Origin of the sequence: Reichenbachiella sp. (assembly GCF_965233835.1) — a bacterium.
Lineage (GTDB): Bacteria > Bacteroidota > Bacteroidia > Cytophagales > Cyclobacteriaceae > Reichenbachiella.
The window spans coordinates 3,211,442-3,269,112 of the sequence record NZ_OZ247585.1; the positions used below are offsets into that span (position 1 = coordinate 3,211,442).

The following is a 57,671-nucleotide window of genomic DNA, read 5'->3' on the forward strand; positions in this document are numbered from 1 at the left end:
ACGAGTAAACGCTGCTGGTGAAGGCTCAGCGGAAGAAGTACAACAAAATGCTATTGAAGGCCTGAGAAGCTTGTCCACATTCGCTAAAGACCTTGACATCAATGTAATAGTGGAAAATCACGGTGGATATTCTTCGAATGGACAGTGGCTGAACAAGGTGATTTCCTCGGTAGACATGAACAACTGCGGCACCCTACCCGACTTCGGCAACTTCTGTATCACGAGAGACGAGAATTGGAATTGCCTTGAAGACTACGATCGTTATCAAGGCATGAAGGACATCATGCCATTTGCCAAGGGTGTTAGTGCCAAGTCTCATGACTTCGATGAGAATGGTAATGAAATTCATTCTGACTTTGCCAAAATGCTGAAAATTGTGAAAAGTGCAGGATTTAAAGGATACATCGGGGTGGAATATGAAGGAGAAAAGTTAAGTGAATACGAAGGTATCAAAGCCACTAAAGCACTATTAGAAAAAACCATCGCTTCCTTGTAAGTCCATTAACCCAATAGAAAATGAGCAAGATCCAACAAGACAGCAGTGCTTTCAACATCAATTCAAACAAAGCCAATCACTTTGATGCGATCGTGGTAGGTTCGGGCATGAGTGGTGGCTGGGCTGCTAAAGAATTTACCGAAAAGGGATTTAATACATTGGTATTGGAACGAGGTCGCAACATCGAACATGGCGACTACCCTACGGCAACCATGGAACCCTGGACGGATCCACACGGCATGGCCATGGATCCTCAGGTGATTGCAGACAACCCGGTAGTCGGCAAGTGTTATGCCTTTACCAAAGAACACGAGCATCACTTCGTGAAAGACAACGAGCACCCTTACATTCAGATCAAACCCTTTGATTGGATCAGAGGCTATCAGGTGGGTGGCAAATCGCTGATGTGGGCCAGACAAGTACAACGCTGGAGTGACCTTGATTTTGAGGCTAATGCGAAAGACGGACACGGGATCGACTGGCCCATTCGCTATGCAGATTTAGCCCCTTGGTACAGCTATGTGGAGAAGTTTATTGGCATCAGTGGTAATAGAGATGGCCTGAATCAAATTCCCGATGGCGAGTTCCTTCCTCCTTTCGAGATGAATTGTGTAGAAAAGGATATTAAAAAAACGATCGAAGGAGTTTACCCAAGTAGAAACGTGGTTATTGGGCGATCTGCCAATATTACCCAAAGGCACAACGAAAGAGGCCCTTGCATGTCTCGAAACCGCTGTGCCAGAGGCTGTCCTTTTGGCGGGTATTACAGTGCCAATAGCTCTACGCTTCCCGCTGCGAAGAAAACAGGCTATATGACGTTGCGTCCACACTCGGTGGTTCATTCTATCATCTATGACGATGACAAAGGAAAGGCTATCGGCGTACGCGTAATAGATGCCAACACCAAAGAGGCGATAGAATACTTCAGTCGTGTCATCTTCTTAAATGCGGGTACGGTCAATACTACAGCCATTATGCTCAATTCGAAGTCTAATACCTACCAGGAAGGATTGGGTAATGAAAATGATGTATTGGGTCGCTATCTGATGGATCACGATTTCAGAGGGTATGCTCGCGGCAGAATAGAAGGCTATGAAGGCAGCTACTTTAATGGTCACCGACCTACGGGTTTGTACATGCCAAGATTTAGAAATTATAAAAACGACAGACAAGAGGATTTCTTGAGAGGTTATGCCTATCAGCTCAGAGCTGGAAGAGGCGCTGGTAACCTTAAAGCAGAAGACCCAAAATTTGGTGTAGCATTCAAGGACAAACTCACAGAATTTGGTTCTTGGGGTATGAGCATGGGGCCTATGGGCGAACAACTACCCTATGCAGAAAATAGAATCACACTAAACGGTAACCAAACAGACGACTGGGGTGTGCCTTTGGTTGAAGTTGATGCAGAGTTCAAACAAAATGAAGATGCTATGCTTGAAGATTCGCTCAATAATGCAGCCGAAATGATGAAAGCCTTTGGCTGCAAAGACATCAGCACGGGCATAGATCCCGAATGGAATGTAGGCTTAGGTATTCACGAGATGGGTACTGCCCGAATGGGACATAGTCCAAAAGATTCGATTCTCAACAAATACAATCAAGTCCATAATGCTAAAAATGTATTCGTGTCGGATGGTGCCTGCATGACTTCCTCAGCTTGCCAAAACCCCTCGTTGACCTACATGGCCATTACGGCCAGGGCTGCCAACTATGCTATCGATGAACTAAAAAAAGGAAACCTATGAACAGACGAGAGATACTAAAATCAGTAGGCCTGATTGTAGGTGGTACCGTGATTGGCGCGGATGCTTTTCTATTGAATGGATGCACTTTTTCAGAAGATCAACTAGGGCTATTAACTAACGATCAGATAAAATTGTTAGAAGAAATTGCAGAGGTGATTTTACCACATACCGATAAATCTCCTGGCGCAAAGGATGCCCAAGTGGGACCATTTATCGACAGAATTGTGACCGACTTCTATAACAACCAGGAACAGCAGGTTTTCCTTGAAGCGCTCGATAAATACAATGAAGTAGACTTTGCATCTATGAAACCGAATGAAAGGGAATCATACCTATTGAATGAAGAACAAAACATTGAAGAAAAGCCTATCTACACCTTCACCAACAAAGAAACCAATGAATCATTCGAAACCCGACCAGCGTATGTTATGATCAAGCAACTTTCTGTTTGGGCCTATTTATCTTCGGAAATCGTGGCAAAAAACAACTTCAATTATTTACCTATTCCTGGAAGATACACAGGTTGTGTAGAGGTGATTGAGGATACTAAACCTATGTATTGGAGACAATACCCTGGCGCAGCACTTAGAAAGGTTTAAAGAAAATACGGATTAGTGAAGCGAGGTAGATTAGACTTGTAGTTTAGTCTACCTTTTGTACGCTTTTAAAAATTTTCGCATCCGCATAGAATGTTCCAAAAGGAACCAAAGAAGCTATCAAGGCTATAGCCGAGGTTCTCATTCCCCATTTGTGGATATAAATGTTCTGAAGACAGAATATTCCATAAAGAATGAATAGCCAACCATGCGCCATACCCACATAAAAGTTAGGCTCGCGAATATCCAGCATATACTTGAGCGGCATGGTAACAGCAAAAAGCAAGTAGCTGATTCCTTCCAGTACTGCCAACAATCTCAATCTCCCTATAGGTGTATTTACTTCCATTATTCTACTTGTCCTTTTTTTCCTTCAAACCTAACCACATCCCCTACTTTCATCTTCTTTCTACGACGAGTTTCCACTTCTCCGTTTACGGTGACTTCACCGTTATCGATTCGAATCTTCGCTTCACCACCTGTAGCTACCCATCCGAAAGTTTTGAGTAGGTTGTTCAGCTCAATGTAATCTTCGTCTGGTCTTAGTTTGAATTTTTCCATGATATGCTCTTGAGCTGCAAAAATATGACAACCAAATCAAGTAAAACTACCCTGAAGCTAATATTCATACTTTGTGATCAGATATTTTCTTATCTTAGAAAAACGCTGAAAATTCAATAAATCTCAAAAACACGAATTGCCAAACACTCACCAAAAAGAACTCCTTCAGAAATACACCATTCTCAATTTGGGTATCGGTATTTCGGTTCCACTGGCCATCATTTTTATTAGTCAGATTTATCCGGAATTCTTCTACATCCATCTAGTTATTTGGATTTCATTTGTACTGGCCGTTTTCGTCATCATTTGGATGTTGCTCAACATGGCGAAGGCTTCTAGCAGTAAGTACATCAGACTACCCGGTTTGGTGCTATGGGGTGTGGCTAGTCCGGTGACCAGTATATTTTTATTTGGCGTCGTCTACTTTGGCACCATCAATCAGGTTACTGAACTATCTTTCACCAAGGCATTAGAATTTAGTTTCTCCGCTTTCATCCGAAAAACCAGTCCAATATCATCCATCTGCGACTGTCAGTTTTTCGAGATTTCACAGAACTACCTGGGCTATCTTTTATTTGCCTATGCTATAGCGGTAATCATTCAAGGGATTAATTTTCGAAGAAGCAGTGATTGATTTAATCTAAGCTTACCGTTTTAGTGGATAAAGCAAAATTTACCAGTTCTCCTATTGTATGGAGGTTCAATTTTTCTTTGATGTTTTGCTTATGTTTTTCAACGGTAGACGTTGCTATATGTAGCATGTCACCAGCCTCTTTGCTTGGTTTACCTGAAGCCAACACGAACAATATCTCTTGTTCTCTTTTGGTCAAGGATTTCAAAAGATCAACATTTTTCTTATTGAACTGCACAGCTGCATGCTCTTTACTTGAATTGAGAATGGCCAGATTGATAGTTAGCTTCAATTGATTTGTATTGAACGGCTTCAATAAATAAGCGTAGGGTGACGAAGTTTCGGCTTTTTTAATCGTGTTTTCATCCGCATAAGCCGACAAATAAACTACCGGAATCTTTCTAATCTCGCAAAGCTCTTTCACCAATTCAACCCCATCTATACTTGCATTAAGATTAATATCAGAGATGATCAAATCATAGTTGTTGACACTGAACCTTTCCCTAGCTGTTTCAACATTTAAAGCGATATCAACATCCGCGTACTCCTTAGCTTCCAGAGTAACCTTGATATCCTTCGCTATAATCGCTTCATCCTCTATCAGTAATATTTTTAGTTCACTCATTTTCAACTGGTATTCTAATTGTGTTTCGTATTCCTTCCTTATTCTCTATGTTTATAATCCCATTCAATTGACTGACCATATCTTTGACCAAGTCTAATCCTAGAGAAGTGTCCTTTACATTCGTAAGATCATATCCTACTCCATTGTCAGCAATTACCAATTCAAGCCAGTCTCCTTTCACTTCACAGCGTATACTTAAGATGTTATTCTCGTGCCATTCGTCAAATGCATACTTACTTGTGTTGGTCAGCAACTCATTGATAATCAACCCATAAATAGTGATATTGAAATTAGCAACCTTGGCGGGCTTCAAATCATAGTCTACTCTAAAAGTTTGAGTTTCATCTGCGGATATCAAACGAATTACATTTTCACATATCCCTTTGGTAAAGACATCCACCTGTATATGCTCTTTTTCGGAATCCATCATATTCTCCAAATAAGAGATATTTGAGATTCTATTTTTCGCAGCATTGAGGCTTTCTACAGCTTGATCATCTCTCATCTGTACAGCCTGAAGACTCAATAAACTTGAAATAATCTGCAAGTTGTTTTTAACTCTATGCTTCAATTCCCTCATCAAAAACTTAATACTATCTTTTTGTGAGTTTGAGGTTGCCAGTGCATCACTCAATTCATTGGTTCTTTCCCTCACCAACTTCTCAAGCATGGCCTTATTCTTTTTCAAGCTGTAGTACTTATACAGCACAAAAAGCGTAATTAACAGTCCTAGGAACAACACAGCAGTAATTCTAAACCACCAAGTGGCATACCATGGTGGAACGATCACTATTTCAACAACACGTTCGTTGTTCCCCCAGGTGCCGTTATCATTAGTCGCCTTTATTCTAAATTTGTATTCCCCAGGTGGTAAGTTGGTATATGTAATACTTTGGCTCTTAGTGGCTGGCCGCCAATCCTTATCAAAGCCTTCCATATAGAAACTATAATTCACCTTTTTTGGATTCAAAAAATTAGTAGCCGCGTACTGAAAGGTAAGCACCTTCTCCTCACTCTTAAAAACATAATTGTCTGCATAAAGGCCATTAACATCAACAGGTTGATTAAAAACCTCTACAGCCTCCAAATGCACTTTTGGTTGATACGGGTTCGCATTTATACGACTGGGGTTAAAAATATTGACACCGCCTACTCCTCCAAAATAGAAGTTTCCATAAGTATCTTGATTGGCCGCTTTACCATTGAATTCATCATTCTGGAGACCATCTTTTTTAGAGTATGATAGAAAAACCTCTGAATCAGGATTCAATTTTGAAATCCCCTGGTTGGTACTCAACCAGATATGGTCCATTTCATCAATTAGCACACCATAGACAAAATCATTAGGAAAGCCTTCTTGTGCATAATATCTTTTGGTACGATAAGAATCAGGAGATATTCTCGTGAGTCCTGTGCTTGTTCCTAGCCAGATATTACCTTTAGAATCTTCATTTATTGCAAATACCCTATCACTGGCAATTATCATAGAATCTAAACCCTCTGATGCAAAATGATGTACGGCACGTTCTCCCATTTGCTCAATCATAAAAGCACCTTGATCTGAGCCTAGCCATAAATTTTCTTTACTGTCCACATAAGATATTCTTGCCCTATTTAATTGTTTCCCATCCACAAGAAATTCTTCAACCGTTTGCTTTTCCATATCATATATGAAAATTCCGCTGGACCAGGAAGCGAATAATAAGCGACTCTTTGAGAGTGGTTGGATTTCAATTACTGTCTTATTGTTTTTCCCATTCTTGAAAGCTACTCGTTCAAACTGGTCAGAACCCCTATTGTATTTCAATAAGCCCGTTCCATCAAACCCTCCGCACCAGATATCTTGATTAAAATCTCTTTTCAATGTGTAAATAAGGGATTCAGAAAACTCGGTATAATGTTTAAATTCTCCACTCAAATGATTGTATTTCAACACATTGTATGAAGTACCCAACCACACTACCGAGTCGTTCCCTGGCAATAATTGAAACGTACTGAGCTTAGTGTCTTTTGAATACTCTGGAATACTTAGACTAATTGTCTTGAATTTTTTTTGAAACTCGTTGTAATGATGCAGCCCTTCTCCCGCAGTACCAAACCATAGATTGCCTTGACCATCACCATAGATTGCTTCTATCTCCACTGGGTAATAAACACGACCCGATTGATCCTTAAAAACTTGTTGCGTGTACAAACTTTTGTCCAAATCATAAGTACTCAAACCATCTTTTGTTCCCAGAAGCAATGTATTCGTGTTTTGAGTATAAATACAGTTAATCAGTTGATCACTTAACTTAATCTTTTGGGATAGATCTTTAAGGTTTAATGAATAGAATCCTCTGTCTGTACCTATAAGCAGCTTCTCATTGCTGACTGCCAATGCATTGTGAGAAAAGTCTCCTAATTCGATCTTGTTTGTGATCTTGTGTTCCTCAAGATTAAATGTTAATAGACCTGAATTCAAAGTCGCCAACAGATAATTACTTTCACCAATTGACACAACATCCTTTACATAATTTTCTGACTTATCTCTAGGTAATTCGACTTGAGTCAGCGCTCTTGATTTCCTATCAAGTACATAGAACCTGTCAGACAAAGAAAACAACAGATGAGTATCTCCCAATAAAAACACCTGATAGGAAATAGCGTTCGAGAGTTCTTCAAAAGGTGTGATGAATTGTTCCGTTTTCAGTTCCAAAGCAAAAATTCCTTTTGAATTGGAGGCGACCCAAAGCGTATCATCTACAATCAAAAGGCCTCTATTGTGATCGTCAGGAATACTTAAACTGTCAAGGGGGTTGCTGGTAAAAACTTTAAGCTGTAAACCGTTGAAACGATGAAGGCCATCTTCGGTAGAGAACCACAGGTAATCCAAGTCATCTTGAACTATCTTCTGAACATTGAGCTGTCTAAGACCTTGTTCTTGCCCAATGTAATTGATCTGAAGGGTGTCTATCTGCGTTGCGCCACATATATGACATAACAGAAGACTAAATACAGCATAAATTAACCTCAACCTTTTCTCTTAATATTCAACTTTGCTTAGGCTACAGGTTGATTCTAGAATTGTCTTGCCGCTAAGATACTAAGACGATGATCCTATTGCAAGGATGGCCTCCGAACATATATCTAAGCTTCCAAAAATGATGTAATCACTTCCCGATACAGAACTTTTTTATATACTGATTATCTGATAGTTATGAAAATTCCCAACAAACTCACAGCGAAAATGGGTGAAATTATATGAAAATGATCTTATAGAAGGGTTCTTGCCACTTGTTACTTAAACCCCTAATTGCTCTCTTAAGTCCTCACTTAACATATTATCTTTCCAGGAATAGTTTTGTCTTTCTTGGCTGATATAATCAACCAGTTCTACCATATCCTTTATTGGTTCATAAAGAGTTGTATCAGGGTCGAAATTATCTTTATTTCCCTGTTTGAGATGTGCTAAAAATTCCATTCGACGTGAAATTAATTTACTATGTGTATCCAGGAAACTCTGATATCTTATAAAGCAGTCATTAGGCAAACTCGATTTATTCAAATTCATATAAGTGTGAATTGAAGCAGATTTTTTACTTCGATCCATCAACTTACTTATCCTAACAATCAAATCATTTTCAAGACATTTGGCGTAAATAAAGAAATCAGGCGTTTCACCTCCTGTCATAATATGAACCCCATCATGTCCTGCCTTAATCGCTCGTTGAAATATTCTTGGCAACCTAATAAGAGCCTTATAGAAGCGTAAAACATGAAGCACCTCTAATTGTATTGAATCTAAGATACTCTGATTTGAATTCATGACTTAAATTTAAATTTCGTAATTCATAATCAGTAAATCTTATGAGCATCAATCTCCCAAAAATTTCCTAGTTTGTTTGAAACCTCCTTTATCGCAGCCAATAAGAAATCTCCTTTTTTAATAGGGTTTGTTTTCAAATAAGATTTTTTAACCAGCACCGAATATTGGAATACTTCATTTTTTCTATTTGGATTAGACCGAATTATTAATTCACCAAACTCATGCTTCAATAGTTCTCCGGCCATTGCTACCACGATAGCATTTCCCATATCAAGCTTAAGCCGTGACTTAAAGCTAACGACTCTGTTAAACTCAATTACCTGACCATCAATATCAGTCAATTTATCCAGATCCGTTACTTCAATTATGGTTAGTTTTCCTTTTCTGCCTCCAAGATAATTATCCAATATATCAGAAATTTCATCTGGAATTTCAACTTCATTTCTTGCAATTATCTCGTCTATCCTCTGATATATCTCTTGATCATTTAACCTTTCAACCTCCCTCAAGGTTTCTAGTAATTCACGTAAATTACGTTCTCTACAGCTGTGTTGGGGCCAGGGTATTCCAAGCTGATCAAAGAATACTTTGCTTCCACAATTGCAAGAAAAGAACCAAACGGACCTTGAACAATCGGGGCAATTTGTCCGATATGCTTTGGATACACAGTGAGTGTCATGTGTTGGTATAGGCATAGATTAGAAGTTTTATGGGTAAAGACCAAATTTCAACTTCTCTCAAATTGCTTGTACGAATATAACAATATTACCTTATGCAAACTCTTGAGGGCAAAAAAACGAGCTTACTATAATCTTGAATATCTCAATTACTCCATTCATGTTTAAACGGAATACAACTAACCAATCACTATTCAACCTTAATTCACTTATCTTCCTAATATCTCGTTTATCCAGACTGAACAAACCCAACTTGTGGTTTTTAACAGTACTGTTAAAAAATGGGTCGTGAGTCATTTAATGCATCAAGACTAATTATTCGAATCCCAATTGAATCTCAACTTTCTGAAAGAGTTTTACTGCAGCTGCAGCAAAACTCAATCAGTGGTTTTTTAATAGTTCTATTTACTTGAATAGTCATAAAAAAACTTGAGCTCTCACTCAAGGTTTTCTTATTCTCGCCAGGATCTTTTCAGACTCCCGTTCTACCCGATTGTCAGTCCGGGTAGTAAGAAGCCAGTCTATTAACTCATCCCTTCTAAAGAAGAGCTTCCCCCCTGTCGGCTTAAAGTATGGTATCTCTCCAAGACTAGTTAACTTGTATAGTTTACTCTCAGATAAGCCGGTATACATCAGCACATCCTGAAATGTAAGAACCTCTTTATGTCCTACAACCATCTTTTCAAAACCAGCCTTTACTTGTTCCACAAGAGCAGACTTCAATTCACTCATATCCATACCAGCTTGAAGGTCAGCCCCTCTCCTTTGGAAAGTTTCTATCACCTTTCCATTTTGTCTAAATTCTACATGCATAATTGAAAATGCCTGGCATAGTGCCAGGCTTTATTACCTAAACGTTTATCCTAAAGTGAACGATAGAGCATTATGGCAGACCTGATCAATTCTTGATGTATTGGATACTTATCAAGGTTTTTGTTTAGCTCGGTTTCATCTTCTTCTTCAACCGCATCTGCTATTCTTTGTTCAAATACCTTCAAGTCGGTCTTCATATTTTCGATCAACATTTTCAGAGCTAGTTTTTTGTATCCTGACTTCATAAGGAACCTTATGAGCTCTAAACATTTATTGACTTCAATTTGAAATTCTCCTGATGCCGGTATGGCCATTAGTTCTTCTGAAATGAATTTTTGTATTGCGTTGTCTTCATCAGAGGCATTCATAATCTCCTGAACAATATCAGGCTCTTCATACTGAAAATCGAAACGATCTTTATTTACATATTTCAATCGCATACTAGTCTTGGTTTTGGTTTCTAATCAATGCTCCTTCTATTGCGGCATCTGTACTCTCGATCATGTGGTGGGTTACAACGTGAAGAATATCATGTAGTCGAAGCCCATTAGGTTTAAACCAGATTATCAAATTTCTTCCTACCAATTCATGTTTTAAATTTTCAAAGATTGTAGGCTGTAAAATCCGGATGTCAACCAATCGATTCAATAACTCTGTAGGGTCCTCATTTATTCGAATATGAATTTCTGCAAGCAGCTCTTCTTCATCTTCAGGATGGTTAAAGACACTACCTTTGATGGTGTCTATCAATACTCTTAACTTCTCTTCAGGCTGTTGGCTCAATGCTCGGATCGTTTCTCCATACACCTCAAATCCCATTTCATCTGGCAACCCTCCAGACTTAGCGGACTCAATAATGGAAATCAGGACTTCTCTTACTATTGTTTTGTTGTTTTTCGATGTATCGAAAGCGTCATCATCTTCAATATCCTGTCCCTCTAGCATTCTTTCGAATAGCTTTGTTGTTTCAATAATTTTGGTGATCTCATCTTTCTCAATCACCTCGTTTGCTTTTGCTACTGTAAGCATAATTTTTAATGTTTAAGTGTTAATAATTAGCCCTCCAATCCAGGTAGCTTTTCCGACATTTTGACGGCTGGAATGAAGGGCGATCCCTTGTGGAATGGTAAGCTACTAGCCATTCCGATTGATATCATTTCAACAAATGTTAACGGATAAAGTCACAAGTACAAATTCCGATTATTGGCACCATATCAACTCTATACTCTGTTTCTTATGGCGTTTCTTGAAGTATACATCAACTTTCAGATTTCTCGCAAAGAACTGTATATCAAGCCCTAATCAGCAAAAAAAGAATGTGCTAAAAGATGACATTTTATTTTCGCTCGAAAATTGATGTATACTTAGAAAAATACAATTAATTTAGAATCATTCTACTTAAGATCTTAGAAGTCTTTGGTTCTCAGCCTCCTTTTGCCTAATAAACCAACGCTCTCTCGATCCAGATTTACTCCTCCTAGGCTGTGAAGAATTAGCCACATTTGACTCCTTCTTCAAGACGTCAGAAACTATCTCCGTAACGTCTTGTAAAGACTCCTTTTCACGGCCTTTAATTAACCGAGATGAGAATGGGTTTTGTTGGCAAACCTTTGCCATTGTATACCGAGCAAGTTCCTCAGGAATTATCTTTCCATCTCGCAAATAATTATTCTCAATTTTTAGTTCCTCAATTATTCTATCCTTTTCTTCTATTTCGGTCAGCAGCTCATCGATTTTGTCAGACATACCAGACATTACCATAAGCAGATTAAATCCACGATTTTTTTGATATTCCACCAATAATCCCATTTCCTTGAAGGAATTCATGTGATTCCGCACCTGCTTCTCTGAATATCCCATCTTCTCAGCTAATTCTTTGTTGGAATATCGAAACCTGTCTACCTCCCGGTATATGTGAGGTAATAAGGAAATGATGAATTGCTTCTGAGCTGCTTTAAAACTGGCACAGTACAAAAAATTCTTAGTAATCTTTTCGCAGTAATCATGCTCTCCGGGAACTACCAAAAAAGTATATACACACCCCTCGACACTACCAGAAGGATCAAAGTCAATTAGACTTGCCTGCTTGAGCTCTTCTCTTCTGGCGCCAGAGGTATGATGCGACATACCAGGCTCTTTTTCTAACAAAGCGTTAGACACAACCGCTTTCCCATATAATCTCTTCTTGGGGTCAAACCTTTTGAACATCAAAAGCCATGCATATAGATACTTTGCTCCAGGGCTTAGTTTCTTATTTTTTAGTATTTCAGGTAGCACCATTACATACCTGGCACCTAAGGCTACTTTTCTTTCATTCGACAAGCTTTTAAAGCTTTCATTCTTACTCAGGCTATCCTCTATGCGTTTTTCCTTCCACTCCATATCCTCTTATTTTCAAACCAAATTAATAGATCAATACATAAGCCATCCAATTAGTTGGCACCTGAATTAACCATAAAATTGTATTGGGAATTGCGATACCGCAGACACGCCCTCATCTGCTTAAAGGTGGAGGGGAATGAATACCACCTATATCTTGGTAGGGTCATCTGATCATACCCTAGATTGAATTGTATTACAAAAGAGACTGGAAATTGATTTAATTCAAAATTATCAACCGGAAATTTCTGCCCTACCCTTAAAATAGCACAAGGGAAAATTTTTCCTGACCTAGGAAAATTCTGCCTTACTTGGCCATGAGAATGGAAAATTCTGCCCTATATGTCGGAAATTTCTGCCCACATAATACACCATACAGATAGAGATACTTCTCTCTATAGAAATAAAGAAAAAAGAAATAACATCCGTTCAGTTAGTGAACGAATGTCCTCCTTTAAAAAGGATTTCTTCTTCAGGTCAATTAAGTAAACACTTATTATTTATTTGTCTTTGTAAAACCCCATTGTCCCCAAAACCAGTTTTCCCCAGTAGTGGGGAAAACCCAGAGCTACATGGGTTTTTATCAGTGATCATAAAAACTAATGGAAAAGAAGTATTTACGCATCCGCATAAAAACCATCCACTGGTCTTGATTGACTTGCGATGCAATACCTGACAATCATTTATTCAAAAATTCGACATCAATTTTTGAATATATAACCGAGTATATGGTATTTCCCTATACTGTAGTATGAAACTCGAACATCAACTATTCGCTAAACACAGTCTCTTCAGAAAGCCCAAAAAAGCTTTAGAAATCGCATTGAAAGAAAGCGGAAAATTGAATGTACATGGAGGGGATTATGCTTATTACCTATCCAAACAAGCTCAAGTACATGCTTACAAGGACGAATTCGTGAAAAGGCTACAACCATTCGTTGATATGGTCTTTGAACAAATGAGAGATTTTAATTTAGATAACTAAAAATGGAAAAACTCTATATAGATATTGATCAGGAAAAGATTGACAAGACAATTAATGTTCATAATTGCGTTGTATCAAGTACCAATAGATTACTTCAAGCACTCAAGACCTCCTACCATGATAAATTAGGATTTGCATTCAATTTTGAGTGGCTTAGGATTTTCCTAAATCTATATACATTTATAGATAGCAGTCGATTTTTCGATTACATCTGGGAGACCGCGAGTAATTCGAATGAAAAGTGGAAAGCACATGCCGAAGAATTAGGCGTTTTGATCAACAAACAATCCTTCCCTATTCGACCCCTGAATCAAAGATGTCAAGATAGTATTGCTGAACTAAACGATCTATTGACTAGGGACCAAGTGAAAATTGAGTATTCTTATTTGGAAATGGATGTAGATGGGAATTGCTCATTCAAATTGGAGGAAATGAGTGAATACCTCAAAGACCTTCATTCGACAGTATTAAGCGATGAAAAAGAAATACAACTATATAAGAAGGGAGAAGCTGCTGCCTTAGTGCTTCAAAGTCTTATGGCTGATGTCATTGAATTGACTCCAGAAGAAGAACTACCGTATGATCTGGAAGCTTATAAGCCACTAAAATTCATCGATCTTCAGGCATTATTTGACATCGACAAGAGATCCGGTGAAGTGAAAGTATCAGGTCGAATCATCCCTAGGCTAATGAGTTATTTTACTCAATCATTAGCCTATAATAGAAAAGAACTAAGATCAACCCAGGAACAAAGGAATAGTGATCTCAATCCAGGGCCAGATGTAAATTTTTTGGACATAATTCATCAAGATCAACTACAACGCATGACTAAATAAATGATAGAATCAGATAAAAAATTAATCAATACAGCAAATTCACTGGGAGAAAAAATAGATGAAAGTGTTTGGAATCAGCTCTTTAGAGCAGATGAAATGAATGCAAGAATGGTGTTGCATTCAATTGTTGAAAGAGCAAGAGAAGCAAAAGGTCTCATGACCATGGACTTGCTTATGAAAAAAATCAACCGACAAAATTGAATCTGGTATTTGGTCGGGGTGGGTTCATGACGCCCACCCCATTTTTTATTTATGGATAGCAAACAAATCATGTTTTACCAGGTCTATGCAGCACTAGGTGGCAAAGGCCTTGATAAAGCCGTATCAGCTTACAAACAGGTATTTAGCGAGGAAGTCGAAAACCTTCGAGACTCCACAATTCAGCAATACTGTAAAAATTTCCTATACTCGGATGAAGGACGGGAGCAGATGAAAAAATACAGAGCTGACAACGTAGTTGTAGCAGAGCAATTACTCGACCAGCTCAAAGACCTACGAGCCATGCTCCCTCAGGAAAAGGTCAGAGACGAGCTAGAAATTCGTAAAGAGATTAGACATACACTAAGGGAATTAGGCGGCCTCACCTCACAAGTGCCTGAGTTCGGTGCTGAAGAAGATATTTATCAATTCACGGATTTTGTCAATGTTATTGCCCCTCTGGGGGTAACCACTGAGTTGATTGATAGATATTTGAGAGCTACTAAGACGGGAAAGGGGCAATTGCTCTATTTTAAAGATGGACAAATGATTGAAATGAATCCATATCTATTCAAATCCAAAAAGGGTGATCTAACAATAGATCAAATTTATGAGCAACTTAGCCAAGGGACATTCACAATCGCCTTCAAAAAGGAATTGTAATTCGCTTTGGAATAGTTTTATACCGTCTACTTGCTGTATTCAATACGAAACGATATAAATCGCAGTAATACCATGGCGAACATGATCGCAAGTTTTCATGTATTCCAATTCCTTCAGAATTTCAACTCAATTTGAGACCAATTGACTAACTTATAACTCATACACAAATGTATTGCTTTGGCACAGTTTGCAGTATAGCCTGGCTCCTTAGATAAGTGCAAAAACGAGGAAAAACGGGACTTCAGTGGATTGTTTCGGCATATCTCATTATACCAAATAATCTTCGAAAATGACCAAAGTTTAATAATCACATTTATGTTAAACAGGAATTGAACGGACACCCAAAATAGTCCAAAACAGCCGTTTTTCAGCTTAATTCGAACGATTTCACTATTGTAATAATTTGTAATTACTAACCAAACATTCTTCTGATTGAGCGGTTTTGGTATTATTCCGCGATTCTGCCTCAAACAGCTCTATTTTCAACCAAATTTGATATGGCCACCTCTTAGTCAAACTGTGTAACAAATCTGTAATTGATCCAACTCACCAAGTAGTGAACTGTGTGTACCGGCGGGCACCCAAAAAGAAAGACCCCGGCACCCCCTGTGGGCTGTAGGGTCATTCGAAAACTCGTTACATTTTTAAAATCTTCTGATCATTTCACCACTCAGTTGACAACTGACTTCATCCCTCCTTTTTTCCTATACTATCAATGAAGGAAAAGGAAATTCATGACGCAAGGAGTTCAATTTAATGTACTGGTCAAAGACCTAGGCTCAAGCCCATTAGCCAGATTTGCTAAGAATGCTGAACTCAGTGTAAATCGAGTTAAAAAAATCACAAGGGGCTTGGAAGGGTTGCTTACCGTTACATCTAAAAAAGCCAACGGGCTCGACCGATCCATTAAGAATCTCAAAAAACAAGGTGAACTTGGGATCAACAAATCGCTTAGAGTAACAAGTGGACATCTTGACCGGGTGACTAACAAGATGGCTAGACTTCAGTCCATTGCTTCAAGGCCAACACAAGCTCCCGTAACAACAAACCTTAATACAACAAGAGGAACTAGGCAACCATCATTTCTAGGCAACTCGGTTCGATCTGCTGCAGCCTTTGGAGGTGGCTTCCTTGCATTCAGAGGTATCTCTAACATTGTTCAACAAGGAAGTGAATTGGAGCAATTAAAGATAGCATTTGATACCATGCTGGGAAGTTCTGAAAAGGCAGATGACTTGATTGGAAGGCTTAATGAATTTGCTAACACAACTCCATTTGTAAATACTGAAGTAAATAAGTTGAGCAGATCATTGTTGGCTTTTGGTTTCAATCAAAAAGAACTGTTACCAACGATGAATGTGTTAGGAAATCTAGCCGCTGGATTGGGGAAAGAAAAGCTTCCATTTATTACGCTTGCCTACGGACAAGTGAGAACGGCAGCTAGACTGACAGGAATGGAAACACGACAATTTTCAGAAGCCGGAATTCCACTTTTGAACGAGCTGGCAAAAGGATTGAATAAATCTGAAGCCGCAATAAAAGATATGATCTCTGCCGGAGAAATCAGCTTTGACGATGTCAAAAATGCACTTCAGGCAATGACCAGTGAAGGAGGAAGATTCTTTAATTTGATGCAAAAGCAGAGTAAGACTCTGGGTGGTCGTTGGTCGACTTTCGTTGGAAAATTACAATTAGGTTTGGGTAAATTTTCCAAAGATGGTATCGCCCCAACTCTTAAAAAGGTCGTCGAGTTCTCTATTGAATTTGTTGACAAATTCAAACCCATACAAATTGCCCTTGGCAACTTGGTTCGAGCCTTCTCTCCTATTTTTTCAGCGCTTGGAGAATTGCTTAATAGAATTTTACCTTTTAATCATGAGGGTTCTATTGCAGAAAGAGTGGTGCGAACCTTGACTGTTACAATTCGGGCTTTGACAATTCCGATTAAAATAGTCTCAAAATGGCTATCCGGACTACTCAATTTCATAAGAAATAACTGGAGATGGTTCAAATATCTTGCTGGAGGAATTTTAGCAGCTGTAACTGCCTCAAAGGTCTACAATACGGTTCTTCCCATATCTATTGCGATTACTAAAACTTTGGGATTTGCCTATGGCATGCTTACTGGTAAGATTAAAATCGCCACGATTGCAGCTAGAGTTTTTAATATGGTATTAAGGCTGAATCCGGTAGGTGCAATTATAACTGGGGTTATGGCACTTGGGGCTGCTCTAGTATGGGCTTGGAACAGGTTCGAAAAATTCAGATTTGGAGCTTTTACCACTTTCAACATCCTTAAGCTCATCGCACAAGGAGTTTGGAACTGGCTTCAAAATATTGGAAAAGCGTTCGTCTTACTCTACAATAAAGTGCTACTCCCATTGGGGAATTGGGTGTACACTAAAATGCTGATACCATTAGGAGGGTTTTTCAAAACTCTTTCAGATGGTATCGGACGTTTTATTGCATTTATACTAGAGAAGCTCGAACCGCTTAAAACTTCAATTCAATCACTATTAAGTTTCATTTCCCCTGCCCTTCAAAAGATTACTGGCTTGTTTCAGCCGGTAATCTCTTTCTTTACTGGCGTTTGGAACAAGGTACAATCTATACTTAGCACTATAGCTAATACTGAACTTGGGCAAGCCTTATTTGATGTATCAAACTTGGGTTTGATCAAAGAGGTATCTGAACAACTAAAAGCAAACAAACTTAACGTTGCGGTTGATAATGCCAGGCAAAACGCAGCTGCTGGCACCGGGACATTTGATTATTCACAGCTGACAGGTGGAATATCATTTGATGCATTCAAGTCACTATCTAATATGCCCCCTATTGTCTCTGTGGCTAAACAGTTCGGAAACGATCAAGCCAGTCAGCCCATAGCTACAGATGGCCAAACAGACGAGAACTTGAATATGCCAATTGTACAAGGATATGCTTCTGATAGCTATGACATTGGTTCTCCACAGTCTACACAGTTCTCACCAGAAACACCATCTAACTCGCAAAACCTATATGGCACAGAAGGCGGCGTAACCATTCAAATCAGAAGCCTTATTGAGAATGTTGAGATCAATTCAATAGCTGACTATGAAGACCTATTAGATCGAATGGCAGACGATATGATTGGGGTTGTTAGGGATGTTGAACTTGGAGTATCAAGTTAATGCGAACAATCAAATACACAAAAGAATGCACCGAACTGGACAAGGTTAATCAATACCGGTTCAAAGGTCAAGAATCTATTAACAACCAGGCTAATACAGTTCTAATATCTCGAATTAAAACGACCTCAAGCGGCACAAAAGTGGAAGATAAAGACCTTCAATATTTGAGAGTCATCAGTCACCTCTTTTATGTTCGGAAAGCTTGGGTACATGACAACTAAAAGACCACAAGGTGGCAAGTTATATTTTCTTTGATTCAAGCAAATCACTCAGCCTGAATGTTGCGTGATTACTTGCGTAATCAAGAAACCTCTCACCTTTAGGTGGAAAATGAACCTCTTCTCCCTTAATCCTAATAATTTTTCGATTATTCAAATGATTTATTATTGACCTATCCAAATCTTTAGGAACTGGTAGAGAACCTTTTTTATTCAATTGAGCTAAAAAATCAAATATTCGAAATGGAATTTCGTAGGATAAAATATCGCTCAATATTTTATTAAAATCTACATCCCCGTCATCACCCAATTTCCTAGTGATAATGTTACTGGACTTCTTCATTTCTTGATTTGATTTTTCCAGTTCCTTTAGCCGACCTGATAATTTCACAGTCTCAGTCCCTTTATCCTTTAGTTCATTCTTCAACCTCGCAATTTCTGAATCCTTTTCCTCTAATTGTTTTGAGTAATCGTCCATTACTCTGCTCACTGACTGCTTTTGTACTTCAATTTCCTTGTCCTTATCAGCAATCATACTTTGGAACTCACTCTTTTGATTAAGGTTATTTTTTAATAACTCAAATTTTTGATTGGCATCAATTGGTGTCTTCTCATGAATCTTAAAGTTAACTTTGCTTTTTACTGCCTCAATTAATTCATTATATGAAAATGCAGCTAAACTGATCAATGGATATAGTAAAGCAGAAAGTATAGGGTAAATTAATGTAGGCTTTATATCATTCAGAAAGCAATCTTTCAGATATGAAACCGTACTAACAGCATTGGTAGCATCAAAAATAAGATAGATAATGACCTCCCAATTCCAACCTATCCAGGCTATTGCAAAGGCACCTAGAATTGGGCTTTTGAGTCTTTCATTGATAATGTCTGATATATCTCTTTTCAAGTCTTCCATCTTATTTCATAAAGCTATTTTTACAATTCCCTAAGCACTCAAGCTTCCTTATTGGGATATACTATTTTTTTATTTTCATATCCCAAATATGTATATATAGACTCAACAATTGGATTAAAATACTCCAACCAGTCCTTGGCGACTTCATACTGCTTAGAAGGTGGCTCCGCTGCTCTTTTTTCTTCGTAATACCAGATCCTAATTAGTGCGTCCATAATTGGAGATACAACAGACATTATAGCTTTTTCTAGTATTAATTTCTTATCTCTTTCTGACAGCGTAGAAGATTCAATTACGAAAACTGATAACGCTCCAATTTGACCCATCACTCTAGTAATTTGCTCGGCTTCCGAGTCACCCGGGAAAACGGCCAGAAATTGCCAGTCATTGAATAAGTCATAATAGTTTTGACCTTTAACATCTTGCCTACTTGGAATGTGAAATAATGGTCGTGTATAAGATCTCTCCTTTCGATTCATTATCTCGTTGACATCATCTAGCAGTTTAAAAGCAATATCAATTTCCTTATCTCTCAGCTGATTTTGAATCGCCTTAGTCTGTATTTCATTCGCCTTAATCTGAGCAAGGAACGCCTTGTAAACCAGATAAGCTCCGAATAAGCCTACAAAAGGAGCAGTAATTCCTCCAATTGTATCCCCAATCTGACCGCTCCAAGTAAAATCAAAAATTGTTACCTTGAATTGAGTAAGCAGAGCTGGAAGAGCAAAGACTAAAATGCTAAAGGCTAAAAATCCCCAATATTTTAAAAACCATGAATTGAGATTGCGCACTAGGTTGAGGTGGTTATTCGTCAATGATAATTCGAATATATAAAAAGTAGGGCAATTTAATATTCATTGAGCAAGTAGAACTCAATTCAACTCAAATGACATGCCTTCCCTATTAATGAAATTGTTTCTTAGTAAGAATAACGTGTACATTTTCATGAAATGGTGTATGATAATTTATTTTACACCCATTCCTTCAAATTAGTATTCAGATTTTGTTAATATTAAATCTAAAGCCTAACCATGACCAAGAGAGATGACCGAGATATCATCAACGAGATAATCGAGCTAAAAAGCGAAACTCAAGACATACAAAGAGGTATTGACTTCGAAATATTAATACGTGAGCTCCCTAGCTGGCAAGGCAAACCATTTTACAAACCAAAATCAAGGAGAACAAAAAAGGATCAATTAGATGCTTTTTTTACATGGAATGGAAACTCATTTTTAATTGAAGCTAAGGCTGAAAAAAAACCAATGAGGCCCGGCTCTGAAAAATGGAAAAGCTATGTCAGCAAACTCACAGATAGAACCGGTCTAGGCGTGATAGGAATCTTTGCTTCCCTATATGATGTCGACCCTGATTTGTATGAAGATGGTGATTACCAAAATGTTAGAGGAAATCATAATTTTATCCTAGCCGGCGGAATCTGGGAAGAGCTTATTTCTTCTGGGGTATCATTTGAAGACTTGCTTGACTTTATGGTTCAGGAAGTTCGAGCAAACTTAAAAAGCAAACCACCCAAATTAAAAAAAATATTTGAACAGTCTGTTGATAAAGAAGCTATAAAAGACCTCCTTCTTGACGATTCTAATTTGATCTCCAACATTTTTTTAAGGAGATATGAGCACCACCACCACAATGAATTGTATGTAGCAAGAAACATAGATAATCAAGCAATACGATTAATTCAAAGTACCCGCCCTTCAATGCTTGCCAAGAAGAAGGCAAAGGAGTTTTATGACTCTATAAAGCAAACTCATCTCATTAGAGATTATTCGGGTTCAGGTAAAACAACCTTTTGCGTGAACATTTCCAAGCAAATCGATATATGCGTACCCCTTTGTATAAGTGCTTCTGAAAACGATATTGACAAAATACTTCACAATATCATCTACAAAAAAGAATCCGGCGGTTTAATACAAAAACTGAGAATGATCGACCAACCGCTTGTTGTAGTCATAGACTCCTTAGATGAGGTGAAAAATACGCAGTCTAAGATTGTTGAAGTTAAGAGCATCTTTAAATTATTGGAAGGCATAAATATTGATGCAGAAAAGCATAAATTATCAGCATTTCCTATACTTGTTTTTTTCACAATTAGGGATGAATATTTCAAAGAATGGGAGTCGCTTTTTGAAGGGAGTATAGACAACGTATTTCGAAAAAAAATATCTTCTTTTTCCGATTCAGAATTAGATCTTGCACTAGACAAATATTGCAAAACATACAATATCTCAATAAATAATATTGATTCATTAGATAGCCAAACCAGAGATGTTTTGTCAATTCCGATAAATCTAGAGATTTTTTCAAGAGCGAATAAATACAAAAGAAATATTCATCTAGCGGATATATGGGAATCAGAGCTTTTGCATAGCTATTTTGAAGAAAAAGACAATCAACTACATAAACGCAATTTAGGAATAAGACACAGCCAATATTTTTATGCCTTGCTTGCAGATATAGCTGTTGAAATTCTACAAGACAAGGATCAAGTTATTTCGAAGGTTGATTTTGAAAGAATTCTTTCTCATATCGATTCAACTCTTAATTACTACGTAGAACCTTTTTGGGTGGCCCTAGTATCAGAAGGGATTTTTATCCTGGATAAATCCAGAATAAATTTTGTATCATTTAGATATGTGAGATTTTTGGAATTCATGATCGCATACAAATTAGTCTTTTACATTAAAAAGACTGGTCAAATATCAAAGGCGACAGGAATCATTAACAATTGTCTTAAGTTTAGAAATCTTTCCATATTCAAAATAGTAGAGAACCTAAAATACTTATGCACTGTAAGTGATGTACCAGAAACCAGCTTAGAAAAATTTAGACTAGAACTCGTTAGCAATGTTAATTTCATCAAAGATCATTTAATAAGTACAAGGTCAAAAATTGCACTAGGTGAAGTTTCACCTCCAGAAAGCATAAAATGGGCAATGCTAGGAGCATCAATAAGTCAAGAACCCGAAGTGGCTTGGAACGCCTTTTATATTATTACCTCTAAACATAATAATCAGCCGAAAGAAGTTATCCTAGAGTATTTTTCCATTGCCTGGAACAAGAACCCAGCCATTAGATATAAGATGCTTTTAAAGATAGCATCTCACAATCTTCTGACTAACGAGACCTTAGTAAGAAACGTATTCTCAGATTCTCAGCCACGTGAGTGGGAAACTTTTTTAGGATTAGTAATTGAACATGGGGTTCAAAACGAATTTCTGACATTTTGGTCAGAGTTAAATTACGATCAAAAACTAAATCTTCAATTGGCTGAAAATGAAGCCGATTGGAAACAGTGTGTCTATTTAGTTGATGTTATAAAAGGCAAAAGGGAACTCATACTAGGGGCATCTGACAATGAGTTAGACACTTCGTCCAACAAAAAATCTTCGTTGAAAGTAAGAAAGAATATCGTATCAGAAGCATACCAAGAAGTATTGGAGATGTACAATACATCGATGTTTTTGACTCCTAAGAACCCTTTACTAAACGAGCTCGAAAAAGAATTTCTAACTAAACAATTGGATAGTTTTTTTTGTACGAAGGGCAAACCCGTGGAAATGTCACTTGTGGAGTATTTTGCAAAGAATGATGATGTGAGATTTCTGTGTACAATACTTAAGCATGAATATATCGAAGTAGATCAAAAATTAATTATTGACGTGGTAGATAATATTACTCACTTTGGTTTATTTGAAATAACGGATCTAATCATTTATACACGTGATTTCATCTCAAAAACGGACGAAATCATAAACAAATGTAATGGACTAATAGATCAAAACGGGATTCCCGATGAGCTCGCCAAATTAGCTACTATTCTGTATTCCTTCCGGCTAGATGATTTAGACGACATTTCCTATTTTCACCATCGCTCTAGGCAATTCTTAACAATTGCTTCAATCGTGAATGATAAGCGAATTGCTAACAATCTCCCAAACATAGTTAGTATCGTTAACAATGGGCTTCAACATTACAAGGATATAACTCCTTATATTCTCAAAGCTCTAGAAGTCTATGATCAAGACACCAAGATCAGGAGTAAGCCGTCAGTTCAAAAGAAAATTGAAGAGTGCAAAGATTTTACGGAAGCTTTAACTCCCAAATACACCAATATTGTCAGGAAACTTTTCCCTGAATTGGTTTAGAAACCTCTATCCATTTAAACCCAGATCTAACATAGAGTTTATACAATACTAGCAGCCTCCTGCTTCACCTTATCTATAATGTGAGCATAGATTTCGGTGGTTTTGATACTCTTATGTCCTAGTAATTTCGATACTGTATAGATATTCACTCCGTTGGATAATAGTAAAACGGCATATGTGTGCCGGCTACAGTGAAAGGTGATATGTTTAGCAATACCGGCCTCATTAATCCAGTTTTGTAATACCGCATTCTCAGTATTTGAGAGCTTTTCAGGCAAACATGCAAACACTTTTTGGCTGAGGTCTTTGGGTTTTTCTCCCATAAGTTGGAAAGCTGCCTCAGATATATTGTGATTCACTACTCTTTCAGTTTTTTGCTGGGAAAAAGTGAGATAGTATCCAGTATTTTTTGAGTGTCCGACCTGGTTCCATTTTAGAGCTCGAATATCCGAATAACGAAGACCTGAACGGCACCCGAACAGAAAAGCGGTCTTAAGCCATGAAAGACAGCAATCGGTTGCGATCAATCGATCTCTCTCCTCTTCTGTCAAGTAATTGCGTGATGGGTCAGGCTCCGTAAATCGTTCAATTAGGTCAGCTGGGTTATCATCAATAAAACGTTGCTTGTGCGCCTCATTTATAGCTGCAATTACCTTATCAAAATAGTTGACTTTAGTATTCTGGGAAATTGGTTTACCATTCTTCTTGGTACCCCTATCCACAAAGGTGCGAAAGCTTGATAGCCATTCGTAATCAAGATACTCAAATCGCACCCCCTCCGGAGAATGCTTTACCAGGTACTTCAATACACTATTGTAATTCTGAATATTCCTAACCTTCTGTTCCTTTTTGAAATTAATGAAGTCTTTAAAGTATTCGATAAAATCCTGTTTAGCCTTTCTCCTATCAATCATCTTCATCTGGCCCGTTTGCAATTCGTAATAGTATTGCGATCGGGCGGTCTCAGCCAACTCATTCGTGTCCTCATTGTGTTTCAATTCCCACTTTGTCAATTTTCTAGTATTCGGCTGATCATATAGAAACAACCCCAATGATTTTTGCCTCCTTCTCCCTCGATGATAAACATCCAAATACAGCGAAACCTTGTTCGTCATGTACTTTCTACTTCGCAGTGTAACGCTTGTCTTCATTGCTCAAAATATTCATCTAAATCCTTCTTCCGTATGATATATTTACGCCCAAACTTCTTGGCCTTTAAAGAACCAGATTTAATCATCCTGTATACGGTCTTTTCACTCACACCCAACATTCTATTCAGGTCTTCCACGCTTAGGTATTCACCGGAAATCGGCGCAAACGACTCTGGTACATTTTTTTGCTTGACTACTTGAACAGTTTCTCGGTTTGACTGGTTGATCTTCTCCTCTTTCTTCCTGGCCTTGTATGCTCGTTTTGCACAATTATCCCCACAATATTTAGTGACAGTGGTCTTAGCAATAAACTCAGTACCACAGTGCTGGCAGATTCTCGCTATTCGAATATTACTACTCATCTGGACGGTGTATATCTCTTTGCTATACAAAACTAGTCATTAATAGATTTATAATAGACTATACCGGTCATTATTTCTCCCTATCAGGGAATATTAAGTCAATCCCAACAAATTATTTACATTCCCAACATTTTCACAACAATAACACATGAAAAAGGTTGAAAACAAATGTAAATCAAATAGCATAAAAAAGGCTATAATGAATGATTATCAGGCGTTTAAGAATAATTTGAATTGCAACTATTTCCCGATACAGAACTTCGAAAAGATATTGGCTAACAGATCGTCGGTGGTAATCTCCCCAGTGATCTCACCGAGGAAGTGTAAGGCATGACGAATATCCTGAGCCAGGAAGTCGTTGGTAATTTGATTGTCGATTCCCCTGAGCACATCATGCAGTGAGTTTTGGGTATTGACTAAACTTTGGTAGTGGCGGGCGTTGGTGACTACCACATTGCCTGGCTGGAAGTTGTCCATTTGGCTTTTGGACCAAATTAATTCTTTGAGCTGATCTACGCCTGACTTGGATTTTGCAGAAATAGAAACATAATGTTCGTTGGACTGTAGAATTGATTCCTCGGTTTCTACTTTGTCCAATTTATTGCCTACCAAAATATACGGTTTGCCTTTGTTGATCAACGTTTGTTCAGTGCTTTGAATCGTGGCTAACGACTCGGTCGATAAATCGAACAAATACATAATCAAAGACGACTCTTGCATTTTTTGTTCGGCGCGCTCCACACCAATGGCTTCTATTTGATCTTTGGTTTCTCGCAACCCAGCCGTATCGATAAATCTAAATTTTACCCCTCGGATATTCAATTCATCTTCTATGATGTCACGAGTCGTTCCGGCAATATCAGAAACAATAGCTTTCTCTTCTTCCAACAAAGCATTGAGCAAAGTAGATTTTCCAGCATTGGGCTTGCCCACGATTACCACCGGCACACCATTTTTGATCACATTGCCTAGTTGGAAACTATCGATCAATTGAACCAGTACGACATCAATCTTTTCAATGAGCGTCTTAAGCTCCTGTCTGCTGGCAAACTCCACATCCTCTTCTGAGAAGTCGAGTTCCAATTCAATCATGGAAGCAAAATGCACCAACTTTTCTCTTAAGTTTTTGATTTCATTAGAAATACCGCCGCGCATCTGATTTAATGCTGTGGCATGTGCCGCTTCATTTTCTGAGGCAATCAAATCTGCTACCGCTTCGGCTTGGGCCAAATCAAAACGTCCATTCAAATAAGCTCGCTGCGTGAATTCTCCTGGTTCTGCTAAACGGGCTCCCTTATTTACTAATAACTGAATAATTCGATTGACAATGTAGGGAGATCCATGGCAAGACAGTTCTACACTATTTTCCTTGGTAAAAGAATGTGGAGCAATAAACAATGAAATCAAAACCTCATCAACCACATGGTCGCCATCCATGATGTTGCCAAAATGGATGGTATGAGACTCTTGTTTGGACAAATCCTTACCCTGAAATACACCAGACACTACCTCAACACAGCGATCGCCTGACAAGCGAATCACCGCTATCGCTCCTACACCAGGCGCAGTAGCTAGGGCTACAATAGTATCTGAATGGCTGTTCCTCATAATTCAATTATAAAAACAAATAGCGAGAGAATTACTTCACTCGCTATTCAATTATGTTTCTTTGAAAGCTATTTAATCTTCTATGGCTGCAGATTTTCTAAACAAGGCAATGAACTCATCCTTGGTAAAACTTCCGAGATCACCCTCTCCATGACGACGAGCACTTACCTTTCCATCTTCTTGCTCTTTCTCACCAACGATCAGCATGAATGGAATCTTCTTAGTCTCTGCATCTCTAATTTTTCTACCGATCTTTTCATCTCTATGATCAATGAACCCTCGGATATCATTTTCTTCCATCAGTGAGAATACTTCCTGCGCATAGTCCGCATACTTCTCGGAAATTGGAAGTACGGCAATTTGATCCGGAGTCAGCCACAACGGATAGTTACCACCACAGTGCTCAGTCAATACCGCTACAAATCTTTCCAAAGACCCGAACGGTGCTCTATGCAGCATCACCGGACGATGACGTCCATTGTCAGCCCCAATGTACTCTAATTCAAATCTCTCTGGTAAGTTATAATCCACTTGAATGGTACCCAGTTGCCAACTTCTGCGCAAAGCATCCTTAACCATAAAGTCAAGCTTCGGTCCATAAAAAGCCGCTTCACCATACTCGGTAATTGTGTTAAGGCCTTTTTCTTCAGCAGCTTCTACAATCGCACGTTCAGCCTTTTCCCAGTTTTCATCACTACCTATGTATTTGGCTTTGTTGTCGGGATCTCTCAGAGAAATTTGTGCAGTATAATCTTCAAAGCCTAGTGCCTTGAAAGTATAAAGCACCAAATCAATCACTTTTGTAAATTCTTCTTTTACCTGATCCGGTGTACAGAAAATATGTGCATCATCCTGAGTAAAACCTCTTACCCTGGTTAAACCATGAAGTTCTCCGCTTTGTTCGTATCTATATACCGTTCCGAACTCTGCAAAACGAATAGGCAAATCTTTATAAGAATGTGGTTTCGATTTGTATATCTCACAATGGTGAGGGCAGTTCATCGGTTTCAAGAAGAACTCTTCGCCTTCGTGGGGCGTAGCAATCGGCTGAAACGAATCTTCTCCATATTTTTCATAGTGACCAGATGTCACATACAAATCTTTATTACCAATGTGCGGAGTAATCACCGGGCTATAACCAGCTTTGATTTGCGCCTTACGCATGAACTGCTCCAAACGCTCTCGCAGCATAGTTCCTTTCGGCAACCATAAGGGCAATCCTTGTCCTACCTTTTCCGAAAAGGTGAACAGCTCTAACTCTTTTCCTAATTTCCTGTGATCTCTCTTTTTAGCCTCTTCGAGCAATTCCAAATGCTCTTTTAACTCCTTTTGTTTCGGAAATGAAACCGCATACAAACGAGTTAATTGTTTGTTGTTTTCATCACCACGCCAATAAGCTCCGGCTACATTCAACACTTTTACGGCTTTGATAAATCCAGTGTTCGGAATGTGTGGGCCTCTACACAAATCGGTGAAGTTGCCCTGCTCATAGAAAGTAATACTTCCATCCTCCAAACCTTCCAGTAGATCAAGTTTATACTCGTCGTCTTTTTCTTTGAAGTAAGCTACTGCGTCAGCCTTAGAAATATCTTTTCGAATATATTCGTTTTTCTCACGAGCCAGTTCCAACATCTTGTTTTCCAAAACACTGAGATTTTCTGAATCGAAAGTTTGATCTCCAAAATCAATATCATAATAGAAACCACCTTCGATAGCCGGGCCAATACCTAACTTAATGCCAGGATAAAGCGCTTCAAGAGCTTCCGCCATTAAATGGGCCGATGAGTGCCAAAACGTAGACTTTCCCCCTTCATCTTTCCAGGTTAGCAAACTCACTGAAGCATCTTCGTTTATCGGACGATTAGCATCCCAGATTTCTCCATTTATTTCAGCTGCCAGTACATTTCTAGCCAAGCCCTCACTGATACTTAAGGCGACATCCATACCAGTTGCCCCTTTGTCCATTGATTTTACACTACCATCAGGAAGGGTAATGTTAATATTAGCGTCACTCATCAATTAATTAGTTTCTTTTTTTCGGTAGCAAAGTCAAAAGTGGGTATAGCTTCTCTTTGCTCTCTTAATTTGCGCAAATATGCGATTTTTCCGTTGACTTTCCTTACTCCTTCAATGGCTTCTTTGTTCAGAGAATCAACGGCCAGCATTTGATTGTAATACATCAGGGCACTGGTAAAATATCCCTTATGATCAAACGACATGGCCTTTGCACCTAAAGCGCTCATATTAAGACTATCCTTATACAATACCTCGGTTGAATATTGAATAGCAGAGTCATACAAATTTTGCTGCATAAAGTAAGCAACCAACTGTTCACCTGCACCTAAGTTACCTTCATTCAGCATCACTGAAAGCAACTGATTTGCTGCCTGTTGTCTGCCCTCTTCCCTTAATAATTTAACCTTAAGAAAATATAGTTCGTCTTTCTTATAAGATTGTTCTATCAAATAGTCCACCATTGAATGAGATTTTTCTTTTTGATTTATAGAAGCATAGATATGAGCAAGGTCAAATGCAATGTTATTTCTACTTGAGTCATGTACAAAAGCCTGTTCCTTATACTTTAGAGCAGAAATAGAATCCTCAAGTTTCATATATACCTCTCCCTTTAAAAGATATATATCTGGATCATTGCTATTGACTTGAACTGCCTTATTCAGATAGTCAATAGCCAAACCATATTCACCCAGGGTCATATGGACATTCGCCTTTTTTTTGAAAAATTCAGCACTGTTGGCCCCACCGTCTTCTGCTTTAGAAGTGTACAATAAGGCCTGGTCTAAATCCCCTCTAATCAAATAAAAATCAGAGACCAACTCATACAACTCAGCATTATTCTTGAAGGTAACCAAACAGGCTGCAATTTCTCCTTCATTAATATCACTCCAACCCGCTTGTTCATGAAGTTTCAGGTATTGAATCAATTCGTTGAGTTCAAGTGAACTCAAGCTTTTCTCTGAGATCAAAGCTGATTCATCTAAAGATTCATTGAAAGCTCCTAGCTTCGGTATTGGCTCTTTACCAATTCGCTGATTGCAACTTCCAATCAGACAACAGGATAATACAACATGTATCAGCCTTAAACGACTTCCCGATGTCTTTCCAGAGCTCATCAAATATTGGTAAAATTCAATAATCGTCATTAGCCAAATTTATTCCTATTAAAATGAGATTTACCTCCTAAAAGCAAACGCTGATCCCCACAAAAAAAATACTTTTTTATTCGATATGCCTCATTTTGAAAATTAAAAATCCGTCTGTAGGTAATACTCTTACATCAAATCACCAAAACTCTTAAAAATGTGATATTTAAAAATCAAAATTTGGTTATCTCGGTAAAACTTGGTAAAATTCAAGATTAATTATTTACCTATTCACAGGTTGGTTAGTTATGAGAAAGGAATTGAAAGGCAAATCAGTAGAGGTTTGTTGCATAAATGCCACAGCATTTTAAATTGCAACGAGCAATTAGCAGTCATTTTCTTTGAATAATCCAATTTATGTTTGTAAATTATTGATTTACTGATTGTTCAGGTAACTTTACTTTCGGAAAGAAAATTCAGAAGCTCATTGAGGTTCATTTTAATAAACTTCCGAAAGACAAATTGAAATAATGGATTTATTAAAGCGGTATAAAAACATTTACGACACCAACATCATTTTGATGTATAAGGGAGAGGTCACTTTTGACCTCGTTACCTCTATCATTGAGACACTCGATGGCAGAATTACGGAGCTTGAAACTGATCGCTTAGTCAAGAAGAAGTTTTACGGCGCGGCCACAGAGTGCATTCAAAATCTTTATCATCATATGGATGAGGTGGCAGATGAAACCAATCAAATTGATACTTATGACTCTAAATCTGGTCTTTTGCTCGTAACAGCCAGAAAGAAGTTTTATAATATTATGACTGGGAATTTCATTCCTAACAGCAAAATCAATGTAATACAATCTAAACTTGATAGCATCAATGCTTTAGACAAGGATGGCTTGAAGAAGTTGTACAAAGAGATTCTTTATAATGGAGAATTTTCAGACAAAGGAACGGCTGGTCTTGGCTTCGTAGAGATTGCAAGAAAGACCGGGCAAAAATTGACCTATGAATTTCATCAGGTAAATGATGAGTATTCTTATTTCACTTTCCAAATAAGAGTACCAAGAGAAATTGAAAAAAAATTAGCTGAAGCATCTTAAGCTTCAATTAATTATGAATAAAATAAATAACAACCAATATTCATTACATACATCAGGCTTGAGACTGGGAGTAAGTGGGACGGAGATAGTAATATTAAACTGAAATGAAAGAACTTTATCACGAAGAACAAAAGATACTTTCGGAGTATGTAGGAAAAGTTAAAAAGAAAGACGTCAACCTCGAGGATGCGGTAGGTATTGCTATGCACTACAAAGACCTACTTGATCAGAGTAAAGTAATCACTCGAATTAGTGATCGACTACAGAAAAAACTGGACCACGCTAACCAAAAAATTAAGAGTCAAAACGTAGAAATTCATAAAAAGAATGGAGAATTAGAAGTTACTATTGACCAACTGGACAAAATGACCATGGGAAAAAAGGCAACAAGAATACTTTTTGTTGTTTTTATCGCTTTGTTCATCTCTGAGCAATTGTTCTTGGAGCCAGTAATTGACAGTTGGGCTAATGGAAGTAACTATGTTGGTATTGGTGTAATGCTAATCATAGCCCTCTCCTTGAAGTTTTTTGAATCTAAGTTAGAAGACTACTTCACTAAGCAGCGTAAGAAAAAGATTCTGGGATCAGGGGCTTCAGGCGGATCGCTGCAAAACAGTACTGAAGGAAAAAACCAGTTCTCTTTTCTGAAGAGTAAAGGAGCTGCTTAATTAACTAAACAAAAGCGTACCTGCTATGAAAAAGGATAACCTGATACGATCGTATATACTGACTTTGATACTTGCCATTCTTGGTTTGTTTATCGGTCAATTTATAGTACAAAACGCCATTCGGGTAAATCAGGATGATGCCATTCTGGTAAAACTGGCACAAAAGCAAGCCACCTTAAGTGAGGAAATCACCAAGAGTGCGGCGCTGATCAATGTCGATCGGATTAAAACAAATGAAACAAACTTTAATCTCGTAAAAAGAAGGTTAAAGCCAGCAGTTGAAGAATTTGCTAAAATCCAAAGAGCATTGAGCAAAGGCGATGTGAACTATGGACTGAATGGTACAGAAAACTCAGAAGAGGCAACAGCCATGCTCAATGATATGGATTTGTCATTTAGAGAAATTAGAGATGCTGGAAATGAAATTCTAGGGGTTAGTTTTATAGATCCAGAAGAAGATAAAAATCTTATATTAAGTAGAGCATTAACTAACATTCTTTCACAAAAAAGTTTCACTGACAAAGCATCTGAACTGGCAACGCAATATCAACTTGAGGCGAAAACAAATAAAAGTGGTTTTTCGCAATTTGAATACGTCATTACCGCTGCCATCATTGCCATCTTGTTAATTCAAGCTTCTTTTATTTTCCGTCCAGCAGTAAACCTGGCGTATAAAAACTTCCTTACTGCAAACGAGGCCTTCGTTAAGCTTCAGAAATCTGAAGAAGAATTGAGAAGTAGTGCTGAGAAACAATTAGAAGTAAATGAGAAGCTCATCCTCTCCCAGCGTGCCTTAGAGCAGCGCAATAAGAAATTAAAACTATCTGAGCAGGAAATATTAAAGAGTTCTAGAAAGCAAATTGAGGTCAACGAAAAACTTATTCGCGTACAAGAGGAACTAAGAAAAGCTTACGATCGAGTAAAGTATTCTGAAGAGCGAATGAGAAATATTGCTGAGGAGCAACTCGAAGCGACAGAAAGACTAATGATCGCAGAGAACAAACTAAAGTCGGCACTTACTGTAGAGCAAGATAGTAAGGCGGAACTGACGCAAACGCTTGAAAACCTAAAGAGTACACAGTCTCAACTGGTTCAGTCAGAAAAAATGGCATCTTTGGGTCAGCTTACGGCAGGTATTGCCCATGAGATCAACAACCCAATCAACTTTGTATATAATGGTATTGACACATTAAAAGTATCATTAGATGATTTGATTTCGATAGTTGAGAAGTATGATGATCTAGAAAATAGTGAAGATTATAAAGCGACTCTAGCTGACATCAAAGAGATGAAAGACGAGTATGCCTATGACGACCTCTTGAGTGATCTTAAAGAATTGGTATCAGATATTAAGAAAGGTGCCGTGAGAACTATTGAAATTGTGAAAGGGTTGAGAGTCTTCTCTAGATTGGATGAAGAGGAAATGAAGCCAGCCAATGTAAACGATGCATTGGATGCTACACTGGTTCTTCTTCGTAACAAGACCAAAAACAAAATCAACATTAAGAAATTCTATGATGATTCCATCGAGGATATCAACTGCTTCCCTGGTCAGCTTAATCAGGTATTCATGAATATCCTAAACAATGGAATTCAAGCCATACCAGATGACAGAAAAGATGGTGAGGTTCAGTTATACACTGAAAATCAAGATCAACATGTAATGATCAAAATCAAGGACAATGGTGCTGGAATGTCGGAGCAGGTGAAAAGAAGAATTTTCGAACCATTCTTTACCACCAAACCAGTGGGTATTGGAACTGGACTTGGAATGTCTATTACATTTGGTATCATAGAAAAACACGGCGGAAACATCTACTGTAATAGTGAAGAAGGAAAAGGAACAGAGTTCTCCATCCTAATTCCTAAGCACATGGATAAATCCTCTGAAGAGGAAAAGGTTTCCGAATCTCAAAAAGCATAATTTTAGAAGTAAACTAACACATGGAAGAAGTTCAAACTCCAGTTGAAGATACAGCAGCGAAGAGCAAAAAAAAGTACACCATTCTTTATGTAGATGACGAAGAAAGTAATCTTCGAATTTTCAGAATGGCCTTTAAAAGAGAATATAATGTCTTGACGGCTCCTGGTGGGCATGAAGCAATAGAGATGCTTCGTGAGCATGATATTCAGTGCTTGATCACTGACCAGAAGATGCCGGAAATGACAGGTACAGAATTACTGGAAAAAGTACTTCCCGAATTCCCTGATGTCATTCGTATGATCCTAACCGGATTTGCCGACATTGAGGCTATCGTAAAGGCTGTTAACAAATGTGGTATTTACAAGTATATCACCAAGCCTTGGGACAAAGGCGAGATGAAGCTGACCATTGATAAAGCACTGGAGGCCTATGAGCTAAAGAGTGATAAAATGAAGCTGATACGCCAGTTAGAAAAGGCAAATAGCGGACTAGAAGAAAAAGTTGAACTTCGCACAAAAGAATTGGCAGAGGTAAACAAGCGCTTGATGGATAGTATCAAATATGCTATGACCATTCAAAATGCTATGTTAATGTCTCCCGAAACAATTAAAGAAGCCTTTACTGACTTCTTTATTTTATTCAAGCCACTCGACGTCGTTAGTGGTGACTTCTACTGGTTCGCTGAGTTTGAATCTGAAGAGGCCAACTACAAATTTATCGCATCTGTGGATTGTACCGGGCATGGTGTAGCTGGTGCCTTGATGAGTATGATTGGCGAGTCTTTACTTAATCAGATCGTATATGAGCATGAAATAACCGATGCCGGTGAAATTTTGGACAATCTAAACATAGGAATCCAAGATATACTCAATCAATCTGAGAACAATAACCATCATGGTATGGATGCAAGCATCATGATTATTGATGAAGACAACTCTGATATTTACTTTGCTGGTGCCCAACAGAACCTACTCTACTCCGAAAAAGGAAAAATAAAGACAATAAAGGGTGACAGAATTTCTTTAGGTGGTTATCTAGATCAAGAAAGAAACTATACCACACATAAATTATCCTATACCAAAGGAGAAACATCATTCTATATGTTCTCCGATGGCTTCCAGGACCAATTTGGCGGCCCTGGCAATAAGAAGTTCACAGTGGCCAGACTAACAGAAAGTATTGAGGCAGGACTGGATAAACCAATGGATAAGCAAAGAGATTTGCTCGAAAAAGTTCTAACCGAATGGAAAGGTGAAGAAAAACAAACCGATGACATTATGGTTATGGGAATTAAGATATAATTTAACAATATTTGCAGTATAAAAGCGGCTCCGTATGAAGATTAAGGTTTTGACATTGAAGAATTGGTGCAATAAGAGCATAACGCCTTTAGCATGGCAAAGAATCATTATAAAAATTCTCCCAGAAATGAGAGATAGAGGATTCGAGCTGAATGCTTTGGAGGACCCTGCTCCCGACTTAACCTTCGGAGAGGAAGAGTTTCAGCTTTTTAGCAATTCATTAGATACGGTTTACAAAATTACTTTTCCAAAAGAAGTACTTGAGAAAATATCTTAAAACCGATTAATTCAGATAAAAAATTAAAGCTTCAATCTATGAGGCTTTTTTTATGCACCATACTATCTACTTTCAATTGAGAAAAATCATTCCCTTCCTACTGTCCTTCATGATATTGACAGTGAGTATCTTCCTAACAAGCTGTAGCAGCAGCTCAAAAATCACAGTTGTTAAACCTAAGAAAAGAATTTTTGCCTATCATCCAAAGAGAGATAAGCACAAGAAAAGGGTAAAGCGAGTAAAGTATCGCTTGCATTAAAAAAAGGCCACTATTTACAGAATATCTTTACTATCAACTTCTAGAAGCAATCTATCTGAACTATTTAGCCTGGCAATAATTGCCTCAGTTTTAGGTAATTCATATTCGAAGTAATACCTCATAGTATGTAGCTTACTGTTGTAGAACTCATCCCCCCTATTTTCATTTACTGCAATCTGACAAGGAATAGCCTGCAACAGCCACTGCCACCCGATAGCCACCACGCCAAACAGCTCTAGATACAAGGTAGCATCCATTAGAAACACTTCCTTCTTTTCCTTCATTGCTATGGTCGAAAGCTTCATAGTGACATTTTGCAAACGGAACAATGCATCATTGAGCTTTTCCCCGTACTTGGACAATTCCAACACCTCAAGCTTTACTTTCTTAATAGTTTTCGAAACCTCTTCTGTAAATGCTCGGAAGGCTATACCCCCTCCCATAATTATCTTTCTTCCAAGCAAGTCAATTCCATGAATACCAGTAGTTCCTTCATGGATAGTGTGAATTCTCATCTCTCTAAAATATTGCTCTAAAGGAAAGTCCTTACAATACCCTGCTCCACCAAGTATTTGAATGGCTGCAGAAGTTGACAGAATTCCCATTTCACTTGGGTAACTTTTTGCTACAGGGGTCAAGAGATCTAACGTCAAACGGTAGATCTCTTTGATTTCATCTTTCCCAGCCTTCGCCATATCTGCATAATGTGCACATTGTAATAGCAAAGACAGTGAACCCTCAACTACTGCTTTCTGAAAGAACAGCATACGACGAACATCGCTATGCTCAATAATGTTTATCTGAGGAGATGAAGGATCTTTTTCATCGGGTTTACGTCCTTGTGGTCTTTCCTTAGCGTAGTTAAGTGAGGCATAATATGCAGCAGATCCTATAGAGGCCGCACTAAGCCCTACACCTATCCTTGCCTCATTCATCATCTGAAACATATAGGAAAGGCCTTCATTGGGCTTACCAATTAAATACCCAAAGCATCTCTTTTTCTCACCAAAACTCAAGTGAACGATAGGTGCTGCCTTGTATCCCATTTTATGGTACAATCCTGTAGTGGTCACATCATTCATTACCACCTGATCATCTTCTGTAAACCTTTTCTGGGGCACCACGAACAAAGACAAACCTTTGGTACCTTCAGGTGCTCCCTTTATTCTTGCTAACATAAGATGCACCACATTCCCAACAGCATCATGGTCGCCTGCTGAAATAAATATCTTTTGTCCCTTTATACTATAGACGGTCCCATTATCATCAAGTGGCTCAGCCGTAGTTCTCACATCAGAAAGTGAGCTTCCAGCATCTGGTTCTGTCATAGCCATGGTTCCTTGCCAAGCTCCACTGTACAACTTGGGTACATAGGTGTCTTTTAGTTGATCTGAGCCATGTTCTTCTATTAGACGAGCAGCACCGGCCGTTAAGAAGGGATATACGCTTGCCGAGTAATTAGCCGCACCGAAAATAAACTGTGCACAGGATGATACTAAAATAGGCAATTGTTGCCCCCCCACTTCTTCACTAGCATTGGCAGATATCCATCCACCCTCACCAAACTTTTTTAACAATTTTCTGATTTGAGGATGCACTTTCACCTTTCCATCTTCCAATTGAGGATCTTTTCGATCCATCTCTTGATTGAAAGGTCTCATTTCCTTGTCAGCTAATTGACCAGCTGCATCTAAAATCATTTTCACACCATCTAAATCATGTTTTTTGTAGGTATCAAGTTTCAGCAGAGACTCAAGGTCAAATACTTCCTTAAGTAGAAAATCAAGATTTCGTCGAGAGTAATATTCAGACATGATAATTAATTGGTATTAGTGTATGAAACAATTGAGATTGAAGATAATTGAATGGTCGCTGATATTCAAATTAATATTAAAACTTCGTCTTGAAAATAGAGAAATGTCTGATATTGAACTGGTTAGTCAAGGGTCTTTTTCATTGATTCAATTACAAAAAATACTGGAGTGAAAATATTTTAAAATATTCTGAAATAGTTGTTGCATAATAGATTTATTGCCTCTACTTTTGCATCGCATTTGAGGGAAATAAGTACCGAAAATGAGGTCAGGAGCGGTAGTTCAGCTGGTTAGAATGCCTGCCTGTCACGCAGGAGGTCGCGGGTTCGAATCCCGTCCGTTCCGCTGATAATCAAGCACTTACATTAATTTGTAAGTGCTTTTTTGTTTCAAATCGAATCTTGCTTGCTCTATTCAATGGAACCCACCTTGGTTGACAAACGTAAAGCAAAAGATATTTGTATGTTTGCATCAAAACAAACCATTTCACTCAATCCAATAAAGAGATGCTTACCGAAATAAAAAGCCGAAAATTTAACTGTTTCTAAAAATTGGAATAGTATTTGCAAATCCCTTGACAGCTTAAACTAATAGTAAATAATAGTTATGAAAATTTTTCCAAAGGCCTCAATACTTATCTTCTTTTTTGTTCTGGCATCATTTAGTTCTTCAAACGCACAACCTAAGAAAAATTCCATTCTGTTTCATGCAATAGACAATTGGGTTGAAGTTTATGTAGAAGGAAAAATGGTGTTCAAACAAGCATCTGATGCAGGACAATTGAATGGAGATGTAGATTTTGACCTTAACCCATTTATAAAGGATCTTAGCGATCCAATAGTAGAAATCAAACTTATTAATGCAACTTGTAGTACCTGCGATACTTCAAACGGATGGGTGATTGAGTTCGAAGTATTTCAAGAGGGTGAATCAGTAGACTATATCATCGAAGAGGGTGATAGTATGGGTGGAGACGTGGTTTGGTCCATTACCTATGAATGGGGATATATTTAAAAGCACTCACTCTCCTTGACTCAGAAACAGGCTTCTATAGCATCCTAATCTTATTTCTGAAGGGGTTTATTGAGATTTGTAAATATTAGATTTTCACCTCTCATATCCAGTTCAAAGTCATACTTCACCATGCACTCAAATAACGACTTAGAACAGCCCTTTTTCATTCGATCATGCAACTCAATGATTAATACTTTGGTGTATGGAACCCAATCCTCATGATTGCTTTCAAATAGCTCTTTTTCAAATCCCTCGATATCAATTTTTACGACATCTACTGATTTCAAATCATTCTCCCTCATCAGCTCAGAAACCGTTGTAGTTTCTACTTCATTCCTTCTTCCTTTGTCATCTTCATTGGATTCAAGCTTTTCAGTGGTAAAAGAAGAAGTCTCCCTATCCGACCCCATAACGCTTAGTTTCTCAAGTTTATTGGATAACGCCTTCTTTACAGGAATAATATTAGCATTGGCTTTCGTATTTTCAACTAAAACTTCAAAATTCAAAGACTCAGGCTCAATCGAAATTATTTTACAATTAGGGTATTCCCCAGAAAAATATAAAGCCGTTAATCCAATATTCGCTCCAGCATCAATAATACTCTTAGGCTCGAAACCAAAATTTATATCATATTCTAAATCTCTAAAAACCTGATTAAAGATTGGATAATCGCTCGTTGAATTCCTTACTAAAATAGGTTTCTTAATTTTTGGCACTTTAATCTTGGCCTTCTTGATCAATCCGTGTTTGCATGAAATAAGTTTAAGGTAAATGATCAATCCACCAAACCCATAATTCTCTAAATATTGTAAAATTTTTCGCATAACAAAGAAAGACTAATTCTATACTAATTTAATTAGTTGATAAATGAGCAATGACACTACAATAGCAACGATAGACTTTAAAAGAAAATGAAACAGGTAATTATCTTGAGTTGTATAGGCGGTAAGCCCATTCCAGAATCTAGATTTTTTATACTGCTTAACCTCATCTTCACTAAATGTCTCTTTTGGAAAAAAACCTAATTGACGAATCACCTTGTACATGCCATAGAAGTTTTTACCCGCTGCATGGAGTATCGCTGGATTTGAACCCGTGATTGTATTTTTAACTCTACCTTCAGAATCCAACAAGTAGTCCTTATCCTCCATACCAGACCGACCAGCTATACAGCTAAATATTTTCTGATCATGATCCAGCTGAATGGTGCCGTGGTTTTTAGAGTAATACTGATTGAGCATATCTTGATCATTCTCACCATCCTTCTCCACACGTTTTAACATATCTCTCACATATCCCACGCGACCTATATAACCTCCTGCATTAAGAAATCTGTATGGCTTCTTGCCTTTAGGGTAGGTCAAATAAAAATCTAATTTCTTTAAAGGAGATGCATCACAGTTAAAATTCTGTTCAGTCCCCATTACGAATGGATGATTCATTTTTAGAAACTCCTTCTCTATGTAATCGAGATCAGATAAAAACACACTGTCATAACCATCAGTATATAACACAATCTCATCATCATCTAAGCCTTCAAAATACTCCAACAACCATCTAGTCTTATCATTGTGACTTTGATACTTCCTCCCCTGCCCCAATTGAATAATATCAATCCCAAAATGTCTCGCAGAGACAAGTAAGCGCTCGAGGTGATGATTATGATCAGTGGCGATAGTAACTACTTTCATGTAATATTTGAGGTCTAGTATTTTTCTTAAAAACCCGAGCAAAACTAAGCCTTTGAATAAGAATAATTAGTAATTTCGTTTTTAATATTTGTTCCGAACAAATATTGAATTACTTCGTATTATCGCTGAAACAATCATGAGTAAAAAGCATTTTTTAGCCTTTGCCGTAAACTTCAAAAATGAGAACCCCTATCTGAAAAATTGGTTGGATTATCATATTAAAGTTGGAGTCGATCATTTCTACCTCTACGATCAGGATGGAGGTGAAGAAGCTAGATCTATATTAAAGCCGTACGAAGAGAAGGGGTATGTCACTCGTCATCCATGGACGCAGTGGGATGGCACTAAATACGATGGGGCGACTAAATGGTATCAGAGAAACAAAAACCATATGGGCTTTGCTCATGCCGCTAAAACTTACAGGACGGATTTTCAGTGGTTGATGAAAATTGATGTAGATGAATTTCTATTTCCGCTGAGTGGGGAGGATAACTTAGTTGACTGGTTAAAAACACTCGATACAAAAAAAATCAAAGGAGTTAAGGTCCCCAGAATCAACTTTGGCAACAACGGCTATGACACGAAGCCAGACCAATCGGTACTCGAGGCATATACCAAAAGAGAACAGAATTATTCAGATCATAAAGATTTAGGCAATGGCGACTTTCTTTCAAGTAATAGATTCGCCTACAGCGCACATTGGTGGCATTACAAATGGTACAAATCTGGTCAAATGCTCAAGAACGAGGATGAAATTGGTTGGAGAATTAATCACTATTACACAAAATCCCTAGAAGAATATATGTCTAGGCAAAATGTATCAGGAGGCCGACCTGTGGGCAGAGCAGGCTTTGACGAAAAGAACGCTGGATGCAATGATGTTGTAGATGAGAGCATGCTTGATTTGTTGAAAAAAGTTAAATGGTAGCATCTATTTAATGACCATTTTTGTTAAAATCCGTTAGTGGAAATTAGCTTATGACAATATTCCTGGAGCGTTAGAAAGTACACTTCAAAGTACTACACTACTCAGTCACTCTTGGATACTCCTTTATTTAATTGAATATTGCAATAATTCAATAAAAGTCTCATGAATCAAATTCTAACAATCATGCTGTTCCTAGCAACAGCTTTTTCATCTTATTGTCAAGTTCTCTACCCTGGTGATTTCACTGAGGACTATTATCTTCTATTGAGAGAAAAAAACAGTGGCAATCTACCCTCAGCCATTTCTTTTTTCCCTTCTCCTATTTATTCAATGCAACCTGATTCAGCCCTAGCTTGGGATATTTGGGACAACAAATTGGAAACAACTTTTGACAACCGCAAGGGCAAATTCAATACTAGAATTTTAAATCCACAGGTCAACTATACTTTTAACAGCACCTACCCCAGAGGATATAATGATGGACCGGTATGGCAAGGAAAAGGCCATAATGCATTCATTACAGGAGGCCTTTATGGAAACTACGGAATACTACACTTCACTTTTGCACCAGTTTTTACGTACGCAGAAAATAGGGATTTTCATATTCCGGAATCAGAATTAGCCCTCACCAAAAGTGAATTTTCATTTCCATTTGAAGGCCCCATTGACTGGATCGTAAGGTACGGTGATGACCCCTTCTATAATTTTCATTTGGGACAATCAGAAGTGAGAGTTATATACCGAAACTTTACTGCTGCGCTATCCACTGCAAATTTTTCAGTGGGGCCAGCCAGATACAACCCTATAATTGTCAGTAAAAATGCAGCTGGATTTCCACATATTGACATTGGCACCAACCGTCCAGCTAAAACCAAGATTGGTGAATTTGAGTATCGAATGACTTGGGGGGCTTTTGAGGAATCTGATTACTTTGACAACAACCCTGATAACGATCGCAGGTACTTCACAGGTTTCACATTTGGGTATAGGCCTAGCTTCATGAAAGGTCTTAATGTGGGAATCAACCGTTATATGTATACCAAATGGGCTGAAGGAGATCTTAATTTCAAAGATTTTTTTGCTGCTTTTATTCATAATACTGCTTCTACTCCTGGTACAAAAAATGATGAGTATGATCAAATGGTTTCAGTAACCATCGACTGGAGATTCCCATCTGTTGGATTCGAGGCCTACATTGAATATGCTAGAAATGATTTCCCAACAAGCTTTTTCGAGTTTATGGAGCAACCTGACAGGTCTCGTGCCCGCACCATTGGGATGATTAAAGACATAGAACTCAAAAACGGTGATCTACTGCAATTTATTTACGAAAGTACGGTCTTAGGCGCCAACCAAGTTCAGCTTGTCACCCCGGGAGGTAACCCTAATTATTACGTTCACACAGAAGTTCCAAACGGCTATACTAACAATGGTCAAGTAATAGGCGCCGGTATCGGTACTGGGTCTCAAGCTGATATATTTAAAATCCATTGGTATAAACCTTCCGGAAGGTATGGATTCCATTTTTCGCGAGTCAGGTTAGATGATGATTACTTTGTAAATGAATATGCTGGTGTTGGGTTGTTCGAACCCTACCCTACTGACTATGAAATAAATGTTGGGTTTGATATGGTAAAGTTTATTGGCAATTTCAGCATTCAACCTCAAATTCTATATAGTGCAAGACGAAACTTCCTATATCAGGATGACCAGGAAATTCATAACCTTCAAGTTTCATTTAAAACAACGTACCTAATCAAGTAACAAAGTACTCTTCCGAATATACAAATCATCATACTCTGAAGATTTTTTGTACTGTTCTTTAATTATAGGATGATTAATGTCTTCAATAAATTTATTAGAGATCAACCTGGGACTGCACTCTTCAATTAAAACGTAGATATCGTAAGTATATGGCTTTAATTTTTGGTATGTGGCTAACCCTCCTTTGCCAGGCGCTACACTATACCAAAAAAAGTCTAGGTCTTTTCTGAAAATATTAAAATCGATATTTCCATCATAAACAAAGTCAGTTGGTTCTGTGTGATTTAACACCCAATTTATCTTGGCAACCTGAGGTGCGTTTGGATAAACTATTAATGTCCTAACTAGGAATACGGCCGGAACTATGAAGGCAAGAATCACCACCAATTTAAGTCGCTTGAGTGAAAGGACATTGAGCATTCCGTATGCGGCAACACCACACATCAAGGGGAGCGCTGACATAAAATATTGTCTATAAGGTGCCTGAACCAAAAACACAGATCCTAATAAGAGTAAACTCAATATAGATAAATCTCTTCCTGTATTTTTGAAGCAATTAATTATACCCAATAAAAAAAATACCCAAAGGATATGATTGTAATAAAACGAATTCAGTATCACCTTAAACGGTGAAAAAGCATCATCAAAATGCATGTTAATTATCCAATTCCAAAAAACATAATTTTCAAATTCTTGTTCTGAAATTAGCAATATGAAGTATGGACTTATTGTAATCCCAAAAATTAGCCAGTAGGTTATAAGTTTTTTTAGAGAAAATCTACTTTCAAAGTGCCAAATGAGCTGAAGAGCTCCTAAGCCTGCGACAATGAATATTGCTTTCTGTAAAAACAAAAATGATACACCCAGGCAAAAAGCGCTTAATAGATGCGTCCATTGTTCCCGACCATAAACATGTCTGAAAAGAAACAGTATAGCAAATAGGCCAAAAAGTATCTGAGGAACATCTGGACGAATTTCAATGGCTTTTTCAACAAATATTACGGTTGAAGCCAAAAGAAACACCGACAACCAAGAGGTTTGTTTATTCTGAAAAACCACTTCCATAATTTGAAAGGTGCACCAAAGCATCCCTAAAAAGCATGAAAAGTTGATAAGACGTAACACGTAAAGCACTATTACATCTTCTCCGAACAAGTCAATGACAGGGCTTATGAGATGGTAAAGAAAGGCATGGTGATGCTGGAAAAAATCTTTATAAATTGACTCCCCTTGCAATAACTTCCAAGCCGAGTGCACAGCCTCTAGTTCATCTCTATCAAAGTCTCTGAATATGGCTATTAAAAAAACCATAAAGACAGAAGCATAAAACAGAATTACTGCATATCGAGTATCAATTTGAATGACCTGTTCATCAACTGGTTTCTTCATGATATTCCACTTCAGTATTTACAGCCCAAATATTATCCTTATTCTTTCTTTCATTAACAATATTTTCAACTGCTGCCATTGCGGTGAGCATTGAATGGTCCTGGTTATTATACTTGTGCATTCCATTTCTACCAATCATAAACAAATTTTCAATTTGATTTGTATGATCAATTATTTTATCGAAATCCTGATAAGAACCAAAATAAGCCGGGTAGGTCTTTGGCATTCTGATAATAGTAGAATCCAAAACATCTTCTTTTTTTAGAAAATCAATTTTTTCTAATTCTTTTATTCCAAACTCAATAAAGTCATTGTCTTTTTTTGACCAAAGTTCATCTCCTTCATTGCAGAAGTATTCAAGTCCAATCCAAACGGTATCTTCAGACTTTACCATATATGGACTCCAATTATTAAAAACCTGTAATCGCCCCACTTTAACATCAGGTTCTTGAATATATATCCAATTATCCTTCACAGTTACCTGAGCTTCCTTACTTCTTCGAGTCTTAACATGCAATTTCTTAAGTAACAAACCAACAGTGATAAAATCTCTGTACTGTAGACCTGAAGCCACATCTGCTACATCTGATGGAATCTGATCACCTTCCATACTGCTTATCAATTCCTTTACTGGCATAGTAGAAAAGAAGTAATCCCCATTAATTTCCTTCTTTTCGTTGGTAGTTCTATCCAACACAACAACCTGCTGGACTTCATTATCAATAACTTTCAAAGAAACAATTTCATGATGCAAATGCAATTCGCCTCCCATCTCTTCGACCTTTCGGGCCGTTTCTTCCCACATTTGACCTGGCCCGAATTTTGGATAGAAAAACTGTTCTATAAGACTGGTCTCCGTATTTTTTTGTCCAATGGTCTTATCTTTTTTGAACACTGACTTTACTGCGTGGATCACCGTTTTAGTTATCGAAAGTCCTTTTATTCTTTGAGCTCCCCATTCTGACGAAATATTGTGACATGGCGTGCCCCATACTTTCTCAGTGTAATCCTTGAAAAAGGTCAGATACAATTCTTTTCCAAATCTGTTTATCAAAAAATCCTCTAGGGTTTGTTCTGGTTTGATTGGAAACAATATAGCTCCTACATATCCAAATAGAATCTTGATCATTCGGATAATCCCCAAGTTAAGTACAGTATCCAGAGATAGAGAGATAGGGTAACTGAAGAAGCTGCGCAGATAGAATATCCGAGATAATCGAGACCTTATGAGCATAACAACATCAGACTTTTTGGGGTCAGGGCCACCTTTCTGAAGTTCTACGTCGGTCTTTTTGTTCTGGTAACTAATTTCAACGTGTGAACTATTATTCTTCTCTACCGGCATCATATCGGTCCACCAATTCATCACTCGATCAGACTTAGAAAAAAATCGATGGCCTCCGATATCAATTCGGTTCCCTTTATAGTTCACCGTTTTTGAAATACCCCCAATGTCTCCCGACATTTCATAAATTATGGGTACAATATTAGTACGTTTAAGAAGCTCAAAAGCCGCAGTTAGACCTGCGGGGCCAGCGCCAATAATTATTGCACGTTTTTTGGAATCTGACATATTAATTAGCTACTATTTTTGGTTTAATTATTTTTATTACCCACCCACTTATCCTTAAAGTACCGAAGGGCAATAGAATTATTCCTATCCTCGTCCCTTTCCTTTCCGTGATTGTTTATAGATGCCAGACTCGTGCTCTGAAAGAAATCATACTTCCAAAAAGGTGTATAGCAAAACCTTTTAGACGGATAAACATATTTAGGCACCTTGGATTGTGCGCTTACCCATACATCATCCACGTACTTCAGTGCTACTGGCTCATCGGGATAATTGGTTAGCTCATTTAAATCAAAAAATCGAGGTCTAACCAAAAAACCAGAATAACCTTGAACAATGTCAATTGGGTAAAAATCTTTAATTCTGGTAGTAGGGACAGGTACTGGAGCCTGCAATGTTACATTCGTCCAAAAAGTCGTGTCTCGGTCTACCAAATCTTCAGGAACTCTCCAGCCACTAGATGTCAACATCCAATCTGGGTTATCGTCGGATGCCTTATCGAAATCTCTGAGCAAAACCCGATGATACATGTTATCATCATCCAATACTAATATTTTCTGATCCGGTGGTAGAGATTCTATGGCAGGTATAAATTTAGTACTTGGACCCCAATCTTTTTCAGTCCGGATAATTTCCAGACAATGCAAATCTTCGATCTCTTTCGGAATGTCATACCCGACTTGTTCACGCATGGAAAGATGAGGTACGTATAAATGAATTTTCTTCGGAGATCTTTTTTGAGCTAGTAGGCTTTTCAGAGTAGGTACAATTTCTGAAATTCGACTTGGAATTGTGGATAGAGATATTATCACATCAGACTTGTTCTTGTTATTGAGGCAATACTCATCCCAATATTGAAGTGATCTCCTTGTAACAAAGAAATAGTGCCAGACATCTAACAGGAAATTTTTTCCTGACAAATAATTAAAGACATTCATCCAGAGCAACAAGAAAAAGACAAATCCGAAGACAAGCGCCAATAAACTATTTGTCGCAATCCATACAATGGAAAGGAAAATAACCCCTATAGTTGCTATATGTGTAATTTTCATGAAGTAACCCTATTAATAAGGATATCTATTTTTGTGCGAAGATTGAAATAAAAAATGGATAACCAATTCAGATTGTAAGGAAAGTTTGGTTTTAGTTTATTCCTAACGCTCAAAAATCGAATTGGGTATTTGGAACTAATGTTTACTTCGTCTTTGGTAAGGTGTAAGGAATTGGTCTCCTGATATTTGTATAGAAGTATGGTGAGCAAAGACTGATCATCTCTGTGATTTTCCCGGTTCGCACCTTCCGGCTTAATACACTCATGAACTAAAGCATACTTCTCCCACTCCGAAACCAACGCTCTAACGTCTGAATTATGAAAGCCAAACCCACACATACATCCGCAAATATTACGTTTGAGGTAATAAGACTCAGGTACACCCATATAATCCATAGTAGCTTGTACCGTCCACTCCTTCAAAGTGCCTGATCCTCCAATTGGGGCGTAAATACCATCATTTTCGATTTGCTCCCAAACGTAGGTCAATGGTCTATTCAATATGGTTGCACTGTCCAACCATAGCAGGTTGCCTTTTTCCTGTTCAAATACTTCTCTTACGATAATGGGTTTAAACGAATAAGTTTTGTATTCAAGGTTGACGAATTCTGGATATTTCGAAAAGTCAAACTTACGAACAGAAAGATTTGGAACACTTTCTAACAAATAATTTAGATGTGTCTTTTGTTCTTTATTAAAGCCCAGGTCATAGCAAATTAACTGACTATTTCTATACTCCTTTTGAGATTTAAAAGAATGAACGAATTGACAAAAGGTTCGAAAATAAAATTCATCAGCCGCAGTAAGTATGGTATTGTGTGCGACCATACTAGACCAACTGCCCTTCCATCAATTTTATTACACGATCTCCGCTATCAAAATATTGTTCATCATGCGATATTACTATAATTGTCTTTCCAGCTTTTTTCAAATCCTGCAGGATGATTTCATAGAATATTTTCTTGAAGTGTGGGTCTTGATTGGCTGCCCATTCATCGAATAGGTAAATATCTGTATCTTTTAATATAGCATTGATCAGTCCCAACCTTTTTTTCTGCCCCTCAGACAATCGGGTGGTTGAAAATTTACCATTTTCAATCTTAACCTTCTTGGTCATCTCCAGTGTTTTGATCAATTCCTTCCCTCGCTCAAGAATTTGTCCTCCTTCTATGTGAGTAATATTCTCAAACAAATAAGAATCGACAAACGTCGCAGAAAACTTGCTTCTATAATCTTCTCTGTTAGCATTGGTAATTTTCTGACCAGCAAAGTAAATCTCTCCTTCTTTTGGAGGGTAAAGTCCCAACATCATTTTTGCCAAAGTGGTTTTACCACTTCCATTCCCTCCGAGTAGAAATATCAACTCTCCACGTTTGATACTCAGGTCTATGGGACCCAACTCAAAGTGCTCATCTTCATCCGGGTTATAATACTCATGCTTAACACCCTTCAAATCAATCATTACATCGCTATCCTTTCTTTCTTCTAGTAACTCCGGCTGTTCTACTGTAGCAGTAGAGTCTAAATCAATTCCAGTGCTACTAATTTGTTCCAATGCCACCTCTATTCTCTTCATATTGCTGAACCAACCAGAGACCGTTGACAATGGTGCCATAATAAAGAGTACTAAAGTCAAAAACTCACCAAAGACAGAAGGCTCAACGAAACCACTGGCATATATATAGACTACAAGTCCAGCCATACCAAGTAGTAACACCATATCTCCGGATTTAGAAGCAATGGCCACTACCACGCTTTCTTTGACCATATACTTATTCTGTTCCCTACTAGTATCTTCAATAACCTTGTTCAAATAGAAGTTCTTAAATTTCTTATTAATGGACAGCTCTTTGATACCATAAGTTAACCCTTCGAAAATTTTAAAAATATCATTCCAAAGAACCCTTGATTTTTCTTGATAATTTCTGATCAACGGAAGGGATAATCGAGTCAGCAAAAACACAGCAAAAAACAAGCAAAATACAGCTAAGCTTAATGTAGGATGTTGAAACACAATATAGCCCAACACGCCCAAAACGGTGGCCAACCCAGTTGTAACACTTGGTAAACGGTCTATACCGTGATAAATAGATTTTATGTCCTCTGTAAGGATGGGGAAAATTTTATCTTGATTAAACTCAATTTGCTGAAAGTCGGCCTGTAAAATCTTGGTTGACAAAGAAATACGGAGCTTATGAATGATCCCTTGACTTAATTTAGAAATCGCAAAAGATGATGAAACAGCCAATACACCGTAACTCAGCCACAGCAAACCAAATTGAAGCTTGAAATTATCAGCCTCAAAGTTTGAAGTGTTTATCGATTCTACGATCATTTTAATTAAAAATGATGAACACAATCCAGTCATAGCACTTGTAATAACAGCTATGGTGAACAGCAACTTAGACGACTGAATTAATAATTTGATTATTTTCATTTAATGTGTTTTATTGCCTTGTGGCAAAACTTACCTTTCAAAAGAGGACTTTTCAGGGTAATAATTCTTTAAAAATTCTTGTACCAGGTCAACAACCTTTTGATTAGGATTGTCCTTCTGATCATCGTTTAGACAATAAAAGTTGGGCTGTACCCTATTTATTCTTTCAAAAGCTCTTTGTTGTTTAGAAAAGCTGTTGGTGATCTTATGAAAAATCTGCCATTTTTTCAATTCAAAAACATTGACCGGTCTACAAGTTTTTCGCTGATGTTTGAGCATATAATACTTATACAATTTGTAAGCCATGAAATCATCATCTTGTCTAAAGCGATGCAATCGTTTTTCATGTGTCTTCTCAGGCCAGAGCTTATACATAGCTTCCCAATACTCCTTTTTCACCAGAAGTGGGCAATGCTCTACAAGACCTAAACCAATGATATCATTCTTAGCTTCGTAAATCCTCCAGCTAGGATTTTCACCGAAAAGTGTACCAAAAATATTGATCCTTCCCTCCTCTGACATAAAAGCCCCCAAGGGTGTTTCATTGCCAAAAAGAAAATCATCATTCATGTAGAGAAAGTGCTCTGATAGCCCTGGGATTTTATCAAGATAACTTTCGATGACACTAGAACTGTAAGTAGGCAAGTATTCTTCATCAAAGATATCTTCATGATGAACCACTTTTATTCTTGGATGATCAGTATTCAACCAATCCGGTATTTGTGGTTTTTGTGTGAGGATATAAATATTGCCAGCCCATGGTACGAATTTTTCAATCGAACGCAGGCTATACTTAATCATATCGTACACATCCCTGAATCTTTCGGGATTTACATCATCCAAATTTTCAGCGAATTTTTGACACCTTTCTATGTAAACAGGATCATCCCCATTCACCCAAGTGTAAACAATATCAATAGACTGATCGGATTTGCTCAAATTTTGTTTGATTTGCACGATTAAAATTGAGCGCAAAACTATGAATCTTTCATCCATCATACAAAAACTTCAACGCTTTATCAATGTGTTCTTCACAACGCTACCAGGTAACTATACCAACAAAAAGCTAGAGATTTTAGAAGAGCTTTTTAAAGTCACGAATGAATACATGCAAAAGACCGGAGCTGTATATTGGATAGACTTTGGTACTTTATTGGGATATCACAGAGAAGAGGCCATTTTACCCCATGATATCGATGTAGATTTTGGCGCTCATGAAGAGGAGTTTGAGAAAATATGGAGTAAGAAGAACGACTTACCGAAAGGATTTAAGTTATATGATACGTCATTCAGACATCGAGGACCTAAGCTCTACTTCAATTATAAAGGGTTTGACGCTGACATCTATTTCTATGAAGATAAAGATGGCACACTTACCTCGTACGAAAACAGTCATTATGTTGCTGAGCGTACACCGTACGCCAAAGAACTGGCCTTACCTGTTAAGCCCACAAAATTTCTAGGACAAGACACATTTATTCCTGCTGAGCCTGTGGCCTACTTAAAACACATCTACAACTATTTGGGCAGTAATGGCCGAAGAGATCGAACCACAGGTTATTGGTACGAAAAAGAGGATTAACTGCTTAATCTTGGCAATATTTTAGATAATGCTCGATTCAAATGGTCTTCATCATCGATTTCACACCACACCAAATCTGATTGCTTCTCTATAATAATGTCTTCTTTTGGAGAAAGAACATTAAAGGCATATTCATACTTCATCTTTTTGATGGTTGGGAGAGCAATCATCTTTTTATAAAAATCAAGACTCAACTTACATATACCTACAAGTTCGGCGTATGCATTAATTTTATCATTGCCATCCTGAGACAGATATCTAAAGTCCCCACTTTCAAAACCATGCAAATAGACCTCATCTCCGGAATCGGTAAATCCACTTCCCAAAATCACATTTGGCTGACTTGTTTCCAATATAGTCTGCAGAGCAGACACATCATAAAGCAAATCCGATTCTAAAAGCAGAAAATCGCCATCAATATGAGGAGCGGCACAAACCAAAGTATACATACTCTCGGTGGTAGAGTACTCATTATTATAATAAATGGTCAAATCATACTTTTCAGCAATATCTTCGTAAGCAGTACCCTTATGACCTACACCCACTACGATTTTCTCTATACCGTTTTTTTTGAGTAATCGTATAGAGCGCTCTATCAACGTCTCTCCTCCTACCTCAAGAAAACCCTTAGGCATTTCCTTAGTTCGATTGCCTAACCTCGTCCCTCGTCCTGCGGCTAAAATGACTGCTGTTTTGATGTTTTGATTACTCATGGTGTAGTTTTATATACTCTATTTTTAAAGTGGCGAAGATAGATAAAAATTGCTTTGGGGGTAAATGCAATTTTATGAGTCATAGTAAATGATTGCAAAATATATCTTTTAGTTTTGCAACCCGACCCAAAATGAATTTCAAAATAATTAAGACTTTAAAATCAAGTTTAGCATGAAAAAAGTGTATGTCGGTATGGGTACTGATTTGGTACACCACGGCCACATCAACATCATTGAAAAAGCACGCGAATTAGGGGAAGTAACCATCGGGTTATTGTCAGACGAAGCGGTGTCAAAATTCGCACGTGTACCTTTCCTTTCTTTCGATGAGAGAAAACAAATTTTGGAAAACATAAAGGGTGTTCACGAAGTAATTCCACAGGAAGAACTTGATTATGAAAAAAACCTAAAGGCACTAAAGCCTGATTATGTTGTTCATGGGGACGACTGGAAAACAGGTCCTCAAAGACACATTAGAGACAGAGTGATTAAGACTTTGGCTGAATGGGGTGGTGAACTAGTTGAACCAGAATACACCTCAGGCATCTCTTCTACAGGTTTGAGACAAGCCCTAAAAGAAATTGGAAATACGCCTGACATCAGAAGAAGAATGTTGAGAAGAATGCTCGACAACAATCATCTGGTGAAAGTGATGGAGACACACAATGGTATCTCTGGCCTGATCGTAGAAGACACCAAAGTGGAACTTGATGGAGAAGTTAGGGAATTTGACGCCATGTGGGTAAGTAGTTTGACCGACTCTACGGCAAAAGGTAAGCCTGATACGGAATACGTAGACAGAACCTCTAGATTCTCTACTATCAATGACATCCTTGATGTAACCACCAAACCAATGATCCTTGACGGTGATACAGGAGGTGTAGCAGAGCACTTCGCTATGTTGGTAAGAAACATTGAAAGATTAGGCCTTTCAGCTGTAGTTATCGAAGACAAAGTGGGTCTTAAAAGAAACTCATTGTTTGGAACAGAGGTAGAACAAACTTTGGACACCATTGAAGGATTCTGTGAAAAAATCCAGGCTGGTAAAAAAGCACAGGTAACAGACGAATTCATGATCTTCTCTAGACTAGAAAGTTTGATCGCTGATAAAGGCATGGAAGATGCTTTGACAAGAGCAAAGGCGTATATCGAAGCTGGAACTGACGGAATCATGATTCACTCTCGTCATAAGGATGGTAAGGAAATCATGGAATTCATGAAAGAATACCAGAAATTCGACGTGAAAGTACCAGTAATATCTGTTCCTTCTTCATACAATCAGTTCACTGAAGAAGAGTTGAAAGCAGCTGGATTCAATATTGTGATTTATGCTAATCACTTATTGAGAAGTGCTTTCCCTGCCATGAAGAAAACTGCTGAGTCTATCTTGACCCACCAGCGATCTAAAGAAGCAGACGAGTACTGCATGTCTATTAAAGAGATCTTAACCATTTTACCAAATTAATTCATGCTCAATACTGCAGAGTTTTTTGATTTCATCACATCAAAAGGTGTAGATTTCTCTACTGGGGTTCCTGACTCCTTGTTGAAAGATTTCTGCGCTTATGTAGCTGACAACAGTAATGACATTATTGCGGCCAACGAAGGGGCTTGTATTGGAATTGCGGCGGGTTATCATTTAGCCACTGGTAAAATTCCATTGGTGTATATGCAAAACTCAGGTTTTGGAAATACGATCAATCCATTGACATCTCTTACCGATCCGGATGTATACTCCATTCCTATGCTTTTGATGGTAGGCTGGAGAGGCCGTCCGGGAGTAAAGGATGAGCCGCAGCACGTGAAAATGGGCAGAATCAATGAGGCGATGATCCAATCCTTGGAGATTCCTTATTGTATTTTGTCGAAAGACATGGCAGAAGCCCAAAAGCAAATCAACACTGCTTTTGAATTCATGCAAAAAGAAAAGGCACCTTACATTCTTTTAATAGAAAAGGAAACCTTCGAACCATACAAATTGCAAAGTGCTAAACCAGACACCTTCCCTATGTCGAGGGAGCGAGCCATTGAGGTTTTGCTCGAGGAGTTGAATGATGACGATGTGATGGTCTCCACTACGGGAAAAACCTCTCGAGAGGTTTTCGAAGTGAGAGAAGCTAGAAACGAGCCTCACTTCAGAGACTTTTTGTGTGTAGGCAACATGGGACATACATCTCAGATAGCTCTAGGTATAGCCCTTGGCAAACCAGACAGACGAGTAGTTTGCTTGGATGGTGACGGATCATTCTTAATGCACATGGGATCGACTGCTATCGTTGGAGATCAGGCACCAGATAACCTAAAATACATTCTGGTTAACAATGGTGCACATGAGTCAGTAGGTGGACAACCAACAGTTGGCTTTACTACCGACTTTAAGAAGATTGCTGAGGCTTGCAACTACAAATCGACATTCACTGCATCTTCTGAGGACGAATTGAAAGAGATCATGCCTAATTTCTTAGCTAGTGCTGGACCTTCTATGTTGGAAATCAATGTAAAAAAAGGTTCAAGAAAAGATCTTGGACGACCGACTATCAAGCCAGCAGACAACAAGATTGATTTTATGAAAAACTTGGGTAACTAATTTCAACCCGTATAAAATGAAAATTTGTAAAGTCGTTCTGATCTAATCGGAATGACTTTATTTTTGCCCTAATAATTTCATAACCATGACAAGAAAAATACTCCTCAACCCCGGCCCCGCTACTACAACACCAAATGTAAAAGACGCATTGGTCGTAGATGATATTTGCCCAAGAGAAACTGAATTCGGTAACCTGATGCATGACATATGTGATGGATTGCTAGAAATTGGGAAAGGTGAAAAAGACTACAATGTAGCACTATTTGGAGCCAGTGGTACTGGAGCGATGGAAGCAACACTTACCTCCGCGATTGGCAAAGAGGATAAAGTATTGATTCTCACGAATGGCGCCTATGGTATTCGGATGACACAAATTTGTGACAACTACGGGATCAACTATGATTCTCTTTTTGAATATGGAGATTATACAGAACCAGCGCAGGTAAAAGAAGCATTAGCTTCAAAAAAATACTCTCATTTAGCATTTATCCATCATGAAACTTCTACAGGTATGATGGACCCAGTAGAAGAATTGGTAGAAATTTGCAAGGACTTGAAAGTCGTTTCCATTGTAGATGCGATGAGCACTTTTGGTGCATATCCTTATAAGTTATCAGAATTGGGCGTGGACTATATTTTCAGTTCATCTAACAAGTGCATACATGGCATGGCTGGATTATCCTTTGTATTGTTTCACGACAACCAAAAAGAAGCCCTGCAGACCAATGGGAGAAGTTATTACTTTGACGTGTACAAACAGTGGGACAACCTTCAGAAAAAGAATCAACTCCGCTTCACTCCTCCAGTTCAAATTTGCTATTCATTCATGGCGGCCATTAAAGAGACTCTCGAAGAGGGGGTTGAAACTAGATGGGAGCGGTACAAGGCCAATTGGCAAATACTTTATGATGGGCTTTTGGATTTAGGTTTCAAACCACTTCTTCCACTCGATCAAGAATCCAAAATATTATTGGCATTGAAATTGGATGGAAAAGAAGGTTTTGACTTCGACCACTTTCATGACTATCTTTATGAGAGGGATATTACTATATATCCTGGAGTAATGCCTGAAAAAGCCACATTTAGAGTGGCCATTATTGGAGATTTATATCCCGATGATATGCACAGAGTGATGGAAGAAATGACTGGATATTTCAATCAATAAAACAATGAATCTTACGCATCTCTTCTTTGTTGAATGCGTAATATAAACGACTATAAATTCAATCGAGCTGCATTTTGAAACAACACCACCTAGTCAGTGGCGTACAACTATTTTACCTAATGACACAAGTTAACACCAAGTTGCTAACCGAAGAACAAGTCAAGTTTTGGAACGAAAACTCGTATATCCATATTCCTGGCCTTTTTAAAAATCGCATCGCCGAGCTATCAACTTGGATAGATGAGATTTCTAATTGGGAACCCGATTTTGACAAATGGATGTCTTATTATGAAATGGACAATCCTAATCAACTTTCTCGGGTGGAAAACTTCATTCCTTATCATGAAGGAATGAAAGAAATATTCACGGGACAAACTATTATTGAACTCATTTCTGAGTTGATGAAAGAACCTGCTGTTTTGTATAAAGAACGAATTAATTTCAAATCTCCAGGAGGCGGACCCCACGCAGCTCACCAAGATGGTGTTGCTTATGAGCAAGGCGAAAATTCATCATTTGATCCAGAGATTGCACCTTATCTATCCATTTTGGTTAGTGTAGATGAAGCCACTGAAGAAAATGGCTGCTTGCAGGTGGTTCCAAATTGGCCGTTAGATTCTCTGGAAATTATTCCTATGGAAGCTCCTTTTCCCGAAAGGCCAGAGTACATGAAAATCAAGCAAAGTATTGAAGACTCACTAACCTGGAAAAAACTACCCACACAACCTGGGGATGCTTTGATATTTACCGAAAGATTACCTCATAGATCAGAACCTAATCAATCGGACAAAACCAGAAGGATTATCTATGGAGTTTACAATCCATTCTCTGACGGAGGTGATAAACGAGAAAAGTATTATGCTGACAAGCGAAAAAACCCAAATGACGCTCGATACATGGTAGGGAATCCTCATGCTCCAAGCAACTAGAATTTGAAAAAATTAGACATAAAAAAAGCTTCAATGAATGAAGCTTTTTTTATGTCTATCTTACTGGAGTGGTTATCTAATAAATAACAACTCTCTGTATTTTACCAATGGCCAGTCTTCATCGTCTACAAACAATTCTAACTTATCCACTGCATATCTAATCTTATCGAAGAATGCTCCCTTAACATCGTCACAATAAGCAATTGCTCTTCCTCTACTTTCTTCAATGTTATTTGCTTTCTTACGTGCATCAATCATAGCCAAGGTATTAGCCTTCACACTTGATGCGTATTCTGAAATCTTCTCAATGGTAGCAATCACTTCAGAATTGTCAATTCCAAGATCCCTCAATCCCTGCGCATTTTTAATCAACTTGTTTTGATAAGCTATCGCAGTAGGAAGAATGTGGTTCAACGCCAAATCACCCATTACACGCGATTCAATTTGAAGCTTCATAATGTAATTCTCTAGCATAATTTCATGGCGAGCGTCAAGCTCTACATCTGTCATTATGCTATTTTTCTTGAACACTTCTCTGGCAGCATCCGAAACATAGAAATCAAGAGCTCTAGCAGTGTCTTTCACGTTAGACAAGCCTCTCTTTTCGGCTTCTACTACCCATTCATCAGAATAGCCATCACCTTCGAATCGAACAGCCTTAGACTCCTGAACGTACTCTCTAAGTTTACCAATTATTGCTAATTTTTTATCAACACCTTCCTTGTCAATTCTAGTCGATACCTCGGCATAAAACTGATTCAATCTCTCCGCAACGATAGTGTTTAACACGGTCATTGGATTTGCTACGTTGGCATCAGATCCAACTGCTCTGAATTCAAATTTATTTCCTGTAAAAGCAAATGGAGAAGTTCTATTTCTATCTGTATTGTCCAAGATGATTTCAGGGATTTTATCAATTCCCAATTTCATATAAACATTATCGCCTTTGTCTACTTGTACATCTCTGTTGTTCTCCAGCTCATTCAGTACGCTGGTCAATTGCTCACCAATAAACGCTGATACGATGGCAGGAGGAGCTTCATTAGCACCCAACCTGTGATCATTACCTGCTGAGGCAATACTCGCTCTCAATAAATCAGCATGCTCATGAACAGCCTTCAGAGTACAAACTAGGTATACTAAAAACTGTAGGTTTTCTCTTGCGCTGCTACTTGGCTGGAATAAATTCACTCCAGTATCAGTGATTAATGACCAGTTGTTGTGCTTACCACTACCATTCAATCCTGCGAAAGGCTTTTCATGGAAAAGAATCTTTAAATCGTGCTTTAAAGCCACTTTATCCATCACATCTTTCAACAACTGATTGTGATCTGTTCCTTTGTTCACTTCCTCATACATAGGTGCACACTCAAACTGAGCCGGAGCCACCTCATTGTGACGAGTCATAACCGGAATACCTAACCTTTGGCATTCGTATTCGAATTCTTTCATGAATTCAAATACTCTCGGTGTAATTGTACCAAAGTAATGGTCATCCAATTGCTGTCCTCTAGCAGGATTGTGTCCAAAAACAGTTCTACCAGCCATCACCAAATCCGGACGAGCATCGAAAAGAGCTTTATCTACTACAAAATACTCCTGCTCCCACCCCAAAGATGCGGTCACTTGAGTAACATTACGATCGAATAATTTACACACTCTAGTTGCGGCCTTATCAACCGCCTCCATTGATTTCAATAATGGAGCTTTATAATCTAATGCCTCACCCGTATAAGCCACAAAAATCGTAGGTATACAAAGAGTGGTATCAATAATGAATATAGGTGAACT

51 protein-coding genes and 1 tRNA gene (2 of these 52 running past the window's edge) are annotated in these 57,671 nt (G+C 38.0%); 24 read left to right on the forward strand and 28 right to left on the reverse strand.

Going from position 1 to position 57,671, the window contains the following annotated elements; all coding sequences use genetic code 11:
• The 3 genes in view from ACO6S2_RS13515 to ACO6S2_RS13525 are tightly spaced (at most 20 nt apart) and all read left to right on the forward strand, a layout consistent with a single transcriptional unit that may run on beyond the window.
• Positions 1–496 carry the 3' portion of a sugar phosphate isomerase/epimerase family protein gene (locus ACO6S2_RS13515; RefSeq protein WP_422359090.1) on the forward strand. 440 nt of this gene lie to the left of the window's left edge, so only the last 496 of its 936 coding nucleotides appear in the window; the start codon falls outside the window, past its left edge; the stop codon is at positions 494–496.
• Between the two features lie 20 nt (positions 497–516).
• Positions 517–2,241 carry a GMC oxidoreductase gene (locus tag ACO6S2_RS13520; RefSeq protein ID WP_422359091.1) on the forward strand — a complete coding sequence of 575 codons (1,725 nt, stop codon included), beginning with the start codon at positions 517–519 and terminating at the stop codon, positions 2,239–2,241.
• Positions 2,238–2,840: a gluconate 2-dehydrogenase subunit 3 family protein gene (locus ACO6S2_RS13525; RefSeq protein WP_422359092.1), complete on the forward strand. Its 603-nt coding sequence runs from the start codon at positions 2,238–2,240 to the stop codon at positions 2,838–2,840. Before ACO6S2_RS13520 ends, ACO6S2_RS13525 begins: the two co-directional genes overlap by 4 nt.
• Positions 2,841–2,883: 43 nt before the next feature.
• Here ACO6S2_RS13525 and ACO6S2_RS13530 read toward each other — a convergent pair whose 3' ends face one another.
• Positions 2,884–3,186: a DUF3817 domain-containing protein gene (locus ACO6S2_RS13530; protein ID WP_422359093.1), complete on the reverse strand. Its 303-nt coding sequence runs from the start codon at positions 3,184–3,186 to the stop codon at positions 2,884–2,886.
• Complete coding sequence (locus tag ACO6S2_RS13535) at positions 3,186–3,398, reverse strand: RNA-binding S4 domain-containing protein (protein WP_422359094.1); 213 nt, start codon at positions 3,396–3,398, stop codon at positions 3,186–3,188. Before ACO6S2_RS13535 ends, ACO6S2_RS13530 begins: the two co-directional genes overlap by 1 nt.
• 136 nt (positions 3,399–3,534) lie before the next feature.
• Here ACO6S2_RS13535 and ACO6S2_RS13540 point away from each other — a divergent pair, with 136 nt between their 5' ends.
• Complete coding sequence (locus ACO6S2_RS13540) at positions 3,535–4,032, forward strand: hypothetical protein (protein ID WP_422359095.1); 498 nt, start codon at positions 3,535–3,537, stop codon at positions 4,030–4,032.
• Between the two features lies 1 nt (position 4,033).
• Here the strand turns inward: ACO6S2_RS13540 and ACO6S2_RS13545 are convergent, their stop codons facing one another.
• The 8 genes from ACO6S2_RS13545 to ACO6S2_RS13580 all read right to left on the reverse strand — a co-directional run bounded on the left by ACO6S2_RS13545 (position 4,034) and on the right by ACO6S2_RS13580 (position 12,334).
• Positions 4,034–4,654 carry a response regulator gene (locus tag ACO6S2_RS13545; RefSeq protein ID WP_422359096.1) on the reverse strand — a complete coding sequence of 207 codons (621 nt, stop codon included), beginning with the start codon at positions 4,652–4,654 and terminating at the stop codon, positions 4,034–4,036.
• Positions 4,647–7,670: a ligand-binding sensor domain-containing protein gene (locus tag ACO6S2_RS13550; protein ID WP_422359097.1), complete on the reverse strand. Its 3,024-nt coding sequence runs from the start codon at positions 7,668–7,670 to the stop codon at positions 4,647–4,649. The genes ACO6S2_RS13545 and ACO6S2_RS13550 overlap by 8 nt, the downstream gene beginning before the upstream one ends.
• Positions 7,671–7,937: 267 nt before the next feature.
• Positions 7,938–8,462 (reverse strand): hypothetical protein, encoded by a 525-nt coding sequence (locus ACO6S2_RS13555; RefSeq protein ID WP_422359098.1) that lies wholly within the window; start codon positions 8,460–8,462, stop codon positions 7,938–7,940.
• A gap of 29 nt (positions 8,463–8,491) precedes the next feature.
• A complete protein-coding gene (locus tag ACO6S2_RS13560) occupies positions 8,492–9,157 on the reverse strand; it encodes a hypothetical protein (protein ID WP_422359099.1) in 666 nt (221 codons plus the stop codon).
• A gap of 423 nt (positions 9,158–9,580) precedes the next feature.
• Positions 9,581–9,952, reverse strand: coding sequence for a helix-turn-helix transcriptional regulator (locus ACO6S2_RS13565; RefSeq protein WP_422359100.1), 372 nt, complete (start codon positions 9,950–9,952; stop codon positions 9,581–9,583).
• Positions 9,953–10,002: 50 nt separating this feature from the next.
• On the reverse strand, positions 10,003–10,392 hold the full coding sequence (locus ACO6S2_RS13570) for a hypothetical protein (protein ID WP_422359101.1): 390 nt from the start codon (positions 10,390–10,392) through the stop codon (positions 10,003–10,005).
• A gap of 1 nt (position 10,393) precedes the next feature.
• Entirely contained in the window at positions 10,394–10,981 is a 588-nt protein-coding gene (locus tag ACO6S2_RS13575) for a hypothetical protein (protein ID WP_422359102.1), read from the reverse strand.
• Between the two features lie 369 nt (positions 10,982–11,350).
• On the reverse strand, positions 11,351–12,334 hold the full coding sequence (locus ACO6S2_RS13580) for a hypothetical protein (RefSeq protein ID WP_422359103.1): 984 nt from the start codon (positions 12,332–12,334) through the stop codon (positions 11,351–11,353).
• Between the two features lie 748 nt (positions 12,335–13,082).
• Between ACO6S2_RS13580 and ACO6S2_RS13585 the strand changes: the two genes are divergently transcribed.
• The 5 genes from ACO6S2_RS13585 (at position 13,083) to ACO6S2_RS13605 (ending at position 18,183) form a co-directional block, all read left to right on the forward strand.
• Positions 13,083–13,316: a hypothetical protein gene (locus tag ACO6S2_RS13585; RefSeq protein WP_422359104.1), complete on the forward strand. Its 234-nt coding sequence runs from the start codon at positions 13,083–13,085 to the stop codon at positions 13,314–13,316.
• A gap of 2 nt (positions 13,317–13,318) precedes the next feature.
• On the forward strand, positions 13,319–14,152 hold the full coding sequence (locus ACO6S2_RS13590) for a hypothetical protein (RefSeq protein ID WP_422359105.1): 834 nt from the start codon (positions 13,319–13,321) through the stop codon (positions 14,150–14,152).
• On the forward strand, positions 14,153–14,353 hold the full coding sequence (locus ACO6S2_RS13595) for a hypothetical protein (RefSeq protein WP_422359106.1): 201 nt from the start codon (positions 14,153–14,155) through the stop codon (positions 14,351–14,353).
• 51 nt (positions 14,354–14,404) lie between these two features.
• The gene (locus tag ACO6S2_RS13600; RefSeq protein WP_422359107.1) at positions 14,405–15,013 is read left to right on the forward strand and encodes a hypothetical protein; all 609 of its coding nucleotides are present in this window, start codon (positions 14,405–14,407) and stop codon (positions 15,011–15,013) included.
• Positions 15,014–15,747: 734 nt separating this feature from the next.
• On the forward strand, positions 15,748–18,183 hold the full coding sequence (locus tag ACO6S2_RS13605; protein WP_422359108.1) for a tape measure protein: 2,436 nt from the start codon (positions 15,748–15,750) through the stop codon (positions 18,181–18,183).
• A 240-nt stretch (positions 18,184–18,423) separates the two neighbouring features.
• Here the strand turns inward: ACO6S2_RS13605 and ACO6S2_RS13610 are convergent, their stop codons facing one another.
• Both ACO6S2_RS13610 and ACO6S2_RS13615 read right to left on the reverse strand, forming a co-directional pair.
• The gene (locus tag ACO6S2_RS13610; protein ID WP_422359109.1) at positions 18,424–19,089 is read right to left on the reverse strand and encodes a hypothetical protein; all 666 of its coding nucleotides are present in this window, start codon (positions 19,087–19,089) and stop codon (positions 18,424–18,426) included.
• A 266-nt stretch (positions 19,090–19,355) separates the two neighbouring features.
• A complete protein-coding gene (locus tag ACO6S2_RS13615) occupies positions 19,356–20,108 on the reverse strand; it encodes a hypothetical protein (protein ID WP_422359110.1) in 753 nt (250 codons plus the stop codon).
• 240 nt (positions 20,109–20,348) lie between these two features.
• On the opposite strand from ACO6S2_RS13615, the gene ACO6S2_RS13620 reads away from it, so the two are divergent.
• On the forward strand, positions 20,349–23,483 hold the full coding sequence (locus tag ACO6S2_RS13620; RefSeq protein WP_422359111.1) for a hypothetical protein: 3,135 nt from the start codon (positions 20,349–20,351) through the stop codon (positions 23,481–23,483).
• Between the two features lie 38 nt (positions 23,484–23,521).
• Here ACO6S2_RS13620 and ACO6S2_RS13625 read toward each other — a convergent pair whose 3' ends face one another.
• From ACO6S2_RS13625 to ACO6S2_RS13645, 5 genes are all read right to left on the reverse strand, one after another.
• A complete protein-coding gene (locus ACO6S2_RS13625) occupies positions 23,522–24,634 on the reverse strand; it encodes a tyrosine-type recombinase/integrase (protein ID WP_422359112.1) in 1,113 nt (370 codons plus the stop codon).
• Positions 24,631–24,996 (reverse strand): helix-turn-helix domain-containing protein, encoded by a 366-nt coding sequence (locus ACO6S2_RS13630; protein ID WP_422359113.1) that lies wholly within the window; start codon positions 24,994–24,996, stop codon positions 24,631–24,633. Before ACO6S2_RS13630 ends, ACO6S2_RS13625 begins: the two co-directional genes overlap by 4 nt.
• A 240-nt stretch (positions 24,997–25,236) precedes the next feature.
• Entirely contained in the window at positions 25,237–26,604 is a 1,368-nt protein-coding gene (mnmE, locus tag ACO6S2_RS13635; RefSeq protein WP_422359114.1) for a tRNA uridine-5-carboxymethylaminomethyl(34) synthesis GTPase MnmE, read from the reverse strand.
• Positions 26,605–26,676: 72 nt separating this feature from the next.
• Positions 26,677–28,620, reverse strand: a complete 1,944-nt coding sequence (gene thrS / locus ACO6S2_RS13640) for a threonine--tRNA ligase (RefSeq protein ID WP_422359115.1) — start codon at positions 28,618–28,620, stop codon at positions 26,677–26,679.
• Complete coding sequence (locus tag ACO6S2_RS13645; protein ID WP_422359116.1) at positions 28,620–29,765, reverse strand: tetratricopeptide repeat protein; 1,146 nt, start codon at positions 29,763–29,765, stop codon at positions 28,620–28,622. Before ACO6S2_RS13645 ends, thrS begins: the two co-directional genes overlap by 1 nt.
• A gap of 470 nt (positions 29,766–30,235) precedes the next feature.
• Between ACO6S2_RS13645 and ACO6S2_RS13650 the strand changes: the two genes are divergently transcribed.
• The 5 genes from ACO6S2_RS13650 (at position 30,236) to ACO6S2_RS13670 (ending at position 34,987) form a co-directional block, all read left to right on the forward strand.
• Positions 30,236–30,817 (forward strand): SiaB family protein kinase, encoded by a 582-nt coding sequence (locus tag ACO6S2_RS13650; RefSeq protein WP_422359117.1) that lies wholly within the window; start codon positions 30,236–30,238, stop codon positions 30,815–30,817.
• Positions 30,818–30,921: 104 nt separating this feature from the next.
• On the forward strand, positions 30,922–31,485 hold the full coding sequence (locus tag ACO6S2_RS13655; RefSeq protein WP_422359118.1) for a hypothetical protein: 564 nt from the start codon (positions 30,922–30,924) through the stop codon (positions 31,483–31,485).
• Between the two features lie 25 nt (positions 31,486–31,510).
• A complete protein-coding gene (locus ACO6S2_RS13660; protein ID WP_422359119.1) occupies positions 31,511–33,409 on the forward strand; it encodes a sensor histidine kinase in 1,899 nt (632 codons plus the stop codon).
• A gap of 20 nt (positions 33,410–33,429) precedes the next feature.
• Positions 33,430–34,710 carry a response regulator gene (locus ACO6S2_RS13665; RefSeq protein ID WP_422359120.1) on the forward strand — a complete coding sequence of 427 codons (1,281 nt, stop codon included), beginning with the start codon at positions 33,430–33,432 and terminating at the stop codon, positions 34,708–34,710.
• A 127-nt stretch (positions 34,711–34,837) separates the two neighbouring features.
• A complete protein-coding gene (locus ACO6S2_RS13670) occupies positions 34,838–34,987 on the forward strand; it encodes a hypothetical protein (protein WP_318171673.1) in 150 nt (49 codons plus the stop codon).
• Positions 34,988–35,260: 273 nt separating this feature from the next.
• Here the strand turns inward: ACO6S2_RS13670 and ACO6S2_RS13675 are convergent, their stop codons facing one another.
• Complete coding sequence (locus ACO6S2_RS13675) at positions 35,261–37,060, reverse strand: acyl-CoA dehydrogenase (RefSeq protein WP_422359121.1); 1,800 nt, start codon at positions 37,058–37,060, stop codon at positions 35,261–35,263.
• 271 nt (positions 37,061–37,331) lie between these two features.
• Between ACO6S2_RS13675 and ACO6S2_RS13680 the strand changes: the two genes are divergently transcribed.
• Both ACO6S2_RS13680 and ACO6S2_RS13685 read left to right on the forward strand, forming a co-directional pair.
• A tRNA-Asp gene (locus ACO6S2_RS13680) sits at positions 37,332–37,405 on the forward strand.
• Positions 37,406–37,666: 261 nt separating this feature from the next.
• On the forward strand, positions 37,667–38,074 hold the full coding sequence (locus ACO6S2_RS13685) for a hypothetical protein (protein ID WP_422359122.1): 408 nt from the start codon (positions 37,667–37,669) through the stop codon (positions 38,072–38,074).
• A gap of 50 nt (positions 38,075–38,124) precedes the next feature.
• On the opposite strand, the gene ACO6S2_RS13690 is transcribed toward ACO6S2_RS13685, so the two are convergent.
• On the reverse strand, positions 38,125–38,898 hold the full coding sequence (locus tag ACO6S2_RS13690; RefSeq protein WP_422359123.1) for an FkbM family methyltransferase: 774 nt from the start codon (positions 38,896–38,898) through the stop codon (positions 38,125–38,127).
• 18 nt (positions 38,899–38,916) lie between these two features.
• Positions 38,917–39,765 carry a glycosyltransferase domain-containing protein gene (locus tag ACO6S2_RS13695; RefSeq protein ID WP_422359124.1) on the reverse strand — a complete coding sequence of 283 codons (849 nt, stop codon included), beginning with the start codon at positions 39,763–39,765 and terminating at the stop codon, positions 38,917–38,919.
• A gap of 136 nt (positions 39,766–39,901) precedes the next feature.
• Here ACO6S2_RS13695 and ACO6S2_RS13700 point away from each other — a divergent pair, with 136 nt between their 5' ends.
• Both ACO6S2_RS13700 and ACO6S2_RS13705 read left to right on the forward strand, forming a co-directional pair.
• Positions 39,902–40,693: a glycosyltransferase family 92 protein gene (locus ACO6S2_RS13700; RefSeq protein WP_422359125.1), complete on the forward strand. Its 792-nt coding sequence runs from the start codon at positions 39,902–39,904 to the stop codon at positions 40,691–40,693.
• A 162-nt stretch (positions 40,694–40,855) separates the two neighbouring features.
• Entirely contained in the window at positions 40,856–42,457 is a 1,602-nt protein-coding gene (locus tag ACO6S2_RS13705) for a capsule assembly Wzi family protein (protein ID WP_422359126.1), read from the forward strand.
• Here ACO6S2_RS13705 and ACO6S2_RS13710 read toward each other — a convergent pair.
• From ACO6S2_RS13710 to ACO6S2_RS13735, 6 genes are read right to left on the reverse strand one after another with little or no spacing between them, the layout of a single operon-like run.
• Complete coding sequence (locus ACO6S2_RS13710) at positions 42,446–43,846, reverse strand: ArnT family glycosyltransferase (protein ID WP_422359127.1); 1,401 nt, start codon at positions 43,844–43,846, stop codon at positions 42,446–42,448. The two genes, ACO6S2_RS13705 and ACO6S2_RS13710, sit on opposite strands and share 12 nt — an antisense overlap.
• On the reverse strand, positions 43,830–45,419 hold the full coding sequence (locus tag ACO6S2_RS13715; RefSeq protein WP_422359128.1) for an NAD(P)/FAD-dependent oxidoreductase: 1,590 nt from the start codon (positions 45,417–45,419) through the stop codon (positions 43,830–43,832). The genes ACO6S2_RS13710 and ACO6S2_RS13715 overlap by 17 nt, the downstream gene beginning before the upstream one ends.
• A 23-nt stretch (positions 45,420–45,442) precedes the next feature.
• The gene (locus tag ACO6S2_RS13720) at positions 45,443–46,468 is read right to left on the reverse strand and encodes a hypothetical protein (RefSeq protein ID WP_422359129.1); all 1,026 of its coding nucleotides are present in this window, start codon (positions 46,466–46,468) and stop codon (positions 45,443–45,445) included.
• Positions 46,465–47,295, reverse strand: coding sequence for a DUF1647 domain-containing protein (locus tag ACO6S2_RS13725; protein ID WP_422359130.1), 831 nt, complete (start codon positions 47,293–47,295; stop codon positions 46,465–46,467). Before ACO6S2_RS13725 ends, ACO6S2_RS13720 begins: the two co-directional genes overlap by 4 nt.
• A gap of 1 nt (position 47,296) precedes the next feature.
• Positions 47,297–48,904: a cyclic peptide export ABC transporter gene (locus ACO6S2_RS13730; RefSeq protein ID WP_422359131.1), complete on the reverse strand. Its 1,608-nt coding sequence runs from the start codon at positions 48,902–48,904 to the stop codon at positions 47,297–47,299.
• Positions 48,905–48,934: 30 nt separating this feature from the next.
• The gene (locus tag ACO6S2_RS13735) at positions 48,935–49,843 is read right to left on the reverse strand and encodes a Stealth CR1 domain-containing protein (protein WP_422359132.1); all 909 of its coding nucleotides are present in this window, start codon (positions 49,841–49,843) and stop codon (positions 48,935–48,937) included.
• Positions 49,844–49,883: 40 nt separating this feature from the next.
• On the opposite strand from ACO6S2_RS13735, the gene ACO6S2_RS13740 reads away from it, so the two are divergent.
• Positions 49,884–50,486 carry a LicD family protein gene (locus ACO6S2_RS13740; protein WP_422359133.1) on the forward strand — a complete coding sequence of 201 codons (603 nt, stop codon included), beginning with the start codon at positions 49,884–49,886 and terminating at the stop codon, positions 50,484–50,486.
• Here ACO6S2_RS13740 and ACO6S2_RS13745 read toward each other — a convergent pair.
• Positions 50,483–51,199, reverse strand: coding sequence for a phosphocholine cytidylyltransferase family protein (locus ACO6S2_RS13745; protein ID WP_422359134.1), 717 nt, complete (start codon positions 51,197–51,199; stop codon positions 50,483–50,485). The two genes, ACO6S2_RS13740 and ACO6S2_RS13745, sit on opposite strands and share 4 nt — an antisense overlap.
• Positions 51,200–51,371: 172 nt before the next feature.
• Between ACO6S2_RS13745 and aepX the strand changes: the two genes are divergently transcribed.
• From aepX to ACO6S2_RS13765, 4 genes are all read left to right on the forward strand, one after another.
• Positions 51,372–52,664, forward strand: a complete 1,293-nt coding sequence (aepX, locus tag ACO6S2_RS13750) for a phosphoenolpyruvate mutase (protein ID WP_422359135.1) — start codon at positions 51,372–51,374, stop codon at positions 52,662–52,664.
• A gap of 3 nt (positions 52,665–52,667) precedes the next feature.
• Positions 52,668–53,786, forward strand: coding sequence for a phosphonopyruvate decarboxylase (gene aepY / locus ACO6S2_RS13755; protein WP_422359136.1), 1,119 nt, complete (start codon positions 52,668–52,670; stop codon positions 53,784–53,786).
• Between the two features lie 85 nt (positions 53,787–53,871).
• On the forward strand, positions 53,872–54,951 hold the full coding sequence (locus ACO6S2_RS13760) for a 2-aminoethylphosphonate aminotransferase (protein ID WP_422359137.1): 1,080 nt from the start codon (positions 53,872–53,874) through the stop codon (positions 54,949–54,951).
• A 119-nt stretch (positions 54,952–55,070) separates the two neighbouring features.
• Positions 55,071–55,880: a phytanoyl-CoA dioxygenase family protein gene (locus ACO6S2_RS13765; RefSeq protein ID WP_422359138.1), complete on the forward strand. Its 810-nt coding sequence runs from the start codon at positions 55,071–55,073 to the stop codon at positions 55,878–55,880.
• Positions 55,881–55,952: 72 nt separating this feature from the next.
• Here ACO6S2_RS13765 and ACO6S2_RS13770 read toward each other — a convergent pair whose 3' ends face one another.
• Positions 55,953–57,671 carry the 3' portion of a glutamine synthetase III gene (locus tag ACO6S2_RS13770; RefSeq protein WP_422359139.1) on the reverse strand. It continues 447 nt past the right edge of the window, so the window shows 1,719 of its 2,166 coding nt (coding positions 448–2,166); the start codon falls outside the window, past its right edge; the stop codon is at positions 55,953–55,955.

Excerpts from the sequence above, each read along its gene's own strand:
- ACO6S2_RS13560 (WP_422359099.1), bottom strand. The coding sequence starts at position 9,157 with ATGCCTATACCAACACATGACACTCACTGTGTATCCAAAGCATATCGG.
- ACO6S2_RS13620 (WP_422359111.1), top strand. The coding sequence starts at position 20,349 with ATGACCAAGAGAGATGACCGAGATATCATCAACGAGATAATCGAGCTA.
- ACO6S2_RS13665 (WP_422359120.1), top strand. The coding sequence starts at position 33,430 with ATGGAAGAAGTTCAAACTCCAGTTGAAGATACAGCAGCGAAGAGCAAA.
- ACO6S2_RS13660 (WP_422359119.1), top strand. The coding sequence starts at position 31,511 with ATGAAAAAGGATAACCTGATACGATCGTATATACTGACTTTGATACTT.
- ACO6S2_RS13590 (WP_422359105.1), top strand. The coding sequence starts at position 13,319 with ATGGAAAAACTCTATATAGATATTGATCAGGAAAAGATTGACAAGACA.
- ACO6S2_RS13605 (WP_422359108.1), top strand. The coding sequence starts at position 15,748 with ATGACGCAAGGAGTTCAATTTAATGTACTGGTCAAAGACCTAGGCTCA.
- ACO6S2_RS13710 (WP_422359127.1), bottom strand. The coding sequence starts at position 43,846 with ATGAAGAAACCAGTTGATGAACAGGTCATTCAAATTGATACTCGATAT.
- ACO6S2_RS13700 (WP_422359125.1), top strand. The coding sequence starts at position 39,902 with ATGAGTAAAAAGCATTTTTTAGCCTTTGCCGTAAACTTCAAAAATGAG.
- ACO6S2_RS13595 (WP_422359106.1), top strand. The coding sequence starts at position 14,153 with ATGATAGAATCAGATAAAAAATTAATCAATACAGCAAATTCACTGGGA.
- thrS (WP_422359115.1), bottom strand. The coding sequence starts at position 28,620 with ATGAGTGACGCTAATATTAACATTACCCTTCCTGATGGTAGTGTAAAA.
- ACO6S2_RS13535 (WP_422359094.1), bottom strand. The coding sequence starts at position 3,398 with ATGGAAAAATTCAAACTAAGACCAGACGAAGATTACATTGAGCTGAAC.
- ACO6S2_RS13575 (WP_422359102.1), bottom strand. The coding sequence starts at position 10,981 with ATGCTTACAGTAGCAAAAGCAAACGAGGTGATTGAGAAAGATGAGATC.
- ACO6S2_RS13705 (WP_422359126.1), top strand. The coding sequence starts at position 40,856 with ATGAATCAAATTCTAACAATCATGCTGTTCCTAGCAACAGCTTTTTCA.
- ACO6S2_RS13740 (WP_422359133.1), top strand. The coding sequence starts at position 49,884 with ATGAATCTTTCATCCATCATACAAAAACTTCAACGCTTTATCAATGTG.
- ACO6S2_RS13630 (WP_422359113.1), bottom strand. The coding sequence starts at position 24,996 with ATGAGTAGTAATATTCGAATAGCGAGAATCTGCCAGCACTGTGGTACT.
- ACO6S2_RS13670 (WP_318171673.1), top strand. The coding sequence starts at position 34,838 with ATGAGAGATAGAGGATTCGAGCTGAATGCTTTGGAGGACCCTGCTCCC.
- mnmE (WP_422359114.1), bottom strand. The coding sequence starts at position 26,604 with ATGAGGAACAGCCATTCAGATACTATTGTAGCCCTAGCTACTGCGCCT.
- ACO6S2_RS13655 (WP_422359118.1), top strand. The coding sequence starts at position 30,922 with ATGAAAGAACTTTATCACGAAGAACAAAAGATACTTTCGGAGTATGTA.
- ACO6S2_RS13720 (WP_422359129.1), bottom strand. The coding sequence starts at position 46,468 with ATGAAAATTACACATATAGCAACTATAGGGGTTATTTTCCTTTCCATT.
- ACO6S2_RS13525 (WP_422359092.1), top strand. The coding sequence starts at position 2,238 with ATGAACAGACGAGAGATACTAAAATCAGTAGGCCTGATTGTAGGTGGT.
- ACO6S2_RS13745 (WP_422359134.1), bottom strand. The coding sequence starts at position 51,199 with ATGAGTAATCAAAACATCAAAACAGCAGTCATTTTAGCCGCAGGACGA.
- ACO6S2_RS13715 (WP_422359128.1), bottom strand. The coding sequence starts at position 45,419 with ATGTCAGATTCCAAAAAACGTGCAATAATTATTGGCGCTGGCCCCGCA.
- ACO6S2_RS13625 (WP_422359112.1), bottom strand. The coding sequence starts at position 24,634 with ATGAAGACAAGCGTTACACTGCGAAGTAGAAAGTACATGACGAACAAG.
- ACO6S2_RS13585 (WP_422359104.1), top strand. The coding sequence starts at position 13,083 with ATGAAACTCGAACATCAACTATTCGCTAAACACAGTCTCTTCAGAAAG.
- aepY (WP_422359136.1), top strand. The coding sequence starts at position 52,668 with ATGCTCAATACTGCAGAGTTTTTTGATTTCATCACATCAAAAGGTGTA.
- ACO6S2_RS13555 (WP_422359098.1), bottom strand. The coding sequence starts at position 8,462 with ATGAATTCAAATCAGAGTATCTTAGATTCAATACAATTAGAGGTGCTT.
- ACO6S2_RS13760 (WP_422359137.1), top strand. The coding sequence starts at position 53,872 with ATGACAAGAAAAATACTCCTCAACCCCGGCCCCGCTACTACAACACCA.
- ACO6S2_RS13545 (WP_422359096.1), bottom strand. The coding sequence starts at position 4,654 with ATGAGTGAACTAAAAATATTACTGATAGAGGATGAAGCGATTATAGCG.
- ACO6S2_RS13570 (WP_422359101.1), bottom strand. The coding sequence starts at position 10,392 with ATGCGATTGAAATATGTAAATAAAGATCGTTTCGATTTTCAGTATGAA.
- aepX (WP_422359135.1), top strand. The coding sequence starts at position 51,372 with ATGAAAAAAGTGTATGTCGGTATGGGTACTGATTTGGTACACCACGGC.
- ACO6S2_RS13650 (WP_422359117.1), top strand. The coding sequence starts at position 30,236 with ATGGATTTATTAAAGCGGTATAAAAACATTTACGACACCAACATCATT.
- ACO6S2_RS13695 (WP_422359124.1), bottom strand. The coding sequence starts at position 39,765 with ATGAAAGTAGTTACTATCGCCACTGATCATAATCATCACCTCGAGCGC.
- ACO6S2_RS13520 (WP_422359091.1), top strand. The coding sequence starts at position 517 with ATGAGCAAGATCCAACAAGACAGCAGTGCTTTCAACATCAATTCAAAC.
- ACO6S2_RS13725 (WP_422359130.1), bottom strand. The coding sequence starts at position 47,295 with ATGGTCGCACACAATACCATACTTACTGCGGCTGATGAATTTTATTTT.
- ACO6S2_RS13675 (WP_422359121.1), bottom strand. The coding sequence starts at position 37,060 with ATGTCTGAATATTACTCTCGACGAAATCTTGATTTTCTACTTAAGGAA.
- ACO6S2_RS13600 (WP_422359107.1), top strand. The coding sequence starts at position 14,405 with ATGGATAGCAAACAAATCATGTTTTACCAGGTCTATGCAGCACTAGGT.
- ACO6S2_RS13690 (WP_422359123.1), bottom strand. The coding sequence starts at position 38,898 with ATGCGAAAAATTTTACAATATTTAGAGAATTATGGGTTTGGTGGATTG.
- ACO6S2_RS13645 (WP_422359116.1), bottom strand. The coding sequence starts at position 29,765 with ATGACGATTATTGAATTTTACCAATATTTGATGAGCTCTGGAAAGACA.
- ACO6S2_RS13565 (WP_422359100.1), bottom strand. The coding sequence starts at position 9,952 with ATGCATGTAGAATTTAGACAAAATGGAAAGGTGATAGAAACTTTCCAA.
- ACO6S2_RS13765 (WP_422359138.1), top strand. The coding sequence starts at position 55,071 with ATGACACAAGTTAACACCAAGTTGCTAACCGAAGAACAAGTCAAGTTT.
- ACO6S2_RS13580 (WP_422359103.1), bottom strand. The coding sequence starts at position 12,334 with ATGGAGTGGAAGGAAAAACGCATAGAGGATAGCCTGAGTAAGAATGAA.
- ACO6S2_RS13685 (WP_422359122.1), top strand. The coding sequence starts at position 37,667 with ATGAAAATTTTTCCAAAGGCCTCAATACTTATCTTCTTTTTTGTTCTG.
- ACO6S2_RS13530 (WP_422359093.1), bottom strand. The coding sequence starts at position 3,186 with ATGGAAGTAAATACACCTATAGGGAGATTGAGATTGTTGGCAGTACTG.
- ACO6S2_RS13730 (WP_422359131.1), bottom strand. The coding sequence starts at position 48,904 with ATGAAAATAATCAAATTATTAATTCAGTCGTCTAAGTTGCTGTTCACC.